Genomic DNA, 52,029 nt, shown 5'->3' with positions numbered 1-52,029 from the left:
CTGGCCCGCGCCGAGGTGCGCCAGCCGCTCACGCCGGCCACGCGCGCGCTGACGGCGCGGCTGGAAGCCACCATGGCGCTGCTGCCGCCCGCTGCCCTCCCGACCTTTCCGCCTTCACCCATGCACATTCCGACAGCAACCGGTAAAATGCCGGATTGCTTAAAAAATGTGCATCATGTCACGTGAATGGAACGCCAGCGTCACGGTTGCCGCTGTCATCGAACGCGGCGGCCGCTTCCTGCTGGTTGAAGAGGAAACGCGCGACGGCCTGCGGCTGAACCAGCCGGCCGGCCACCTGGAAGCGGGCGAAAGCCTGATCCGCGCCGTCGTGCGCGAGACCCTCGAGGAAACCGCCCACACCTTCGAGCCGCGCGCGCTGCTCGGCTGCTATATGAGCCGGGGCCTGTCGTCGCGCGACCAGGGCGACACCACCTATATCCGCTTCGCCTTCACCGGCGACCTTGGCACGCTCGATGAGGGCCGCCAGCTCGATACCGGCATCATCCGCACGCTGTGGATGACGGCCGAGGAGCTGCGCGCCTGCCCCGAGCGCCATCGCACCCCGCTGCTGATGGCCTGTGTGGACGACTACCTCGCCGGCAAGCGCTTCGCGCTGGATGTGCTTTATACGCATCCCACGAGCGTGGCGACCACCACGGGAGACGCATCGTGAGCGGCAAGCGGGTGGTCGTGGGCATGTCGGGCGGGGTCGATTCGTCGGTCACCGCGTGGCTGCTCAAGCAGCAGGGGTACGAGGTCATCGGCCTGTTCATGAAGAACTGGGAGGACGATGACGACAGCGAATACTGCTCCACGCGCGAGGACTGGCTCGACGTGGTGTCCGTGGCCGACCTGATCGGCGTGGACGTGGAGGCGGTGAACTTCGCCGCCGAATACAAGGACCGCGTGTTCGCCGATTTCCTGCGCGAGTACTCGGCCGGCCGCACGCCCAACCCGGACGTGCTCTGCAATGCCGAGATCAAGTTCAAGGCGTTTCTGGACCACGCGATGTCGCTGGGCGCCGACACCATCGCCACGGGCCACTATGCGCGCGTGCGGCAGGCGGACAACGGGCGCTTCGAGCTGCTCAAGGCGTTCGACCACACCAAGGACCAGAGCTACTTCCTGCATCGGCTGAACCAGGCGCAGCTGTCGCGCACGCTGTTCCCGCTGGGCGAGATGCCGAAGACGCGCGTGCGCGAGATCGCCGCCGAGATCGGCCTGCCGAACGCGAAGAAGAAGGATTCGACCGGGATCTGCTTTATCGGCGAGCGGCCGTTCCGCGACTTCCTCAATCGCTACCTGCCGACCAAGCCGGGGCCGATGAAGACGCCCGAGGGCAAAGTGGTGGGGGAGCACATCGGACTGGCGTTCTATACGCTGGGCCAGCGCAAGGGCATTGGCCTGGGCGGCAGCCGCGAAGGCAGCGGCGATGCCTGGTACGTGGCGCGCAAGGACATGGCCAGCAACACGCTGTACGTGGTGCAGGGGCACGACCATCCGTGGCTGCTGACGCCGGTGCTGGAAGCGGCTGACCTGTCCTGGGTGGCGGGTGAGCCACCTGCAGCCGGCGCCGAGATGGCGGCCAAGACGCGCTATCGCCAGAGCGATGCGGCATGCCGGGTAGAAGCGGCCAATGGCGACGTGCTGAAGCTGGCCTTCGCCGAGGCGCAATGGGCGGTGACGCCGGGCCAGTCCGCCGTGCTCTACGACGGCGACGTCTGCCTGGGCGGCGGCATCATCCAGTGAAACCGACGGCTGGCGCTCTGGCGCCAGCCCGCTGAGCCTGCGCTCAACCTGCCGAGGGCAGGGCGGTGTCGATGAACGACTGGCGCTTCTCGATCTTTTCCTGGAACGCGACGAGGTTCGGGTATTGCTCGCGCCAGCCGATGTTCGGGAAACGGAAGTCCAGGTAGGCCAGGGCGCAGCCCACGGCCACGTCGGCCAGGGTGAAATGGATGCCGGTGCACCACGGGCGCTCGCCCAGGCCCGAGGCCATCGCGGCCAGTGCGGCGTCGATCTTGGTCCGCTGGCGCTGGACCCATGACTCGCTGCGCTGGCCTGCCTCGCGCTGGGTGGTTTCCAGGCGTACCAGCAGCGCGGCGTCGAGCAGGCCATCGGCCAGGGCTTCCCAGCAGCGCACCTCGAGCCGCTCGCGGCTGCCCTGCGGAATCAGGCGGCCAACCGGCGACAGCGTATCGGCGTATTCGGCGATCACGCGCGAATCGAAGACCGCGCCACCGTCCTCCATGACCAGGCAGGGCACCTTGCCGAGCGGGTTGAACTGGCCGATGGTGGTTTCGGGCGACCAGACGTTCTCCTCGATCATCTGGTAGTCGACCTTCTTTTCCGCCAGCACCACGCGCACCTTGCGCGCGTACGGGCTGGTGTGGGACGCATACAGCTTCATGTTCTCCCCTTGAGCTTGTTATGAAGTGCATCGGCGCTCTGTGGCTGCCATGGCGCCCTGGCGGGCGGCATGTCGATGGACTTCATAACAGGCTACTGGATTGGCGAGCGCGAGTATACCCGCGCCGGCCCGCGCATGCCGTGTCAATGCGGCGCTTCGCACGCTCCGTGTCGCCTGACCCATGGCGCACCGCACAGGTGCGGTGGGCGATGGTAAAATCCCGCGTTGCGCGATGCCGGCCAGCCCTTTGTGGCGTGCCGGTGGCAGGTCCGATGGCGCGCCCGGCGGCTCGCCCCGTGCGGCGCATCGGTCGCTTGAAGCCGCCCGCCTCGCCAGTCTTCGCATGGTTACCGCGCCCCCGCGGAACCCCGTCTTCCCCTCTTTCTCCCGGTTGCCAGCATGTCCACCCCATCCCTTTCGCCGCTCACCGCACTGTCTCCCATCGATGGCCGTTATGCCGCCAAGGCCGACGCGCTGCGCGAGTGGCTCTCCGAGGCGGCCTTCATGCGCAACCGCGTGAAGGTCGAGGTCAACTGGCTGATCGCCCTGGCCCAGGCCGGCCTGCCCGACGTGCCGAAGTTCTCGGCCGATTCCGAGGCGAAGCTGCAGGCGCTGGTGGAGAACTTCACCGAAGCCGACGCCGCCCGCATCAAGGACATCGAGGCTGTGACCAACCACGACGTCAAGGCCGTGGAGTACTGGCTCAAGGAGCAGGTCAAGGGCAACGCCGAGCTGGAGGCCGCGAGCGAGTTCATCCATTTCGCCTGCACCTCGGAAGACATCAACAACACCTCGCACGGCATGATGCTCAAGGGCGCCCGTGACGGCGTGCTGGTGCCCACGCTCCAGCGCGTGCAGGCCCGCCTGGTGGAACTGGCACGCGCCAATGCCACCCAGCCGATGCTGTCGCGCACGCACGGCCAGCCGGCCAGCCCGACCACGCTGGGCAAGGAAATGGCCAACGTGGCCGCCCGCCTGGCGCGCGCCATCGAGCGCATCCAGCGCGTGGAACTGCTCGGCAAGATGAATGGCGCGGTGGGTAACTACAACGCCCACCTGTCGGCCTACCCGACGTTCGACTGGGAAGCGTTCTCGAAGCAGGTGATCGAGTCGCGCCTGGGCCTGAGTTTCAACCCGTATACCATCCAGATCGAGCCGCACGACTACATGGCCGAGCTGTTCGACGCTATCGCGCGCGCCAACACGATCCTGCTGGACCTGAACCGCGACGTGTGGGGCTATATCTCGCTGGGCTACTTCAAGCAGCGGACCAAGGCTGGCGAGATCGGCTCGTCGACGATGCCGCACAAGGTCAACCCGATCGACTTCGAGAACTCGGAAGGCAACCTCGGCCTGGCCAACGCGGTGCTGCGCCACCTCTCGGAAAAACTGCCGGTTTCGCGCTGGCAGCGTGACCTGACGGACTCCACCGTGCTGCGCAACATGGGCGTGGCCTTCGGCTACAGCCTGCTGGCCTACGAGGCCTGCCTGCGCGGCCTGGGCAAGCTGGAAACCAATCCGGAACGCCTGAACGAAGACCTCGACAACTGCTGGGAAGTGCTGGCCGAGCCGGTGCAGACCGTGATGCGCCGCTTTGGCGTGCCGAACCCGTACGAGCAGCTCAAGGAGCTGACGCGCGGCAAGGGCATCTCGCGCGAGGCGCTGCAGACCTTCGTGTCGGGCCTGGCGATTCCGGACGATGCCAAGCAATTGCTGCTGGACATGACGCCGGCCAGCTACATCGGCAAGGCCGTGGAACTGGCGAACAAGATCTGACGACGCCGGGGACCCGTAAGGGTCTGGAGCGATGTGGAAGAAGGGCTGGCATTGCGCCGGCCCTTTTTTTGCCCCTGCGACAATGCGTCACATCAAATCATTTGAACGACTTCATGAAGTTCCGCATCTCACAGCACCCGGACGAATGCCAATAATGCGAGAATTCCTGCCAGCAGGATAGGGCGACACAAGCCCCCGCTGGCGAATCGCCCGGCCCGGACGATCGCAAAAAGAAAAATCGAAGGGATTCACAAACATGACTTCATACGGGGTGCACAGCGTCGCGCACAGTCGCGGCGGCAAGGGTGCCAATGGCTACACGGCGACCGCCATCGGCCTGCACTGGCTGATCGCGTTCGGCATTTTCGCGGCGTTCGGGCTGGGCCTGTACATGACCGGCATTCCTGGCCTGACGCCAACCAAGCTCAAGCTTTTCTCGTGGCACAAATGGCTCGGCGTGACGATCTTTGCCGTGGCCGTGCTGCGCGTGCTGTGGCGCGCCACCCACGCCGCGCCGCCTGTGGCAGCCGGCACGCCGGCCTGGCAGGCCCGCGCCGCCGCCGCGGCGCACCATCTGCTCTACCTGCTGATCCTCGTGGTGCCGCTGACCGGCTATTTCTACAGCCTCTCTGCCGGCGTGCCCGTGGTCTACCTGGGCCTCTGGAAGATGCCGGTGCTGATCGAGGCCAATACCACGCTCAAGCCGATCCTGCAGGCCGTCCACGCCTGGCTCAACTACCTGATGGCGGGCATCGTGCTGCTGCACGCAGCCGCCGCCATCAAGCACCAGGTGATCGACCGCGACGGCACGCTTGCCCGGATGATTCCGTTCCTGCGCTGAATGACATCGTATTTTCCTGAGAGGAGTGCACCGATGAAACGCATGACCCGTCCCGGCGCCATCGTCGTAGCCGCCGCGCTGGCCACGGCCGGCCTGGCCGCCAACCTGGCCTGGGCGCAGATCGACACGGCCAAGAGCACCGTCACCGCCACGGCGCGGCAGATCGGCGTGCCGATGGAAGGCAAGTTCAAGAAGTTCGACGCCACGGTCGATTTCGACCCGGCCAAGCTGGCCACGTCGTCCGCCAAGGTGGAAATCGACGTGTCGAGCTTCGAGATCGGCGATGCCGAGACCACCAAGGAGGTCAAGGGCAAGGATTGGTTCGACGCCGCAAAATTTCCCAAGGCCGTGTTCCAGTCCACCGCCATCAAGGCCGGTGCAGCCGGGAAGTACGATGTGGCCGGCAAGCTGACCATCAAGGGCAAGACCCTGGACGTGGTGGTGCCTGCCACCTACAAGCAGGACGCGGCAGGGCAGGTGTTCGACGGTGTGCTGCCGATCAAGCGCACCGTGTTCAATATCGGCGACGGCGAATGGAAGGACACTTCCGTGGTGGCCGACGACGTGCAGATCAAGTTCCATATCGTGACCCCGGCGAAGAAGGGCTGAAGCAGGCCGCGTGCCCGCCCACCGATTTTTCGCTGAATTTCGACTTTCCTCTCCAACCTTTTGACGGGAGACCCAGACATGAAGATGCGCACCCTGTTCGCGGCCGTTGCCGCTGCCTCCGCCACGTTGGCCGCCGGCGCCGCCATGGCCAACGCCGTGACCTACAACGTGGACCCGACCCACACCTACCCGAGCTTCGAGGCCGACCACATGGGCGGCCTGTCCAACTGGCGCGGCAAGTTCGACAAGTCGACCGGCGTGGTCACGCTGGACCGCGCGGCCAAGGCCGGCACGGTCGAGATCAAGATCGACCCGTCGTCGATCGACTTCGGCAACGCCAAGCTGAATGAGCACGCCAAGGGCCCGGACATGTTCGACGTGCAGGCCTTCCCGGAAGCCACCTACAAGGGCAAGTTCTCGAAGTTCAAGGGCGACGTGCCGACCGAGGTGGATGGCGTGCTGACGCTGCGCGGCGTGTCGAAGCCGGTAAAGCTGGAAATTCGCCAGTTCAAGTGCATGGAGCACCCGATGCTCAAGCGCGAGGCATGCGGTGCCGATGCCGTGGGCCAGTTCAATCGCGCGGACTTCGGCATCGACTACGGCGCGAAGTACGGTTTCAAGCAGGACGTCAAGCTGGCGATCCAGGTGGAAGCCGTCAAGGCCGACTAAGTCAGGCGTTTGTTACAAAACGGGAAGGGCCGGCAACACGCCGGCCCTTTTTTCGTTCCTGCCGATACCCCTCTTCATGGCGCGGAAGCATTGTTGTATGGTTTCCGGCAGCCACAGTACAATGGCTCGCCGCAGTCCCACCCTCGGGGGCGCCGCGCCTGCCACTCCCGGCGTGCGTCTGCCCCATAACCGGTCACGCGCATCGTTATGAGTATTGGCTGCATTCCCTGATTCCGGTACCCCCGCCGCAAGCTTCTTGCCTGAGCTGTACCCGGCCGGCCCCTTTGGGCGCCCCGGCCCACAGCGTTCCCTGGATTTCCCTGGCGCGATACCGTGTACTCCAAAACGCAAATCGATCCGGTAGTTAGCTTCCGCAACTCGCAGGGCGAGCAGGTGCGGGGCACGATCATCAATCTCCAGCGCAAGTCGCTGGTGATGGAAATCTACAATCCCTATTCGATCGTTCAGGTCAGCGAGGTGCTCAGTGAGCTGAGCGTGCGGATGGGGGCGAAGAACGCCTACCTCGGCAAGGCCGTGGTCATGAGCCTGGTGAATACCGGCCTGACCGCCGTGGTCTCCCTGACATTGATCGACGAATGGCGCGAGCTGACCGACGTCAACGACGCACCGAAATCGGTCGCGCGGGAGGCCGAGCTGTTCGTGCAGGACTGGGACACCCGTTTCAATATCCGCCGCGACTACCAGATCGTGGTCAACGAGATGCGCGCGTACCTCTCGGAGGTGTCGCGCTGGGTCGAGCAGGTGGACCTGACCGAGTCGCTGCCCAAGACCGAGGGGCGGCTGCGCGAGGACGTGTTCTACGAACTGGCCTCGCCGCTGATGGGCAAGGTCAAGGTGTACCTGGACTGGCTCGAGGGCGAGGCCCAGCAGGTGGACCCCGAGATCGCCCCCGTGCACCGTACCTATGCCCAGGCGGCCCTGCACCCGCTGCTGCTGCGTGCGCCGTTCGTCTATCGGACGTTTACGAAGCCGCTTGGCTATGCCGGCGACTACGAGATGGTCAACCAGATCCTGAGCGACCCGCAGCAGGGGCCGACCACGTACTTCCAGATCGTCAACACGGCGTTCCTGAAGGCGGCGGTGGCCACCGCGCACCGCAACCGGATCGACCTGCTGGTCGATTACCTGACTCGCCAGGCCGAGCGCGCGCGTGCCGAAGGCCGGCCGTTCCGCGTGCTGAACGTGGGCTGCGGGCCGGCGTTCGAGATCCAGCGCTTCGTGCGCGAGTACCCGAATCCGGAATTGCTGTCGTTCCAGCTCGTGGATTTCAGCGAGGAAACACTCGCGTACACGCGCAATTCCATCGAGCGCTCGGCGGCTTCGGCCGGGCACAAGGTGTCCGTCGAAATGGTCCACCAGTCGGTGCATGACCTGCTCAAGCGCCGGATCTCGCCCGACGACCCCACCACGCGCACATTCGACGCCGTGTACTGCGCCGGGCTGTTCGACTACCTGTCGGACAAGGTCTGCTCGCGGCTGCTGACCTATTTCGCCTCGCGCACGCGCCCGGGCGGCCATCTGCTGGTTACCAACGTCCACTCCGACAACCCCGAGAAGTTCGGGATGGAGCACCTGCTGGAGTGGTACCTGATCTATCGCGACGAGGCCGGCATGGCCTCGCTGCTGCCGGAGAACTCGAATGCCCACCGACTCTATGTCGATGAAACCGGCGTCAATGTCTTCGCCGAAGCCGCTATCCAGTGACGCCGAGGTGGCGCCGTCTGCCCCGGCGGCGCGTGGCAACGAGCTGTACGCCGGCTACCAGTCCGAGTTGGCCGACTTTCGCCTGGCGTTCAGCCGGGGCGGCGCCTACACGGCCATCGTGCTGGTGCTGCTGGGCGTAGGGCTCGATTACGGCCAGTATCCGGACAAGCAACTGCCGTTCGCCGTGGCGCGGATCGTGGTGTCGCTGCTGATCGCCGGGGTGATCGTGGCGCTCTACAGCAACGCCGGCCGCCGCTTCGCGCCGTGGCTGACGATGTCGTGGCTGCTGCTGCCGCAGATCATGATTGCGTGGATGATCTCGCAGACCGAGGGCGTGGAGTCGCCGTACTACGTGGGCCTGAACCTGGCGATCTTCGCGTCCGGTATCGCGCTGCCGTTCGGGCTCTGGCAGAACCTTGTCTTCGGCGTGCTCTCGTACCTGCTCTATGCGGCAGCCTGCCTGCTGCACTCGGGCGGTGTCGAGCCGATGGGCACCTTCATCGTCAATTCGCTGTTCCTGCTGTTTGCCGCGGCGGCCAGTGGCGTGTACACGTTCTTTAATGAACGGGCGCGCTTCATGCTGTTCCGCCTGAAGGCCGAAGTGGCGGACAAGAACACCGAACTCGAGGTCATCAACCGCAAGCTGGTCGATATCAAGGGCCAGATGCTCCAGCAGGAGAAGATGGCCGCCATCGGTACGCTGGCGGCGGGTTTGCTGCACGAAGTCAACAATCCTGTGAACTTCTGCCTGATGGCAATCGAGGTGGCCATGGAGGAACCGGTCACCAAGAACGAGCCGGGGCTCCAGGAGTGCCTGGTCGATGCCAAGCAGGGCATGCAGCGCATCCAGCATATCGTCTCCGACCTGAAGACATTCGCTTACCGCAAGCCGGGGGCCGAGGTAGAGGGCACCCCGTTCCTGTTCGAGAAGGCACTGGACTCATCGGTCCGGCTGACCGCGCACGAGCTGCGCGGCGTGAAGGTAACGCGCGAATTGCCCGACGATACGCTCGTGATGGGCGACGAAGCGGCAATTATCGGCGTGCTGATCAACCTGTTCTCGAACGCCGCGCTGGCCATGCGCAAGGCCGGCACGCAGCAGCCGGCCATCCACACCACGGTGAAGTGGGCCGACGGCCGCCTGCACGTGAATGTGCGCGACAACGGGCCTGGCATTGCGCCGGAGCACCTTGCGCGGGTGTTCGAGCCATTCTTCACCACGCGCGAGGTGGGCCAGGGTTTGGGCCTCGGGCTGTCGATCAGCTACGCGGTCATCGAGCGCCACGGCGGCGTGCTGTTTGCCGAGAGCGAACTGGGCCAGTGGGCCGCGTTCAGCTTCGACCTGCCGCGTGCGGAGTGAGGGGGCGATGAGCGATACCAGCCAGCCGCGCCCGACCGTCCTCTACGTCGATGACGAGGAGATGGCGTGCAAGTACTTCGCGCGGGCGGTCGGCAACGAATACGAGGTGCTGTCGGCCACGAGCGCCGATGGCGCCATGGCGGTGCTGCACGCGCATCATGCACAGATTTCGATTCTGGTGACCGATTTCCGCATGCCGGGGCGCGATGGCGGCGATTTGCTGCGCCAAGTGTCGCAGGAATACCCGCATATCGTGCGCCTGCTCGTGACGGCCTACGCCGACAAGGACATGCTGCTGAAGACCGTGAACAGCGGCGAGGTCTTCCGCATCCTGGAAAAGCCGCTGGCTGTGGCCGAGATTCGCGACGTGCTGCGGCTGGCTGGCGAGCGGCACCGGGAGCGTGCGGTCCGTCAGCAGCGCCTGATGGCCATCGACGAGACGCTGGCGTTCCTGGCCCACGAACTAAACACCCCGCTGGCGGCCATCGCCAACTTCGCGCGTGGCATTGGCTCGCGCGTGGCAGGCGAGTACAGCCCGCAGCGCAACGCCGAGATCGGCCATGCGGCCGGCGCGATGCATGACAACGCCCAGTATTGCCTGGCGGTGCTGTCGTCGTTCCTGCAGTCCGTGCGCAGTAGCGCGGGCACGGTGGCGCCCAAGCCCGGTGTCGGGCAGGAGGTCAGCGCGGGCGCGCTGGTGGCGTCGCTACTGGATACCTATCCTTTTGCCGATAACCAACGTGACTGGGTGCAAGTTGAGCTGCATGGCGATTTCCCGGTGCCAACGCTGCCAAATTGCGTGGCGCTGGTGCTGTCGTCTGTCATGAGCAACGCGCTGCGGGCGCTGGGCGACGTGCCCACGCCGGCGCTGCGCTTCGTGGTGGTGGCCGGCGAGCGCCCCGAGATCCGTATTGCCGACAATGGCCCGGGCATTCCCCCGGAAGTGATGGACCGGCTGCTCGTGGACCCGGTCACGACGCACGCGGCGGCCGGCGGCAGCGGCATGGGCATGATCTTCTGCAACCGCGTGATGCAGTCATTCGGCGGCGGCATCCGCATTGCGTCGGCAACCGGGGCCGGCACCACCGTTACCCTCGACTTCCCAAATTTCAAGAATCGTATGCACAGGAGTGATCGATGAGCGAACTGAATACTACGCAGGCACCCCCGGCGATTCTGTTCGTCGATGACGAGGCCACGGCCGTCAAGTACTTCCAGCGCGCCATTGGCCAGCTGGCCCCGGTGGTGACCGGCGGCTCGGTGGAGGAGGGCAAGGCCCTGCTCGACGCCCATGCCGGCAGCCTCGCCGTGCTGGTCTCGGACCAGCGCATGCCGGGCGAGTATGGCAATGAACTGCTGCGCTACGCGCGCGAGCGCTACCCGCATATCGTGCGCATCCTGACCACGGCCTATTCGGAGCTGGACCAGACCGTGGAAGCGGTGAACCAGGGCCAGATCCACCGCTATATCAAGAAGCCGTGGGATATCACCGCGCTGCGCATGGAACTGAAGCAGGCGCTGGAGCTGGCCGGGCTGCGCAAGGAGCGTGACCAGTTGCTGCGCGAGAAGCTGTCAGTGCTGCAAAAGCAGACCGTGGCCACGCGCGTCGGCATGGTGCAGGCGCTGTGCGCGAGCCTGATTGGCCCCGGCCGCTTCCAGCCGGTGGAAACCTACCTGGCCGGCACCTCGCTGGCTGGCGCGCGCAACGCGGAGCCTGACTGGCAGCGGCTGGACTACGCCGACCTGGTTGGCGCGGAAAGCCAGCGCAGCGGCACGTTCGGCCACGCTGTGGGCACGCGGCTCGCCGAATTGCGAGGCCGACTGACCGGGAAGGGCGCCGCCGACGCAGTGGCCGTCCTCGCCGAAACGCTGGGCGACGGCGCCGTGCGACGCGACGGCGATACCGTGACCTGGCTCGCCCCGGCGGCGCTCGGCGAGTTCGTCGGCAACCCGGTGGGCGAGGCGGTTTCGGCCGGGCACGCCGACTGGCTGGCCGTTCTGCTATGGATCGAGGAGGCGGGTGGCGCGCTGCGGCTGCAACGCGAGGGCGATGCCATCTCGGCACGTGCCGGCGTGCGGACCGAGACCTTCGCCTCGGACCGCCTCGCGGTGTGGATCGAGCAGCTGTCGGACTGAGTCCCGCCATGGCAAAGAAAAAGGCGCCCGAGGGCGCCTATTTCGTTTCCAGCGTGCCAGCCGTCAGGCCTGCGCGCCGAAGTTCGGGTCGTTGCGGTCGTTGGTATCGCCGGGCTTCTTCTCGCCCTTGATCAGGTCCTCGCGCTTCACGCCCAGCCACATCGCCAGCGCCGCAGCCACGAATACCGACGAATAGATACCGAACAGGATACCCACCGTCAGGGCCAGCGCGAAGTAATGGAGCGTCGGGCCGCCGAAGAAGAACATCGACAGCACCATCATTTCGGTCGAGCCGTGCGTGATGATGGTCCGCGACATCGTGCTGGTAATCGCGTTGTCGATGACCTCGTGCGTGCTCATCTTGCGGTATTTGCGGAAATTCTCGCGAATCCGGTCGAAGATCACGACCGACTCGTTGACCGAGTAGCCGAGCACCGCCAGCACCGCCGCGAGCACCGACAGCGAGAATTCCCACTGGAAGAACGCGAAGAAGCCCAGGATGATCACGATGTCGTGCAGGTTGGCGATGATGCCCGCCACCGCGAACTTCCACTCGAAGCGGAACGACAGGTAGATCACGATGCCGGCCACCACGCACAGCAGCGCCAGCAGGCCGTCCGTTGCCAGTTCCTTGCCCACCTGCGGACCGACGAACTCCACGCGCTGGAGCTTCACGTCCGGCGTGGCAGCCTGCAGCGCGCCCATTACCTGCTCGCTCTGCTGGGCCGAGGTCACCGTCTTGCCATCCGGACCCTTCTGCAGCGGCAGGCGGATCATGATGTCGCGCGAGGTGCCGAAGTTCTGCACCTGCACGTCGGTGTAGCCAAGCTTGCCGACCTGGCCGCGAATCTTCTCAAGGTCGGCCGCCTGCGAGTAGGTCACCTCCATCACCGTGCCGCCGGTGAACTCGATCGACAGGTGCAGGCCCTTCTGCCAGAGGAAGAAGACAGCTGCGGCAAACGTCAGGAAGGAAATCACGTTGAAGACCAACGCGTGCTTCATGAACGGAATGTCGCGCTTGATGCGGAAAAATTCCATGATGTTGTCCTGATGTGTCCGTGCTTACTTGGCGACCGGCGTTTCGGTGTCCGGCTTCCAGATCTGGCCGATGGCCACGCTCTGGAGCTTCTTCTTGCGGCCGTACCAGAGGTTGACCAGGCCGCGGTTGAAGAACACCGCCGAGAACATCGAGGTCAGGATGCCCAGGCAGTGCACCACCGCAAAGCCGCGCACCGGGCCCGAACCGAAGGCCAGCAGCGCGAGGCCGGCGATCAGGGTGGTCACGTTGGAGTCCAGGATGGTGGCCCACGCGCGGTCGAAACCGACCGCGATGGCCATTTGCGGCGAGGCCCCCGAGCGCAGTTCCTCGCGGATACGCTCGTTGATCAGCACGTTGGCGTCGATGGCCATGCCCAGCACCAGTGCGATAGCCGCGATGCCCGGCAGCGTCAGCGTGGCCTGCAGCATCGACAGCACGGCAATCAGCAGCAGCAGGTTCACGCCCAGTGCGGCCACCGAGAACACGCCGAACAGCATGTAGTACAGCACCATGAACACGGCGATGGCGCCGAAGCCGTAGGCCACCGAGTCGAAGCCCTTCTGGATGTTGTCCGCGCCCAGCGACGGGCCGATCGTGCGTTCCTCGATGATTTCCATCGGAGCCGCCAGCGAGCCGGCGCGTAGCAGCAGCGCCAGGTCATTGGCTGCCTCGGTCGAGTACGAGCCGGTGATCTGGAAGCTCGAACCCAGTTCCGACTGGATCGTCGCCACGGTCAGTACTTCACCCTTGCCCTTCTCGAACAGCACGATGCCCATCGGCTTGCCGATGTTCTCGCGCGACACGTCGCGCAGCACGCGGCCGCCCTGGGCGTCGAGCTTGATGTTGACGGACGGGCGCTGGTTCTGGTCGAAGCCGGCCGAGGCGGACTCGATGCGGTCGCCGGTGAAGATCACCTGCTTCTTGAGAATCACCGGCGCGCCGTTGCCCTGGGTGAACAGCTCGCTGCCGAACGGCACCGGGTCGCCCGCACGCGGGTTGCGCGGCGCGTCGTTGTCGGCCAGGCGGGCCTCCAGCGTGGCCGTGCGGCCGATGATGTCCTTGGCCTTGGCGGTGTCCTGCACGCCGGGCAACTGCACCACGATGCGGTCCGCGCCCTGTTGCTGGATCACCGGCTCGGCCACGCCGAGTTCGTTCACGCGGTTGTGCAGCGTGGTGATGTTCTGCTTGACGGCGGCGTCCTGCACGGCCTTGCGGGCCGCGTCCGTGAACGTGCCGACCACGTTGTTACCGTCCATCGTGAACGACAGTTCGCGCAGGCTTTCGACCAGCACGCTGCGCGCGCGGTCGCCGTCGGCGGCACTGCCCAAGCGCACGATCAGGCGGTCGCCGTCGCGGTCGATGCCGCCATGGCGGATGTTCTTGTCACGGAGCAGGGTGCGGGCGTCGCCGGACAGGCTGTCCAGCTTCTTGTCCACCGCGCCCTTCATGTCCACCTGGAGCAGGAAGTGCACGCCACCGCGCAAATCCAGGCCCAGGTACATCGGCAGCGCATGCATCGCGGTCAGCCAGCGCGGCGAACCGGACAGCAGATTCAGCGCCACCACGTAGGTGGGGTCGGCTGCGTCCGGGTTCAGCGCCCGGCTCAGCGCATCCTTGGCCTTGAGCTGGTCGTCGGTGGTGCGGAAGCGCGCCTTGACCGAGCCGGACTGGCCGGACACGTCGAAGAACACGCCGTCAGGCTGGAGCTGGCTCTGCGCCAGCACCTCTTCCACGCGCTTCTGCATGGACAGGTCGACCTTGACGGTGGCCTTGGCGGACGAGACCTGCACGGCCGGGGCCTCGCCGAAGAAGTTCGGCAGGGTGTAGATGATGCCGATGGCCAGGGCCACCAGGATCACGATGTACTTCCAAAGCGGATAACGATTCATCTCTGGCCAGTCATTGCGGTTGGCGTGGCCGACGGGCGCGCTGGGGGCGCGCCGATCCGGCCGGACCGGTTGGCAAACAGCCGCCTGGCAGCCCTGGCCGGGTCCGGTGCGGACCCGCGGGCTGGTGCAGGCGGCTGCTGGGGCATGCGCACGGCAAGATGAACAGCCGTACTGACGAACATGCCGGGAAAATCAGGCGGGTTCAGGCGCCGCATGCGTGGCGCCCGGCGGGCCCGGTCAGAGCGACTTCAGCGAGCCCTTCGGCAGCACCGTGGTCACTGCATTCTTCTGCACGGTGACTTCGGTGCCTTCGGAGATTTCCAGCACCACGTATTGCTCGTTGACCTTGACTACGCGGCCCAGGATGCCGCCGGCGGTGACGACTTCGTCATTCTTGGCCAGCGCTTCCATCATCGCCTTCGCTTCCTTCTGGCGCTTCATTTGCGGGCGGATCATGATGAACCACAGTACCGCAAACATCAGGATGATGGGCAGGAAGCTCATCAGGCCACTCGCCGCGCCACCGGCGCTGGCAGTCTGGGCAAAAGCGTTCGAAATCAGCACGTTACTTCTCCGTCACAAAGGTCTATCAGGGAATCGGGCATTCTATCACCCGTGTTTGTCCCGCCAGAGCATTCTAGGTTCGAATTGCGGGTTTGTTCGGGGTGATTTGCAGGTCCTTTTTCAGACGTTGCAGACACCCGCCACCATTCGACCATTCCATCGCCCGAAGTTCATTCGGTTGTCTGGTTTTCAGAACATTCTCAAGCGGTGCCTACTTGGTTCCGCGCGCGCGGTGCTCGGCGAACTGGCGCCGGAACGGCTCGAAGCGATGCTCCTCGATGGCCGTGCGCATCTCGCGCATCAGTTCCAGGTAGTAATAGAGGTTGTGGATGGTGTTCAGGCGCGCACCGAGGATTTCGCCCACGCGGTGCAGGTGGTGCAGATAGGCGCGCGAGAAGTTGCGGCAGGTGTAGCAGCCGCAGGTCTCGTCCAGCGGGCGGGGATCGTTGCGGTGGGCCGCGTTGCGGATCTTCACATCGCCAAAGCGCGTGAACAGCCAGCCGTTGCGGGCGTTGCGGGTCGGCATCACGCAATCGAACATGTCCACGCCCGAGGCCACGCCGGCCACCAGGTCTTCCGGCGTGCCCACGCCCATCAGGTAGTGCGGCTTGTTGGCCGGCAGGCGCGGGCCCACGTGCTCCAGCACGCGCATCATGTCTTCCTTGGGCTCGCCCACGGACAGCCCGCCGATGGCGTAGCCGTGGAAGTCCAGTTCGGACAGCCCGGCCAGCGACTCGTCGCGCAGGTCTTCGAACATGCCGCCCTGGACGATGCCGAACAGCGCGTTCGGGTTGGTCAGGCGCTCGAATTCGTCGCGCGAGCGCTTGGCCCAGCGCAGGCTCATGCGCATCGAGCGGGCGGCCTCGTCGTGCGTGGCGGGGCGGCCATCGATCTCATAAGGCGTGCACTCGTCGAACTGCATGACGATGTCCGAGTTCAGCGTGCGCTGGATCTGCATCGAGATCTCGGGCGACAGGAACAGCTTGTCGCCATTCACCGGCGACGCGAACGTGACGCCATCTTCGGTGATCTTGCGCAGTTCTCCGAGCGAAAAGACCTGAAAGCCGCCCGAATCGGTCAGGATCGGCTTGTCCCAGCCGACAAAGCGGTGCAGGCCCTCGTGCGCCTCCACCACGTCCAGCCCGGGGCGCAGCCACAGGTGGAAGGTGTTGCCGAGGATGATCTGCGCGCCGATCTCGTTCAGTTCGAGCGGCGACATCGCCTTGACCGAGCCATAGGTGCCCACGGGCATGAAGATGGGCGTCTCCACGACGCCATGGTTCAGGGTGACGCGGCCGCGGCGGGCGTTGCCATCGGTGGTCAGCAGTTCGAAATCGAGCATTTGGCGGGTCTCAGGTCAGTCCAGGCGGGTTAGCAGCATGGCGTCGCCGTAGCTGAAGAAGCGATAGCGTTGCTCCACGGCGTGGCGGTAGGTGGCGCGGATGGCCTCCACGCCGGCCAGCGCCGAGACCAGCATCAGCAGCGTGGACTTGGGCAGGTGGAAGTTGGTGATCAGGGCATCGACCAGCCGGAAGCGATACCCCGGCGTGATGAAGATGTCGGTGTCGCCGCTGTGGGCGGCCAGCGTGCCGTCCGCCGCCGCGGCGGATTCGAGCGCGCGCAGCGAAGTGGTGCCCACCGCAATCACCCGGCCGCCGCGCGCGCGGGTCTCGCGCACGGCATCGGCCAGTTCGGGCGAGATGGCATACCACTCCGCGTGCATCTTGTGCTCGGCGAGGTTCTCCGTCCGCACCGGCTGGAACGTGCCGGCGCCCACGTGCAGCGTCAGGAACGCGCGGCGCACGCCCTTTGCATCGAGCCGCGCGAACAGCGCGTCGTCGAAATGGAGCCCGGCCGTTGGCGCGGCCACGGCGCCCGGGTTGCGGGCATACACGGTCTGGTAGCGGGTCTCGTCGTAGGCGTCGGGATCGTGCGTGATGTAGGGCGGCAACGGCAGCCGGCCATATTGCTCGATCAGGTCCAGCGCCGGCTCGGGAAAGCGCAGCGTGAAGAACTGGTCGACGCGCGGCCCCACCGTTACGGCGAAGGCATCGTCGGCCAAGTGCAGTTGACTGCCCTCGGCGGGCGTCTTCGAGGCGCGCACCTGCGCCAGCACCGTGTGGCTATCGACCACGCGCTCCACCAGCACCTCCACCCGGCCGCCGCTCGGCTTCTGGCCGAAGAAGCGCGCCTTGATCACGCGGGTGTCGTTGAAGACCAGCAGGTCATTGGGGCCTAGGTAGTCCAGGATGTCGCAGAACGCGCGGTCGACCAAGCGCACGGCGTCGGCACGGTCTTCCGGCGCGGTCCGCTCCACCACGAGCAGGCGGCTGGCGCTGCGGTCGGGCAGGGCGGACTGCGCGATCAGCTCGGGCGGCAGGGGAAAATCGAAGTCGGATAGCGTCAACATTGCTTCAGAATAGCGGGCACGGCAAGCGGGTGGCGGCACCGGGTTAGGGCGTCGTCACAGGCATGGGTACAATCGGCGAATCCGACATTGTAAGGCTTGGGACGTCCGCGCATCGGCCAGTCCCCCGTTTACCGCCCATATTCCCGCGCTGATGCCAGGCACCGCCACCGACTCCCTCGACCGTCGCGACGATAGCGAACCCAGCGAACCCAGCGGCTCCAACGACACGTCTCTCGGGCGCGCCCCCAAGGGCAAGCCGGCCGCGCCGGCCAAGCCGTCGTCCGCCGTGGCCCGCCTGGCCAAGCTGGGTCTGCGCCGTCCGGTGGACCTCGTGCTGCACCTGCCCATGCGCTACGAGGACGAGACCGCGCTGGAAACCATCGGCGAGGCCATTCGGCGCGCCGGCATGGGCCTGGCCGCGCAGGTGGAGGGCGAGGTCATCTCGAACGAGGTTACCTTCCGGCCGCGCCGCCAGCTGGTGGTCAAGATCGCCGACGACACCGGCGAGCTGACGCTCCGTTTTCTCAATTTCTATGGCAGCCAGACCAAGCAGATGGCCGAAGGCGTGCGTCTGCGCGTGCGCGGCGAGGTCCGAGGGGGCTTCTTCGGCGCCGAGATGGTCCACCCGCAGGTGCGCCCCGTGGTGCCCGGCGAGGCGCTCCCAGACCGCCTGACGCCGGTCTACCCGGCCACGGCCGGCATCTCGCAAGCCTATCTGCGCAAGGCGATTGGCGGGGCGATGTCCCGCACGCCGATGCCGGAGACCCTGCCGCAGGCCGTGCTCCAGGGCCCGCTCGCCCAACTGAAGCTGGCGCCGCTGGCCGATTGCCTGCGCCTGCTGCACAACCCGCCGCCACAGGAAAGCGAGGCCGCGCTGGCGGACCGTTCGCACCCGGCCTGGCAGCGGATCAAGTTCGACGAATTGCTGGCCCAGCAGATTTCGCTGCGGCGCTCGCAGGCCGCGCGGCGCGAGAAGAACGCGCCGTCGATGCCGCGTCGCGCGGACGGCCTGCTCACCAGATTCCTGGCCGCGCTGCCGTTCCGGTTGACCGGGGCGCAGCAGCGCGTGGTGGAGGAGATCGCCGCCGACATGACGCGCCCCCACCCGATGCACCGGCTGCTCCAGGGCGACGTCGGCAGCGGCAAGACCATCGTGGCCGCGCTGGCGGCCTGCCAGGCCATCGACGCCGGCTACCAGGCCGCGCTGATGGCACCCACCGAAATCCTCGCCGAGCAACACTTCCGCAAGCTTTCCGCGTGGCTGGAGCCGCTGGGCGTGCCCGTGGTCTGGTTGGCCGGCAGCCTCAAGGCGAAGGAGAAGCGCGAGGCCGCCGCCCGTGTGGAATCGGGCGAGGCGCAGCTGGTCATCGGCACCCATGCGCTGATCCAGGACACCGTGCGCTTTGCGCGGCTCGGGCTGTCCGTGGTCGATGAACAGCACCGCTTCGGCGTGGCGCAGCGGCTGGCGCTGCGCGGCAAGGCCGGGGAGGCGGAGACGAAAGCCGCGCCGGACAAGGTTCCGCATCAACTGATGATGTCGGCCACGCCGATCCCGCGCACGCTGGCCATGACCTACTATGCCGACCTCGACGTGTCCGTGATCGACGAACTGCCGCCGGGCCGCACGCCGATCGTGACCCGGCTCGTCAACGACGCGCGGCGCGACGAGGTGATCGAGCGCGTGCACCACGCCGCCGCCGAAGGCCGCCAGGCCTACTGGGTTTGCCCGCTGATCGAGGAATCGGAGGCGCTCCAGCTCCAGACCGCGGTCGAGACCTATGAAACGCTGGTCGCCGCGCTGCCGGACCTGCGCGTGGGGCTGGTCCACGGCCGCCTGCCGCCCGCCGAGAAGGCCGCGGTCATGGGCGATTTCAGCGCCAACCGGCTCCAGGTGCTGGTGGCCACCACGGTGATCGAGGTAGGGGTGGACGTGCCGAACGCCTCGCTGATGGTGATCGAGCATGCCGAGCGCTTCGGCCTGGCCCAGCTGCACCAGTTGCGCGGGCGCGTGGGGCGGGGCAGCGCGGAATCGGTGTGCCTGCTGATGTACCAGGCGCCGCTCTCGCCCACGGCGCGCGAGCGGCTGGCCACGATGCGCGAGACCACCGATGGCTTCGAAATCGCCCGGCGCGACCTCCAGATCCGCGGTCCCGGCGAATTCCTGGGCGCGCGCCAGTCCGGCGAAGCCATGCTGCGCTTTGCCGACCTCAACACCGATGCCTGGCTGGTGGACTATGCCCAGGAAGCCGCCGAACTGATGCTGGCGCGCTTTCCCGAAGCCGTGGAGGCGCATCTTTTGCGCTGGCTGGGTGGCCGGGAGCACTTTTTGAAGGCGTGACGCGCGTGAGACAGGTCTTATATGTGCCTAAGACGATACATTGCTTTGCCGATCTGACAGACGGCGCAATCGAAGTTAAAATCTATCGCCTAACCGAACCTGATAAGTCATGACGCTCACCGAACTCAAGTACATCGTCGCCGTGGCGCGCGAGCGCCATTTCGGCCGGGCGGCCGAGGCGTGCTTCGTTTCGCAGCCGACGCTGTCGGTGGCCATCAAGAAGCTGGAAGACGAGCTGACCGTGCAAATCTTCGAGCGCGGCACCTCCGAGGTGTCGGTGACGGCCATTGGCGAGCAGATCGTGGCCCAGGCCCAGCGCGTGCTGGAGCAGACCATGGCCATCCGCGAGATCGCCAAGCAGGGCAAGGACCCGCTGGCCGGGCCGCTGCGCGTGGGCGTGATCTATACGATCGGGCCGTACCTGTTGCCGATGCTGGTCAAGCAGATGATCGGCACGGTGCCGCAGATGCCGCTGATGCTGCAGGAAAACTATACGAACAAGCTGATCGAGCTGCTCAAGCAGGGCGAGATCGACTGCGCGATCATGGCCGAGCCGTTCCCGGATTCGGGCCTGACCGTGCGTCCGCTGTACGACGAGCCCTTCGTGGTGGCCGTGCCGCGCGGTCATCAGCTGGCCGAGCAGCGCAGCGTCGATCCGGACGAACTCAAGCAGCAGACCATGCTGCTGCTGGGCAGCGGGCACTGCTTCCGCGACCACGTGCTGGGTGTGTGCCCGGAGCTGTCGCGCTTCTCGCAGGCGGCCGACGGCATCCAGAAGACCTTCGAAGGGTCGTCGCTTGAGACGATTCGCCATATGGTGGCCAGCGGCGTGGGCATTACCGTGCTGCCGCGCACCTCGGTGCCGGACCTGAAGCCGCGCAACGACATGCTGGCCTACGTGCCGTTCGCCGATCCGGTGCCGGATCGCCGCGTGGTGCTGGCGTGGCGCAAGAGCTTCACGCGCCTGCCCGCCATGGAGGCGCTGGCCAATGCCGTGGCGGCGTGCGACTTGGCCGGCGTGAGCCGGATTGGCGACGCGGCGTCCGTGGAAGCAGTCGCCGCCTGAGCGGATTCTCACGACATCGACATCGATATCGACAAAAAACGGCAGGGGCGATCCCTGCCGTTTTTGTTCGCGCCGCATCCACATAGCCGTTCGCTATTTCATAGGTTGAAATTATCGAATGTGAAGTTCGATAGATTTTCCTATACTTCAGCCATCGACACCCCGCCTGCGGGGTATCCACCGACTGAAGCGGAGAACCACCATGACGATGCTCGACCTGTTCGTGACCGAATTCCGGCAACTGCGCGCGGCTGCCGACGAGGGTCCGCGCAACGAGGAAGGCAGCCGCCTGCGCCGCAAGCTGGTGCGCAAGGAGATCGGCATGGCCATCGTGGCGCTGGGCGCGATGGCGATGTTCTTCCACGCGGCACAGGGTTTTGCCTTCCTCGGCACATAAACCTGATGCGATAATGACCGCCGACTGCCCCCAACCGTGCAAATGGTGTGGGCTTGGATTCCTCGTGGCGACAAACGGAGCTGAACGACCATGGCAAAGAAAAATGAGATGAGCGTGAACATCGGCATGTCCGACAAGGACCGCAAGAAGATCGCGGAAGGCCTGTCCAAGTTGCTGGCGGACACCTACACCCTCTACCTCAAGACCCACAACTTCCACTGGAATGTGACGGGGCCGATGTTCAACACGCTGCATACGATGTTCGAGACGCAGTACACCGAGCTGGCACTGGCCGTGGACGCCATCGCCGAGCGGATCCGCGCGCTGGGCTACCCGGCACCGGGCACGTACAAGGAGTACGCGAAGCTGTCGTCGATCGCCGAGGAAGAAGGCGTGCCCGACGCGACCGAGATGATCCGCAAGCTGGTGGAAGGCCAGGAAGCCGTGGTGCGCACTGCGCGCTCGCTGTTCCCGGCCATCGATGCGGCGGGCGACGAGCCCTCGGCTGACCTGCTGACCCAGCGCATGCAGACGCACGAAAAGACCGCGTGGATGCTGCGCGCGATGCTGGCCTGAGTCTGTCTGACCCGCGCACAACGCGTCACGGCTTTCCACGCCGCGACGCGTTTTTTGTTTTGTCTCGCCAGAAGTGAACGCAGTCCCCATGTCCGAACATTCCGCCGCCCCGCCGCACCCCCGCCGTCCCGGCCGCCTCGCGCTCTACGCGCGGCTGGTGCGGATCGACAAGCCCATCGGCACCTTGCTGCTGCTGTGGCCCACGCTGTGGGCGCTGTGGATGGCCGCCGAGGGCCCGCCCGCCTGGGGCATTTTCTGGATTTTCTTCGTCGGCACGTTCCTGATGCGCTCCTCGGGCTGCGCCATGAACGACTGGGCCGACCGCGACTTCGACAAGCACGTGAAGCGCACCAGGGAGCGGCCGCTGACCGCCGGCTACATCGCCGGCTGGGAGGCATTGGTGGTGGCCGCCGTGCTGGCGCTGGCGGCGTTCGCGCTGATCCTGCCGCTGAACGGGCTGACCAAGGCGCTGGCCGTGGTGGCGGCCGTGGTGGCCGGTACCTATCCGTTCTTCAAGCGGTTCTTCGCGATTCCGCAGGCCTACCTCGGCATTGCCTTCGGGTTTGGGATTCCGATGGCGTTCGCGGCGGTGCAGGGGCAGGTTCCCCCCGTGGCGTGGCTGATGCTGCTGGCCAACGTCTTCTGGTCCGTGGCCTACGACACCGCCTATGCGATGGTCGACCGTGACGACGACCTGCTGATCGGCATCAAGACCTCGGCGATTACCTTCGGCCGCTTCGACGTGGCGGCGATCATGCTCTGCTACGCCGGCTTCCTGGGCCTGATGGCCTGGGCTGGCGCGCTGCTGGGACTGGGCTGGCCGTACTACGCCGGGCTGGTGGGGGCGGCCGGGCTGGCCGGCTACCACTACACGCTGATCCGCGACCGCGACCGCATGAAGTGCTTCGCGGCGTTCCGGCACAACAACTGGCTGGGCGGGGTAGTGTTCGCGGGCACGGCAATCGCCTACTGGCTGAAGTAGGCGGCCGTCCCAAGGCCCGCCCGGACGTTTCTCAGTCCTTGCCGCTCAGTCCTTTCCGCTTAGTCCTTGCCGAATTCGGCGCCCATCTCGCGGCCCCGGGCCGCCGCCGCGTGCATGGCGCGGACGAAGGCGTCCTGCATCTTGTCCGCGTCCATCGACGTCAGCGCCGCGTAGGTCGTGCCGCCCTTGGACGTCACGCGCTCGCGTAGCAGGGACACCGGCTCCGGCGACCCGGCGGCCAGCGCGGCCGCGCCCCGGAAGGTCTCCACGCCCAGCTGGCGGCCCTGTTCGGCGGTCAGGCCCATTTCCTTCGCCGCGCGCTCCATGGCTTCGATGAAATAGAACACGTAGGCCGGGCCGCTGCCCGAGAGGGCCGTCACGGCGTCGATCTGGTTGTCGTCATCGACCCAGACGCACTGGCCCACGGCTTGCGCCACGGCCGTGGCGATGGCGCGGTCCGCTCCGCTCAGGCCCGGCGCGGCGGCCAGGCCGGTCATGCCCATGCCAGCCAGCGCCGGCGTGTTCGGCATCGCCCGCACCAGGCGCGACGTGTTCAGCCAGCGGCCCATGTCCTGGAGCCGGATGCCGGCCGCCACGCTGATGATCAGGTTGCCCTGGCCCGCCGCCAGATGGGGCACGAGCGGTGCCACGGCGTCGCGGAACTGCTGCGGCTTGACGGCCAGCACGATGACGTGGCTGGCGCCGAACCGGGCGTCCGGCGCGGCCTGGGTCCGTACGCCGAGCGTCCGTTCCAGCCGCTGGCGCGCATCGTCCGACGGATCGATGACGCAAATGGCGCGCGCGGGCACGCCGCGGGCCACCAGGCCGCCGATCAGGGCGGACGCCATGTTGCCGCCGCCGAGGAAGCCGAAGGTGAGCGTATCGAGCATGTCTTTCCTTGTCTTTTCCGATGTTGCCGGGTCGATGCGTGTCGCCCGGCGTTCTTGTGGGTGGGGGTGGCGGGCGCCGTCAGGCGCGCGCGCCGAAAATCGCGGTGCCGATGCGCACCAGTGTGGCGCCCTCGGCGATGGCCGCGCCCATGTCCGCGGACATGCCCATCGAGAGCGTGTCTACGTGTAGCCCGGATTGCCGCAGTTGATCAAGCAACCCGCGCAGCGCCGCGAACGGCCGGCGCTGCGCGTCGGGGTCGTCCGCCGGCGCCGGAATTGCCATCAGCCCGCGCAGCCGCAGGTTCGGCAGGGCGGCGATGGCCTGCGCCAGCGGCAGCACCTCCGCCGGCGCCACGCCGCTCTTGCTGGCCTCGTCGCTGATATTGACCTGGATGCAGACCTGGAGCGGCGCCATGCCCGCCGGCCGCTGGGCCGACAGCCGCTCGGCGATCTTCAGCCGGTCGATGGCGTGGACCCAGTCGAAATGCTCGGCCACCGGCCGGGTCTTGTTACTTTGCAGCGGACCGATGAAATGCCAGGTAATCCGGTCGCGCAGGTCGGCCAGGGCGGCGATCTTGTCGAGGCCCTCCTGGACGTAGTTTTCCCCGAAAGCGGCCTGCCCGGCCTGGAAAGCCGCCCGCACAATGGCCGGCGCGACGGTCTTGGAGACGGCCAGCAGGGTGACCCCGGACGGGTCCCTGCCGGCTTGTTGTGCAGCCGCCGCGATGTCATTTAGCACGGCTTGCAAGTTGGCGGCGATTACAGACATAATCCAGCGGACATACCAAAGAAGTACACAACAACAAGTCGTATATTAGGGTGGGGTCATTATAGATGGACATCGCGCAGCTATTGGCTTTTGCGGTCAAGAACAAGGCATCCGATCTCCACCTCTCGGCAGACATGCCGCCGATGGTGCGTATTCACGGGGATATGCGTCGGATCAACGTGGCGGCCATGGGCCACAAGGACGTCCACGCCATGGTGTACGACATCATGAGCGACGTTCAGCGCAAGAGCTACGAAGAACGCCTCGAGGTCGACTTCTCGTTCGAGATTGCCGGCCTGTCACGGTTCCGGGTCAATGCCTACACCACGCAGCGCGGCGCCGCCGCGGTGTTCCGGACCATTCCGTCGAAAGTCCTGACGCTCGATGACCTCCATGCACCGGCCGTGTTCGCGGACCTCTGCATGAAGCCACGCGGCCTCGTGCTCGTGACCGGCCCGACCGGCTCGGGCAAGTCGACCACGCTGGCGGCCATGGTCGATCACCGCAACGACGAGGACATGGGTCACATCCTCACGGTGGAAGACCCGATCGAATTCGTCCACAACTCCAAGAAAAGCCTGATCAACCAGCGCGAACTGGGCCCGCACACGCATTCGTTCGCGAACGCGCTGCGCTCGGCGCTGCGTGAGGATCCGGACGTGATCCTGGTGGGCGAATTGCGTGACCTGGAAACCATCCGGCTGGCGTTGACCGCCGCCGAAACCGGCCACCTGGTCTTCGCCACGCTGCACACGAGTTCCGCCGCCAAGACCATCGACCGGGTGGTGGACGTGTTCCCCCCCGAGGAAAAGGACATGGTGCGGACCATGCTGTCGGAATCGCTCGAGGCCGTGATCTCCCAGACGCTGCTCAAGACGCGCGACGGCAACGGCCGGACCGCGGCGCACGAGATCATGATCGCCACGCCCGCCATCCGCCACCTGATCCGCGAGAACAAGATCGCGCAGATGTATTCGATGATGCAGACCTCGAGCGGCATGGGCATGCAGACGCTTGACCAGTGCCTGAGCGATCTGATCAAGCGCGGCATGATCAACTACAACGACGCGCGGGCGATTGCCAAGAATCCCGACGCCTTCATGGGCTAAGGGGAGGCCGACGCCATGCTCGACCGCGAATCCGCCGCGAAGTACATCAACGACCTGCTGGAGCTGATGGTCAACAACCGCGGCTCGGACCTGTTCATCACGTCCGAATTCCCGCCGGCCATCAAGGTGGACGGCAAGATCACGCCCGTCTCGCAGCAGCCGCTCAACCCGGCGCAGGCGCTGGGCCTGGTCCGCTCGATCATGAACGAGCGCCAGGTCAAGGAATTCGACGAAAGCCGCGAGTGCAACTTCGCCATCACCGCGCCGAACGCCGGGCGCTTCCGCGTCTCGGCCTTCATCCAGCAGGGCAAGGCCGGCATGGTGGTGCGGACGATCAACACGCGCATCCCGTCGGTGGAAGACCTGGACCTGCCCACGTCGCTGCATGAGATCGTCATGGCCAAGCGCGGGCTGGTGATCGTGACCGGCGCCACGGGCTCGGGCAAGTCCACCTCGCTGGCGGCCATGCTCGACCACCGCAACGCGCACTCGTACGGCCACATCATCACGATCGAGGACCCGATCGAGTACGTGCACGCGCACCAGAACTGCATCGTCACGCAGCGCGAGGTCGGCATCGACACCGAGTCGTGGCACGTGGCGCTGAAGAACACGCTGCGCCAGGCGCCGGACGTGATCCTGATCGGCGAAATCCGCGACCGCGACACCATGGAATACGCGATGCAGTACGCCGAGACGGGCCACCTGTGCCTGGCCACGCTGCACGCCAACAACGCCAACCAGGCCATCGACCGGATCATCAACTTCTTCCCCGAGGAGAAGCGCCAGCAACTGCTGATCGACCTGTCGCTGAACCTCAAGGCGATGATCTCGCAGCGGCTGCTGCCGCGCGCCGGCCGCAAGGGCCGTGTGCCGGCCGTGGAGATCATGGTGGGTACGCCGCTGGTGGCCGACCTGATCTTCAAGGGCGAGATCCACGAGCTCAAGGAAGTCATCAAGAAGTCCCGCGAGCAGGGCATGATCTCCTTCGACCAGGCGCTGTTCGAGCTGTACGAGGAAGAGAAGATCGCCTACGAGGACGCGCTCAAGAACGCCGACTCGCTGAACGACCTGCGCCTGATGATCAAGCTCCACAGCGCCCGCCACCGCGACGCCGACCTGGGCGCCGGCACCGAGCACCTGAACGTCATTTGATCGGACGACGGGCGGGCGCGGTATGCTCGCGGTTGTCTGCAATGCATTCTCCGGAGCCGCCATGAGCAACGTCTACCAGTTCGAAGCGAAGTCCCTGTCCGGCCAGCCGGTGCCGCTGGCCGATTTCCGCGGCAAGGTGCTGCTGATCGTCAACACGGCCAGCGAGTGCGGGTTCACGCCCCAGTACGCCGGGCTGGAGGCGCTGCACGAGGCCTACGAGCCGCGCGGCCTGGCGGTGCTCGGCTTCCCCTGCAACCAGTTCGGCAAGCAGGAGCCGGGTGACGCCGCGCAGATCGGCCAGTTTTGCGAGACGCGCTTCCAGGTCAAGTTTCCGATGTTCGAGAAGATCGAGGTCAACGGCGCCGGCGCGCATCCGCTCTACAAGTGGCTGACCTCGGAAAAGCCCGGCGTGCTCGGCACCCAGGGCATCAAGTGGAACTTCACCAAGTTCCTGCTGCGCCGCGACGGCACGGTCTTCAAGCGCTACGCGCCGACGACCAAGCCCGAGGACATCCGCGCGGACATCGAGACACTCCTGAGCGACCCGGCGGCCTGAGGGGTTTGAGGGGCCCGAGGGGCCTGAGCGACGTCAGCCCGGCATATCGGGCTGCACCGCGCGCAGGAAGCCGTTGAGCGAGCGGTCCGGCGTCTCGTGGAATTGCTCGTCGAGGATCTCGATGGTGCGGCAGCGGTCCAGCCGGAAGCTGCGATAGTCGGACCGCGCCGTGCACCATGCCGCCAGCAGCCAGACATTACCCCAGAAGAACAGCCCCAGCGGCTGCACCACGCGCTCGGTGACGCGCTGCTGGGCATCGATATAGTCGAGCCGCAGCAGCCGTTGCGCGCCGATGGCGCCATGCACGGTGTCGAAGGCCTCGCGCACGGCCGGGTGGTTGAGGTACTCGGGCGCGAAGATCCGGCTCTGCTGCGCTGCCACGCGGCGCGGGGGCGGCAGGGCGGCCATCAGCTTCTCGAGCGCCGGGTCCGCCGCCGCGGCCAGCGCGCCGCCGCCCCAGGCCTTGAGCAGGCGCAGGCCGGCGACCATCGCCTCCACTTCCATCGCGGTGAACATCAGCGGCGGCACGTCGTAGTCCGGCCGCAGCCGGTAGCCGATGCCGGCCTCGCCCTCCACCGGCACCCCCGACAGAGACAGCGCCTGGATGTCACGGTAGACCGTGCGCTCGGACACGCCCAGCCGCTGCGCCAGCAACGCCGCCGTGGTCAGCCGGCGGCCGCGCAGGACCTGCACGATCTGGAAGAGGCGGTCGGCACGGCGGCTCATGGGCGGCTCATTGGCAGGGGCGGGAGGGGAAGGATGGAGGGGCGGGGGTGCCGGATGGGCGCATCATGCCTGCCGGCTCCTGACAGCGTACTGTCAGGAGGGTGTCAGGGGTGTCAGGGGTGTCAGGGGTGGCAGGGCTGGCATGGGAACGTGCCCCGGTCAGTGGGGCATCCATGCCGCCAGCACGGGCACCACGATGGCGGTCAGCACGCCGTTCAGGCCCATGCCCAGTGCGGCGAAGGCGCCCGCCTCCTGGTTGACCTGGAACGCGCGCGCCGTGCCGATGCCGTGGGCCGCCACGCCGGTGGCGAAGCCACGAATCACGTAGTCCCGCACGCGCAGCATATTGAGCAGGCCGGTGGCGCTGACCGCGCCGATGATGCCGGTGGCCATCACCAGCACGGCGGTCAGCGAGGGCAGGCCGCCGATCTTCTCGGACACCCCCATGGCGATCGGGATCGTGACCGACTTGGGCGCCAGCGAGCGCACCACCTCGGGCGATGCCCCCAGCGCGTAGCCGATGCCCACCGCCGACACCACCGCCACCAGCGACCCCGCCACCAGCCCGCAAAGCAGCGGGAAGGCGTGCGCGCGGAGCTTCGGCAACTGGGTGTAGAGCGGCACCGCCAGCGCCACCGTGGCCGGCCCGAGCAGGAAGTGGACGAACTGCGCCCCGTCGAAGTAGGTCTTGTACGGCGTGCCGGTCACCGTCAGCACGGTGACGAGGATGGCCACCGAGATCATCACCGGGTTGGCCAGCGGCGAGTACCGCGCGCGCTCGTAGATCCGGAAGGCGAAGACGTAGGCGATCAGCGTGGCGGTGAGCCCGATCAGCGGGCTGGCCGCCAGGTAGACCCAGATCTCGTTCAGACGCGGCGACATCATGGCTGCGCTCCGCTATCTGCCGCTTCGGCAGCTTCGGCCTGGGGCGGTGCCGGCTTGCGCATCAGCGCCCGGGTGACCAGCGCGGTCACGACGATCGCCAGCCAGGTGGAGATGACCAGCGCGACGACAATCGGCATCCACTCACCGCCAATCCGGTTGGCGTGGACCATGATGCCAACGCCGGCCGGCACGAACAGCAGCGACAGGTGCTTGAGCAGCTCGCTGGTGGTGTTCTGGATGATAGGGAGCAGGCGGTTGTCGAAGACCAGCCAGCCGAACAGCAGGAGCATGCCGATCACAGGACCGGGCACGGGCAGGCGCAGCGCGTAGCTGATCACCTCGCCCACGGTCTGGAAGACCAGCAGGATGGCAAACGTCTGGAGCATGGGGGCGCATCAGGGTCGAAATGTGCCGACATGGTACTCCGAGCCGCCCTCCCGCGCAGTTCAGGCGCAGACCATGCGCTCCACCAGCTCCACCCAGTGCATCACCGGCGTCTCGGTGCCGCTTTGCAGGTGCGTGATACAGCCGATATTGGCCGAGACGATGGCATCGGGCTCCGTGGCCTGGAGCTTGGCGAGCTTGTCGTCGCGCAGCGGATAGGACAGCTCCGGCTGCAACACCGAGTACGTGCCCGCCGAGCCGCAGCACAGGTGGCTGTCGGCGCAGAGCCGCACCTCGATGCCCAGTCCGGTCAGCAGCGCCTCCACCTTGCCCCGGATCTGCTGCCCGTGCTGCAGCGTACAGGGCGGATGCCAGGCCACGCGCCGGCCGTCGCGCGGCACGGCGCCGGCCAGTCGGTGCAGGTCGTCGGCGAAGTCGGGCAGGATCTCGGAGAGGTCGCGCGTCATCGCCGACACCCGTGCCGCCCGCTCCGCGTAGGCGCGGTCGTGGCGCAGCAGGTGGCCGTAGTCCTTCACCATCACGCCGCAGCCGGAGGCCGTCATGACGATGGCCTCCGCGCCGGATTCGATATACGGCCACCAGGCGTCGATGTTGGCGCGCATATTGTCCAGCCCGCCGTCGTGGTCGCCGGTATGGAAGCGGATCGCGCCGCAGCAGCCGGCCTCGCTCGCCACCACCAGCTGCACGCCGAGCTTGTCCAGCACGCGCGCGGTGGCCACGTTGATATTGGGCGACATCGCCGGCTGCACGCAGCCGTCCAGCAGCAGCATCTTGCGGGTGTGGGTGGTGCGCGGCCACGGCCCGGTGGGCGGGGTGATGGCCGGTACCTTGTTGCGCAGCGCCACCGGCAGCATCGGGCGCACCATCTGGCCGAGCTTCAGCGCCGGGCCGAACAGCTTGGGCCGGGTCAGCCCCTCGCGCAGCAGCCAGCGCGCCATCCGCTCCTTCGCGGGGCGGTGGATACCCGCGGCCTCGAGCCGCTCATCCACCACCTTCCGTCCGATATCGACCAGCCGCCCGTACTTCACGCCGGACGGGCAGGTGGATTCGCAGTTGCGGCAGGTCAGGCAGCGGTCCAGGTGCAGCCGCGTGCTTTCCGTCACGGGCTGGCCTTCAAGCATCTGCTTCATCAGATAGATGCGGCCGCGCGGGCCGTCCAGCTCGTCGCCGAGCAACTGGTAAGTGGGGCAGGTGGCGGTGCAGAAACCGCAGTGCACGCACTTGCCGACGATGGACTTGGCTTCTTCGCCTTCGGGCGTGTTGCGCAGGAATTCGGCCAGTGTGGTTTGCATGGTTCGGGGGCGTAGACGGTAGACGGCTCAGAGGCCGGTGTACAGGCGCTGCGGATTGAAGATGCCGGCGGGGTCGAAGGTGGTCTTGAGCCGCTTGTGGATGGCGGCCAGCGGGGCCGACAGCGGCGTGAACACGCCGACCGCCTTGTCGCCATTGCGGAACAGCGTGGCGTGGCCGCCGGCGGCCTGGGCAATGGCGCGCACCGATTCGGCCGAGACCGAGGCCGGGTCGCCTTCTGGTGCCAGCCACCACCGCTGGCCGCCGCCCCATTCCACAAGCTGCGCGCCGGGCAGGTCCAGCGGCGGGGCGATGGTCGGCACGGCAATGCGCCACAGCGCGCGGCCATGGTCTTTGGCGTGGGCCGGGGCGAAGAAGGGGTGCGACTGTTCGCGCAGCGCGGCCCAGAGCGCGCGTGCCTCGCCGGGCTCGACGCGATCGCCGCCCAGCTTCTCGCACGCGGCGCGCACGGCCGCCGTGGCGCCCGAGAGCCGTACGTCGAGCACGCCGTCCTGCCACGCCGACGCCGCGATCGGCAGCGGCTGACCGCCCCAGCGGTTCAGGCGCTCGATGGCTTCGGCCTGCGGCAGCGCAAAACGCAGCGTGGCGTCGTCGAACGGCATCGGCAGCACCTTCAGCGAGACCTCCAGGATCAGGCCGAGCGTGCCGAGCGAGCCGGTCAGCAGCCGCGAGACGTCATAGCCGGCCACGTTCTTCATGACCTGCCCGCCGAAGTGCAGCACCTCGCCGCGCCCGTCCATCAGCTGCACACCGAGCACGAAATCACGCAGCGCGCCCACCGATTGCCGGCGCGGACCGGACAACCCGGCCGCCACGGCGCCGCCAAGCGTGGCCGTGCCGGACGGGGCGAAATGCGGCGGCTCGAAGGCCAGCATCTGGCGTCGTTCGGCCAGCGCCGCCTCGATTTCGGCCAGCGGCGTGCCGCAGCGCGCCGTGACCACCAGCTCCGCCGGGTCATAGTCGACGATGCCGGCGTGCGGGCGCGTGTCGAGCACGGTGCCGACCAGCGCCTGGCCGTAGAAGTCCTTGCTGCCGCCGCCGCGCAGGCGCAGCGGGGCGCGGCTGTCGCCGGCCTGGCGGATGGCATCGCGAAAGGCGTCGAGTGTGGCTTCCATTTGGGGACCCTTGGCGTTTTTTGTTGGAGGGCGGCTCAGGGCCGGTTTGGCGGCGCCCGGCCGGGGCCGCCGGGCTCGTCCAGCCCGGCACGGTCCTCGACCTGGTACGCCGGCAGGACAGTGCCGCAATGCTTGCAGAAGCCCGCGTCGGGCTCGTGCCCCTCGGTCAGGCAGTGCTCGCACGTGCGCGTGGTCAGCGGCCGCCGGATGAGGCTGGCCGCCAGTTCCGCGCCGACGATGCCGGTCGGGAAGGCGATGATCCCGTAGCCGAGCAGGATGGTCAGCGAGGTGATGAACTGCCCGATGGGCGTGCGCGGCACGATGTCCCCGAAGCCCGTCGTGGTCAGCGTGACGATGGCCCAGTACATGCTCACCGGGATGCTGGTGAAGCCGTGCTGCGGGCCTTCCACCACGTACATGATGGTGCCGAGGATGATCGTGATGATGAACACGGTACCCAGGAACACGAAGATCTTGCGGCGGCTGTTGGACAGCGCCATGGCCAGGATCTGGGCTTCCTCGAAATAGACCGTGAGCTTGAGGATCCGGAACACGCGCAGCAGCCGCAGCAGCCGCACGTCGATCAGGAAGGCCAGTTCCGGCACGAAGAACGCGGCCCAGGTCGGGATGATCGAGATGAAGTCGATGATGCCGAAGAAGCTGAACGCGTAGCGCAGCGGCCGCCGCACCACCAGCAGCCGCATCACGTACTCGGCCGTGAACAGCAGCGTGAACATCCACTCCAGCAGCGTGAACGTCCGGCCCGCGCGCGCGTTGATCGACGGCACGCTGTCCAGCATCACGATGGCCACGCTGGTCACGATGGCGATCAGCAGCACGATGTCGAACAGGCGCCCCTGGCGCGTGTCGGCCTCGAAGATGATCGTGTACCAGCGCTGGCGCCAGCCGGCTTCGGGCTGGCCCAGGCGCTGCCGGAGGCGCGCGTTGAGGAAGCGCTCCTGGCGGGCGTCCTGGGCGTGCTGTTGGCGGGTGTTCGGGTTGGGCATGGGGGTGGCGATGGTGAGCGGGTGTCGGTGGGGCGCGTGGCCCGCCCGGTACCCGCCCGCGCTCAGAAGCGCGGCAGGTCCGGATGCGGCAGCAGGCCGCGCCTGACGTGCATCTTGCCGTACTCGGCGCAGCGCGCCAGCGTCGGGATGGCCTTGTCCGGGTTCAGCAGCCGGGCCGGGTCGAAGGCGGCCTTCACGCCGAAGAACGCATCGCGCTCGGCCGGCGAGAACTGCACGCACATCGAATTCAGCTTCTCCACGCCCACGCCGTGCTCGCCGGTGACGGTGCCGCCCAGTTCCACGCAGGACTCCAGGATGTCGGCGCCGAACAGCTCGGCGCGATGCCATTCGTCGAGGTCCTCGCCGTTGAACAGGATCAGCGGGTGCATGTTGCCATCGCCGGCATGGAAGACGTTGATGCAGCGCAAGGCGTACTTCTGTTCCATCGCCTCGATCCGCTTGAGCAGCGTGCCGATGTGCTTGCGCGGAATCGTGCCGTCCATGCAGTAATAGTCGGGCGAGATCCGCCCGGCGGCCGGGAAGGCGTTCTTGCGCCCGCTCCAGAAGCGCAGCCGTTCGGCCTCGCTCTGGGACACCGTGATCCGCGTGGCGCCCGAGCGGCGCAGCACCTCGCTCATCCGCTCGATCTCCTCGGCCACTTCCTCGGGCGTGCCGTCCGATTCGCACAGCAGGATGGCGGCGGCGTCGAGGTCGTAGCCAGCCTTGACGAACTCCTCCACGGCGGCCGTGGCGGGCTTGTCCATCATTTCCAGGCCGGCCGGGATGATGCCGGCGGCAATCACGTCGGCCACGGCGTTGCCGCCTTTTTCCACATCGTCGAAGCTGGCCATGATGACCTGCGCGAGCTGCGGCTTGGGAATCAGCCGGACGGTGATCTCGGTGGCGACGGCCAGCATGCCCTCGGAGCCGATCAGCGTGGCCAGCAGGTCCAGGCCCGGGGCGTCGGGCGCCTCGGAGCCGAAGACCACCACATCGCCCTCCATCGTCACGGCGCGCACGCGCAGCACGTTGTGCACGGTGAGGCCGTACTTGAGGCAGTGCACGCCGCCCGAGTTCTCGGCCACGTTGCCGCCGATGGAGCAGGCGATCTGCGAGGACGGGTCGGGTGCGTAATAGAGATTGTGCGGCGCGGCGGCCTCGGAGATGGCCAGGTTGCGCACGCCGGGCTGGACCACGGCGGTGCGCGAATAGGCATCGACCGAGAGGATGCGCTTGAACTTGGCCAGCGACAGCACCAGCCCGCCGGCGATGGGCATCGCCCCGCCCGAGAGGCTCGTGCCGGAGCCGCGCGGCACCACCGGCACTCCGAGTTCGTGGCACAGGCGCAGGATGGCGCAGACTTGCTCCTCGGTGTCGGGCAGCACTACGGCCTCGGGCACCTGGCGGTAGGCGGCCAGGCCGTCGCACTCGTACGGCACGGTGTCCTCGGCCTTCCAGAGCACGGCGGCGGGCGGCAGGATACGGGCCAGGCCGGCCAGCAGTGCGGCGCGGGGGCCGTCGGCCTGCGTGGGGGCGCCGGCCAGGGTGTGGGCGTCTTGCGGGGCGTTCATGGCAACTCCTTGACGAGCCGGCCGCCGCGCATCGCTTCACGCACCCGGCCGGGACGGCAGACTATAGCGCAGGCCCCCTGCCACGGGAGCCTTCGCCCACGTGAATTCGGCATGGCAGGCCGATCAAAACTGCTCATGCCATGCGCCCCGGCCCGGCTGGCGCGCTTTATATATATCCAGCCTAGTGGCCCGGACGCTACCAGTCCAGCCCGAGCAGCCAGTCCACGAAGTAGCGCGCCTCCGGCTGGAGCGGCGCCTGCTCGCGCTCGACGATGTAGTAGCCGTGCGGCGAGACCGATTCCACATCGAGCAGCTTGACCATCTGCCCGGCGGCCAGCCACTGGCGTGCCATGCGCTGGCGCACCAGTCCCACGCCCTGGTTCGAGACGATGGCTTCCAGCATCAGGCCGATATCGTTGAATTGCGGGCCGGTCAGGGGCTCCGGCCAGTCCAGCCCGGCGGTCTCGAACCACGGCCGCCACGGCTCTAGCGGGCTGCGCAGCAGTACCAGATTGTGCAGGTCGTCCGGGCGAGCGATGGCGCGCCCGTTGACCCGCTCGTAGTACTCCCGCCCGCACGCCGGAAACACCGGTTCGACTAGCAGTTTCGTGGTTTTCAGGTCCGGATAGCGCCCCGTGCCATAGCGGATCTCGACGTCGGTGTCCTCGGCTTTCACATCGAGGAAGGGCACGGACAGGTGCAGTTCCAGGTCGATATGGGGGTAGAGCGCCCCGAACTCGGGCAGGCGCGGCACCAGGTGCTGCCGGCCGAACGTGGGCGGAATGGCTACCCGCAGCCGCGTACGCAGCTTGTTGTACTCGGGGCGGGCGAGCTCGTTGAGGGACTTCAGCGCGTCCTGCACATTGCGCTGGTAGCGCGTGCCGGCGGCGGTGAGCCGCAGCGCGGCGTTGGAGCGCACGAACAGGTCGTCGCCCCACAATTCCTCCAGATTCTTGATGCGGTGCGAGACCGCGCTGGGCGTGACCGACAGTTCTTCCGCCGCGCGCGCGAAGCTGCCAAGCCGCGCGGCGGCCTCGAACGCGATCAGCAGGTGCAGGGGCGGGACGCGGTGGAACACCGATGCCATGGCGACGGGCCCCCGGTCAGCGCGCCGCGCTGAAGATCTTGCCCGGATTCAGAATCTGATTGGGATCGAGCGCCGCCTTGATCGCCCGCATCAGGTCCAGTGCGTCCTCGCCGTGCTCCTGCACGAGGAACCCCATCTTGTGCAGCCCCACGCCGTGCTCGCCGGTGCAGGTGCCGCCCATGGCCAGCGCCCGTTCGACGATGCGGCGGTTGATGTCCTCCGCCTCGGCCATTTCCTCGGGCTTGTCCGGGTCGACCAGGATCGCCACGTGGAAGTTGCCGTCGCCGACATGGCCGACGATGGGGCAGGGCAGCTGCGAGGCGTTCAGGTCGCGCTCGGTCTCGGTCACGCAGTCGGCCAGGCGGGAAATCGGCACGCAGACGTCGGTCGTCACGGACTTGCAGCCGGGCTTCAGCTGCAGCATGGCGAAGTAGGCCGTATGGCGCGCATTCCAGAGCCGGCTGCGGTCCTCGGGGCGCGTGGCCCATTCGAAGCCCTGGCCGCCGTGCTCGTCGGCAATCTGCTGCACGGTTTCGGCCTGCTCGCGCACGCCGGCCTCGGTGCCGTGGAATTCGAAGAACAGGTGCGGGGTTTCCGGCAGCGTCAGGTTGTCGTGGCGGTTGATCGCGCGGATGGCCAGCGCATCGACGAACTCCACGCGGGCCACCGGCACGCCAAGCTGGATGGTCTGGATCGTGGCGCGCACGGCATCGCCCATGCTCGGGAACGCGCACACGGCGGCCGAGATCGCCTCCGGCTGCGGGTAGAGCCGCACGGTGACCTCGGTGATGATGCCGAGCGTGCCTTCGCTGCCGACAAACAGCCGGGTCAGGTCATAACCGGCCGACGACTTGCGCGCCTGGGTGCCGGTGCGGATCACCCGGCCGTCCGCCGTGACCACGGTCAGGGCGAGCACGTTCTCGCGCATCGTGCCGTAGCGGACCGCGTTGGTGCCGGAGGCGCGCGTCGCGCACATCCCGCCCAGCGAGGCATCGGCGCCCGGATCGATCGGGAAGAACAGCCCGGTATCCTTGATCTCCTGGTTCAGCTGCTTGCGGGTCACGCCCGGCTCCACCGTCACGGAAAGGTCCTCGGGATGCACCGCCAGCACGCGGTTCATCTGGGAGAGGTCCAGGCTGATGCCCCCGGCCACGGCCAGCAGGTGGCCTTCGAGCGACGAACCGGCGCCGTAGGGAATCAGCGGCACGCCATGCTGGTTGCAGAGGCTGGCCAGTTCGGCGATTTCCTCGGTGGTGTGGGCGAAGACCACGGCGTCCGGGGCGGCGGGCGGGAACGGGGATTCGTCGCGGCCATGGTGGGCGCAGACGCCTGCCGAGGTGGAAAACCGTTCGCCGAAGCGGGCGGCCAGTGTCTCGGCCAGGGCAACGGGAAGGGGACGGCGCGCCAGGGCGGCGGCGGGCGTGGGGTGGTTCATGCTTTTGTCTCCGGCGAATCCCGCCATTCTACGCCGTCCGCGTCACGCGGCGGACCGCATCGCAGTGCCCGGAACCTGCCCCGGAACCCGCCCCGAAGCCCGGGTTCGGGGCCATAATTGCGCCACTTCAAACCAAGACGAGGGAGACCGGCATGGGTAACCGCCTGTCCAAGATCGCCACCCGCACCGGTGACGCCGGCACCACCGGGCTGGGCGACGGCAGCCGCACCGGCAAGAACAGCGAGCGCATCGCCGCCATTGGCGACGTGGACGAACTGAATTCCCACATCGGCCTGCTGCTGACCGAGCCGGACCTGCCGGATGATGTGCGCGGCGCGCTGCTCCATATCCAGCACGACCTGTTCGACCTGGGCGGCGAACTGTCGATTCCGGGCTACACGCTGCTAAAGGAAGCGCAGGTGATCCAGCTGGACGACTGGCTGGCGCACTACAACGCCAGCCTGCCCCGGCTGGCGGAGTTCATTCTGCCAGGCGGCAGCCGCGCCGCGGCCCAGGCCCACGTCTGCCGCACGGTCTGCCGCCGGGCGGAGCGGGCGCTGGTGGCGCTGGGCGCCACCGAGGCCCTCAACGAGGCGCCGCGCCAGTACCTGAACCGGCTCTCGGACCTGCTGTTCGTGCTCGCCCGGGTGCTGAACCGGGCCGGGGGCGGCACCGACGTGCTCTGGCAGCGCGAGCGCCAGTCCTGAAATCCTCAAAAAGATAACAATAATCCACTTTAAGGCCGCTCCCGAGGCTGGCACGGCACGCACCGGCAAAACCGAGAAAATTACTCGGAATTGCCAGTTCTGCCCTTGAAATGCCCCCGGACGGCCACATTTCGCACTCAGGTTGAATTGCAGCCGCTGCGCCAAAGCAGGGCTCAATAGGAGAGAACACAAATGGGTAAGATCATTGGTATCGACTTGGGTACCACCAATAGCTGCGTAGCGATCCTGGAAGGCAACACGCCGAAGGTCATCGAGAACGCCGAAGGCACGCGTACCACCCCGTCGATCATCGCCTACATGGAAGATGGCGAGATCCTGGTCGGCGCGCCGGCCAAGCGCCAGGCTGTCACGAACCCGCGCAACACGCTGTACGCCGTGAAGCGCCTGATCGGCCGCAAGTTCGAAGAAAAGGAAGTGCAGAAGGACATCGGCCTGATGCCCTACGCTATCGTCAAGGCCGACAACGGCGACGCATGGGTGGGCGCGCGCGACCAGAAGCTGGCCCCGCCGCAGGTGTCCGCCGAAGTGCTGCGCAAGATGAAGAAGACCGCCGAGGACTACCTGGGCGAGCCGGTGACCGAAGCCGTGATCACCGTGCCGGCTTACTTCAACGACTCGCAGCGCCAGGCGACCAAGGACGCCGGCCGCATCGCGGGCCTGGACGTCAAGCGCATCATCAACGAGCCGACCGCCGCCGCGCTGGCGTTCGGCATGGACAAGAACGAGAAGGGCGACCGCAAGATCGCCGTGTATGACCTCGGCGGCGGCACGTTCGACATCTCGATCATCGAGATCGCGGACGTGGACGGCGAGAAGCAGTTCGAAGTGCTGTCGACCAACGGCGACACCTTCCTCGGTGGCGAGGACTTCGACCAGCGCATCATCGACTACATCATCGGCGAGTTCAAGAAGGACCAGGGCGTCGACCTGTCCAAGGACGTGCTGGCGCTGCAACGCCTGAAGGAAGCCGCTGAAAAGGCCAAGATCGAGCTGTCCAGCTCGCAGCAGACCGAGATCAACCTGCCGTACATCACGGCGGATGCCTCGGGCCCGAAGCACTTGAACCTGAAGATCACGCGCGCCAAGCTGGAAGCGCTGGTGGAAGACCTGATCAAGCGCACGATCGACCCGTGCCGCACCGCCATCAAGGATGCGGGCGTCAAGGTGGGCGACATCGACGACGTGATCCTGGTCGGCGGCATGACCCGCATGCCCAAGGTGCAGGAGCAGGTGCGCGAGTTCTTCGGCAAGGAAGCCCGCAAGGACGTGAACCCGGACGAAGCCGTGGCCGTGGGTGCCGCGATCCAGGGCTCGGTGCTGTCGGGCGACCGTACCGACGTGCTGCTGCTGGACGTGACGCCGCTGTCGCTGGGCATCGAGACGCTGGGCGGCGTGATGACCAAGATGATCAGCAAGAACACGACCATCCCGACCAAGCACGCACAGGTCTTCTCGACGGCTGACGACAACCAGCCGGCGGTGACGATCAAGGTGTTCCAGGGCGAGCGCGAGATGGCCAGCGGCAACAAGCTGCTGGGCGAGTTCAACCTGGAAGGCATTCCGCCGTCGCCGCGTGGCACGCCGCAGATCGAGGTCTCGTTCGACATCGACGCCAACGGCATCCTGCACGTGGGCGCCAAGGACAAGGCCACCGGCAAGGAAAACCGCATCACCATCAAGGCGAACTCGGGTCTGTCGGAAGACGAGATCCAGCGCATGGTGAAGGACGCCGAGGCCAACGCCGAGGAAGACAAGCGCGCCCGTGAGCTGGCCGATGCCCGCAACCAGGCTGATGCGCTGATCCACTCGACGCGCAAGGCCGTGGCCGAGCATGGCGACAAGCTGGAAGCCGGCGAGAAGGAAAAGATCGAAGTCGCGGTCAAGGAACTGGAAGACGCCGCACGCGGCGGCGACAAGGCCGAGATCGAGTCCAAGATCAACGCGCTGTCCGAAGCGAGCCAGAAGCTGGGCGAGAAGGTCTACGCCGACATGCAGGCCAAGGCCGGTGAAGCCGGCGCCGGCGGTGCGGCCGGTGCCGCAGGCGGCCAGCAGCAGTCCCAGGCGCAGCCGCAGGACGATAACGTCGTGGACGCCGAGTTCAAGGAAGTGAACGACAAGAAGTAAGCGGGACCAGCGGGAGTGGCGCAGGTGCAGTTGGCGCCACTCCCGCCCCGACGCCGAGCGTTGGTGTTCAGACACAGGGTGAGAAACCATGGTCGAACACCTCGCTCGGCTTTTTTGCTATTCGCCCAGCCGGTGATTTCATGCCGGACAGGCCAATCAGGTAAGAGCCACCATGGCAAAACGTGACTATTACGAAGTGCTCGGGGTAGGCAAGAACGCGAGCGACGACGAGATCAAGAAGGCTTATCGCAAGCTCGCGATGAAGTACCACCCGGACCGCAATCCGGACAGCAAGGAAGCGGAAGATAAGTTCAAGGAGGGCAAGGAAGCGTACGAGATGCTTTCCGACCCCGAGAAGAAGGCCGCCTACGACCAGTATGGCCACGCCGGCGTGGACCCCAATATGGCCGGCGGCTTCGGCGGCGGCCAGGGCTACGGCGGGTTTGCCGAGGCCTTCGGCGACATCTTCGGCGACATCTTCGGCCAGCAGGGCGGACAGCGGCGCGGCAACGGCCCGCAAGCCTACCGGGGCGCCGACCTGCGCTACAGCATGGAAATCTCGCTGGAGCAGGCGGCCCATGGCCACGAGGCGCAGATCCGCGTGCCCCACTGGGAAGACTGCGAGCACTGCCACGGCAACGGCGCCGAGCCGGGATCGTCGGTGGAAACCTGCCCGACCTGTAACGGCGTGGGCCAGGTGCGTGTGTCGCAAGGCTTCTTCACCATGCAGCAGACCTGCCCGAAGTGCCACGGCAGCGGCAAGTTCATCCCCAAGCCGTGCGTGAAGTGCCATGGCCAAGGCAAGCTGAAGTCGCAGAAGACGCTGGAAGTGAAGATTCCGGCCGGTATCGACGAAGGCATGCGCATCCGCTCGTCGGGCAATGGCGAGCCGGGCATCAACGGCGGCCCCCCGGGCGACCTATATGTGGAAGTGCACATCAAGGCACACGAGGTATTCGAGCGTGACGGCGATGACCTGCACTGCCAGATGCCGATCTCCTTCGCCACGGCGGCGCTGGGCGGCGAACTGGAAGTGCCGACGCTGGGCGGCCGCGCCAGCTTCCCGGTGCCCGAGGGCACGCAGGGCGGCAAGACGTTCCGGCTGCGCGGCAAGGGCATCAAGGGCGTGCGCTCGGGCTATCCCGGCGACCTCTACGTCCATGTGAACGTGGAAACGCCGGTCAAGCTGACCGAGGCCCAGAAGGACATGTTGCGCGAGTTCGACCGCTCGGTGCACGAGGGCGGCTCGCGCCACAGCCCGCAGGAGCAGTCCTGGCTGGACAAGGTGAAGAGCTTCTTCAGCTAAATCGCCGGATTGCCCGGCAGGCAGGACGATGAAACCGGCCACGTGACCAGCGTGGCCGGTTTTTTCATGCCCGGCGCGGCGATAATGCGGCATTGATGCACCCTGCCGAGTTGCCGTGGTTCCGCCGTCCCCCGCCCCCTCCAGCGCCAGTTTCGACCCCTTCGTCCTGCTTGACGATGCCGCCGCCGCACCCGGCGTGGCGGCGTCGCGCCTCTATACGGGGTTTGTCCGGGCCGATGTGCTGCCCGCCGGCACCGATCCCGCCACGCTGGACGCGCTGCTGGCCGCCGGCTGGCGCCACGGGCTGCAGGCCACGCTGTTCGCACCGTACGAGTTCGGCGGGGCGCTTGTCGGGGCGCCGGTCCATTGCGGCAATGCGCTGCCGTTCCATGACGGCGCGCTGCACCTGCTCTGGTTCCGGGACATGGCCCGGCTCGACGGCGACGCCGTAGGAGCATGGCTGGCCGCCCGAGCAGAATCCGCCCCGGCCGGCGCGATGGACGTGCGCGCCGAGCCGCCGCACGCCGCCTACGCAGACGCCATCGCACGCATCCACGCCTATATCGAGGCCGGCGATACCTATCAGGTGAATTTCACGCAGCGGCTCCGTTTCTCCGCCTTCGGCGACCCGGTAACGTTCTACGCCGCGCTGCGGGCCGCGCAGCCGGTGCCGTTCGGCGTGCTGGCCTGGCTGCCCGGCGACGGCTGGGTGCTGTCGCTGTCGCCCGAGCTGTTTGTCGAGCATGACGGCGCCGGGCATCTGGTGACCCGGCCGATGAAGGGCACCGCGCCGCGCAGCGGGGACGCCGGGCAGGACGCCCGCGCCGCGCGCCGGCTGGCCGCCGACGCCAAGAACCGGGCCGAGAACGTGATGATCGTCGACCTGCTGCGCAACGACCTGGGCCGCATCGCCCAGCCCGGCAGCGTGGCCGTGCCCGACCGCTTCGTGGTGCAGCCGTTCGGGCGGGTGCTCCAGATGACTTCCACCGTGACCGCCACGGCGCGGCCCGGCACCGCCTTCGGCGCGTTGATGGCGGCGCTGTTCCCGTGCGGCTCGATCACGGGCGCGCCCAAGCGGCGGACCATGCAGATCATCGCCGAACTGGAAACCACGCCGCGCGGCCTCTACACGGGCGCCATCGGCTGGCTCGATGCGCCGGCAGACGACCAACCCTGCGGCGCTTTCGGCATGTCCGTGGCGATCCGCACGCTGGTGCTGGGGCCGCAGGGCGACGACGGCCTGCGCCGGGGGGAGATGGGGGTGGGCGGCGGCATCGTCCATGACAGCGTGGCCGCCGACGAGTTCGCGGAATGCGGCTGGAAGGCGCGCTTCCTGACCGCGCACGATCCCGGCTTCACGCTGTTCGAGACCATGCACGCATGCGATGGCGTGGTGCTGCACCGCGAGCGCCATCTGGCGCGGCTGGCGCAATCCACGGCAGTGTTTGGCTTCGCATTCGACCAACCGGCGGCGCGGGCGGCCATGCAGGCCGAGGCGGGACGGCTGGGCGACGGCGACTGGCGGCTGCGCATGGCCGTCGACAAGGCCGGCGCGCTGGTCTTCGCGAGCGGTCCGCTGGCGCCGCGCGCCGAGCCGGTGGCGCTGCTCGACCTGTCGCCCACGCGCCTGCCGGTAGCCGACCCGATGCGCCGCTACAAGTCCAGTGCCCGCGCCGCGTTCGATGCCGGCTGGCAGGCGGCCGAGCGCGAGGGCGGCTTCGACGCGCTGTTCTTCAACACGCGTGACGAGTTGCTCGAAGGCGGGCGCAGTTCGGTGTTCGTGAAGGTGGGCGGGCGCTGGCTGACGCCGCCGCTGTCGGCGGACATCCTGCCGGGCGTGATGCGGGCGGTGGTACTCGAAGGGGGCGATGCGCTGATCGACGGCCCGATCGAACAGGCCGTGGTCACGCATGACATGGTGCGGCGCGCCGAGGCCATCGTCATCGCCAACGCGCTGCGCGGGACGATGCGGGCGCGGCTGCGCTGAGCGGCTGGGGTTTCTAGAGGGCAGGCATTTCACCCGCTATCGATGCCTGGTATCCAACTGCCCGTCTCCCAGCTTCCACCTGACCACCCCGGGCAGGTTGATCAGTTCCCGGTCGTGGCAGACCATCACCACGGAGCGGCCCTCCGCCGCCAGTTCCCCGATCAGCGCAATCACCTGCTCGCGCGCGTGGCCGTCGAGATTGGAGGTGGGTTCGTCGAGCAGCAGCAGTTCCGGCTCCAGCACCTTGGCCCGCGCCAGCGCCACGCGCTGGACTTCGCCGCCGGACAGCTTCTCCGGCGCGGTGTCCTGCACATGGACGATGCCGGCCCAGCCCAGCGCCGCGCCCACGCGCCGCTCGATCTCGTCGTGCGCCACGCCCCGGGCGCGCAGGCCATAGGCGATGTTGTCGCGCACCGAGGTGCGGAACAGGTAGGGATGCTGGTGCATGTAGGCCACGCGCTGGCGCAGCGCGGGCGGCAGCGGCGTCAGCGGCGCCTCGCGGCGCGTGCCGCCTTCGTCCTCCCACGCCACGGTGGCGCCCGGCGCCGGCTCCAGCCCGGCCACCATCCGCAGCAGGGTGGACTTGCCCGCGCCGTTGACGCCGGTCAGCGCTACGGCGGTGGCGCGCGGGAACACCAGTTCGGGGATGGCGAACAGCTGGCGAGACCCGACGCGGCGCACCAGGCCCCGCACCGTCAGCAGTGGCGACAAGGCAGGGGTGGTCATCGCCGGAACCCTCCCGCGCCTTGCAGCCAGGCGAGCATGACGTTGACAGCCAGCGCCAGCGCCACCAGCACGATGCCGAGCGCGATGCCCTGCGCGAACTCGCCCTTGCTGGTCTCCAGTGCGATGGCCGTGGTGATGGTGCGCGTGGAGCCTTCGATATTGCCGCCGATCATCAGCGCCGAGCCCACTTCGGCAATCACGCGCCCGAAGCCGGCCACCACGGCCGCCATCAGGCCGAAGCGGAGTTCGCGCAGCACGGTGAAGAAGGTGCGCCAACGGCCGGCGCCGAGCACCCAGGCGGTCTCGCGCAGGCGTGGGTCCGCCGCCTGCATGGCCGCGAGCGAGAACGCCAGCACCACGGGAAAGCCGATCACGGCCTGCCCGAAAACCATGCCGGACGGGGTGAACAGCAGGGAGAAGCTACCCAGCGGCCCCTGCCGCGTGAACAGCAGATAGAGCACCAGGCCGACCAGCACCGTCGGGAAGGACAGGAAGGCCTGCGCCAGCACCACCACCACGCGCCGGCCGGGAAAGGCATGGGTGGCGATCAGGTAGGCGGCGCCGATGGCCGGCACGGTGGCCAGCGCCAGGCCGAGCACCGCCACCATCAGCGAGGTCCAGACGATGAACCATAGCGCGCCGTCCCCGCTGCCCAGCAGGCGGAAAGCGTCCAGCGTGGCCGTGCCGATCTCCACGTGGGCGCGCTCAGGCGGAGAACGTGTGCTCGACGGCCGGGAAGCTGCCATCCTTCACGGCGGCGACGAAAGCGCGCACGGCGGCCTCGATCGAGGTCTGGCCGTCCATGAAGTTGCGCACGAACTTGGCCTTGCGGCCCGGATAGATATTGAGCATGTCCTGCAGCACCAGCACCTGGCCGGAACAGTCCACGCCGGCGCCGATGCCGATGGTCGGAATCGTCAGCTGTGCCGTGACCTCGCCAGCCAGCGCGGCCGGCACGGCTTCCATGACGATCAGCTGCGCACCGGCGGCCTGCAGCGCCAGCGCGTCACGCTTGAGCTGCGCGGCGCCGGCATCGGTCTTGCCCTGCACCTTGAAGCCGCCCAGCGCGTGCACCGACTGCGGGGTCAGGCCGATGTGGGCGCACACCGGAATGCTGCGCTCGACCAGGAATTTCACGGTGGGGGCGAGCCAGTCGCCGCCTTCCAGCTTCACCATCTGCGCGCCCGCGCGCATCAGCGCGGTGGCGCTCTCGAAGGCCTGCGTGGGCGTGCCGTAGGTGCCGAACGGCAGGTCCGATACCAGCAGCGCGGTCTGGTTGCCGCGCGCCGCGCATTCGGTGTGATAGACCATGTGCTGCAGCGTGACGGGCAGCGTGGTCTGCTGGCCCTGCATCACGTTGCCGAGCGAATCGCCGACGAGGATCACTTCCACGCCGCAGAAATCGAGCAGCGCGGCGAAGCTCGAGTCGTAGGCGGTCAGCATGACGATCTTGTCATCTGCGGCGCGCATGGCCTGGAGCTTGGGAATGGTGACGGTCTTGCGGGAGGGGTCGAGGAGGTAACTCATGGCAGTGCCCGTGGGGGTGTGTGGCTGCCTGGGCCTGAGGCGGGCAGGGCGGTCAGGGGGCCGCGAGATTCAGGAAGGCCTTGCGGCCCCGCATGTTCTCGATGCGCGACAGTAGTGTACGGAAATCGCCGTCGTTGTCCACCGGATTGAAGCGCGCGGTGTCCACGATCAGGACCGGCGCCTCGTCGTAGCGGTGGAACAGCTCGCCATAGGCGTCGGTCAGCCGCTGGAGGTAGGTTTCGTCGATGCCGGACTCGCCCGGCAGCCCGCGCCGCGCAATCCGCTCGCGCAGCAGCGACGGCGTGGCCTGGAGCACGATGACCAGGTCCACGCGCTGGGCCGGCACCTGGAGCCGGGCGGCCAGCGCGTCGTAGAGCGCGAGTTCGTCGGCTTCGAGCGTCAGGGCCGCATAGAGGCGGTCACGTGCATAGAGGAAATTGCCGATCATGCGCTGGCCGGCGAGCAGCGCGGCCTGCCATTGCTGGCTCTGGGTGGCGCGCTGGTCCAGGCAGTGCAGCTGCATCGGCAGGGCATAGCGCTGCGGCTCGCGGTAGAAGCGTTCGAGGAAGGGGTTCTGGCGGGCGCCGTCAGGCAGTTCGCCGGCCTGGAGCGTGCGGGCCAGGCGCTGCGCCAGCGAGGTCTTGCCGGAGCCGACGGGCCCTTCGACGACGATGCGGCGCAGATGGTCGAGCATGGCTCGTGGGGTGCCGATGGATCAGGCGTGGATCACGCCTGCGTGCCGCCTTCCTGCAGGCGGGGGCATTTGCATGAGGAAAACTTCTCGATGCGCTGGTCGCGTACGCCGGGCAGGAAGTCCGCCGCGCGGCCCCGGCCCGGGATGACGACCTCGCCATCCAGCTCCACCAGCGGCACCAGCACGAAGGCGCGCTCGGTGATACGCGGATGCGGCACGGTCAGCGCCTCGGAGTCGATCCGGTCGGCGCCGAACAGCAGCAGGTCGAGGTCCAGCGTGCGCGGCGCGTTGTGAAACGGGCGCTCGCGGCCGAACTGGTCCTCGATGTGGTGGCAGATGCGCAACAGCTGCGGCGCGGTGAAGGACGTCTCCACCTTCACCACGGCGTTGAAGTAGTCGTCGCCGCTGGCGTCGACGGGTGCGGTGCGGTAGAACGAGGACTTGGCCAATACCGTGATGCCGACCTGCTGGGCCAGGCACACGATCGCGTCCTTCAATGCCTGGCGGGCATCGCCGAGATTGGCGCCGATGCCGATAAAGGCAAGTGTCATGTTATTCCTCCGGCTGGGCGCGGCCGGACTCTGATGCGGCCTGACCCCCCTCCGCCGCGTCCGTGTCGCCCCGCGAAGAAACTTTATCCGATTTCCGCGGACCGCGCCGACGACGCTTCTTGCGCACCGGGCCCTCGCCATCGACCCCCGCGAAGCCCTCGCTGTCGTCGGGACCCTGGCTGCCGCCACCGGCGGCGCCCGCGCTACCCTTGCCACGCTTCGGGCGGGCGGCCTCGATCATGTCCTCGCGGGCATCGGGCGGCGCGTTCTGGAAGTCGGTCCACCACTGGCCGATTTCGGCCGGCTGTTCGCCCGATTCGCAGCGCAGTTGCAGGAAGTCATAGCCGGCGCGGAAGCGCGGCGATTCCAGCAGGCGGAACGGCATGCGGCCCACGCGCTTCTCGAAGCGCGGCTGCATGCCCCAGATGTCGCGCATGTCGGTGACAAAGCGGCGCTGGATGGCCAGTTGGCCGGTCTGCTTCTCCAGCACCATGTCCATGGCCGTGTTGAGCGCAGCAATCGCGTGCTCGCCCTCGTCGCGCAGCTTGTTCCAGCGTTGCAGCACGTGGTGCCACAGCAGCGCGGCGAACAGAAAGCCGGGCGACACCGGCTTGCCGGCCTGCACGCGGCGGTCGGTGTTGTCGAGCGCCAGCTGCACGAAGCGCTGGCCCATCGGCTGCTCCAGCGCCACGTCCAGCAGCGGCAGCAGGCCCTTGTGCAGGCCGGCCTTGCGCAGCTCCTGCAGCGAGGCCCAGGCGTGCCCGGACATCAGCAGCTTCAGCATTTCGTCGAACAGGCGCGCGCTCGGCACGTTGTGGATCAGCGGGGCCAGTTCGGCGATCGGCTCGCGCGTGGCCTCGTCGATCGAAAAACCGGTCTTGGCCGCGAAGCGCACCACGCGCAGCATGCGCACCGGGTCTTCGCGGTAGCGCGTGACCGGGTCGCCGATCATCCGCAGCGTGCGCGCGCGGATGTCTTCCATGCCGTGATGGTAGTCATGCACGGTCTGGGCGGCCGGGTCGTAGTACATCGCGTTGATCGTGAAGTCGCGGCGCTCGGCGTCCTCGGCCTGGGAGCCCCAGACGTTGTCGCGCAGTACGCGGCCGCTGGCGTCGATCGCGTGCGTCTTGCTGTCCAGCTCGGCGCGCTTCAGGCGGCGGCCTTCGGGCAGCGTCTCGCTGGCAATCGCGTCCACCAGCGCGCGGAAGGTCGAGACCTCGATGATCTCCTGCTCGCGGCCGCCGTAGAACGTCACGTGCACGATCTGGAAGCGCCGGCCGATGATGCGCGAGCGGCGGAACAGCGCCTGCACCTCGTCGGGCGTGGCGTTGGTGGCCACATCGAAGTCCTTCGGCTTGATGCCGAGCAGCACGTCACGCACGGCGCCGCCCACGATGAAGGCCTGGAAACCGGCCTGCTGGAGGGTGGTGGTGACCTTGACGGCGTTGCGCGAAATCAGCGTGGGATCGATCTGGTGTTCGTCCACATTGACGATGCGCTGCGTATGGGCGCGCCCGGTGCGGCGCAGCTTGGGGCCAGGCTTGCCGAGCAGCCGGTTGATGAGCTTCTTGATCACGTCAGAACAGGTCCATGATGCGCCAGCCGGCCGCGGCCGCATGGTGGCGCAGGCGGTCGTCGGGATTGGCGGCGATCGGCTCGCTGACCTTTTCCAGCAGGGGCAGGTCGTTGGCGGAATCGCTGTAGAACGTCGTGGTGCCGAAGTCTTCCCACTGGGTGCCGAGGCCCTTGAGCCACTGCTCCACGCGGGCGATCTTGCCCTCGCGGAAACTCGGCACGCCGAAGACCTCGCCGGTGAACGCGCTGTCCGGCTTGCCGTCGGACGTGGCCGGCTCGGTCGCGATCAGATGCTTGATGCCGAAGGCCTGGGCGATCGGCGCGGTCACGAAGCTGTTGGTAGCCGTCACCACCGCGCACAGGTCGCCCGCCTCCAGGTGCTTGTAGACCAGCGCCTTGGCCTGCGGGGTGATGACGGGGTCGATCACCTCGCGCATGAAGCGCTGGCGCCAGGCGTCCAGCCGGTCGCGCGGATTGGCGGCCAGCGGGGCCAGCGCGAAGCGCAGGAACGCCTGGATATCCAGGGTGCCCGCCTTGTATTGCCCATAGAACTCGTCGTTCTTGCGACGATAGGATTCCTCGTCGACAACGCCCATGCGGACCAGGAAGCGGCCCCATTCGTGGTCGCTGTCGGTGGGGATCAGGGTGTGGTCGAGGTCAAACAGTGCCAGATTCATGGGCGGCGATTTTACATTAAGGTACGCATGGCGGTCGGCGCGCCGTGGCGCGCCAGGACCAATTTGGAGCGGATTTCGTGCCAGCTTCGGCGCGGATTCGCGGTTTATTCGCGGAATTCCGCAAACATCTCGCGCAGCAGCGGCAGGGTGACCGCGCGCTTGCGCTCGAGCGAATAGGTGTCCAGCGCGTCCAGCAGGGCCATCAGGCTGGGCATGTCGCGGTAATGCCGCGTCACCAGCCAGTGGGGGATTTCCGGCGACAACTGCAACCCACGCTCGCGCGCGGCCTGCAGCAGGGCGGCCATCTTGTCGTCATCGGACAGCGACGCCACCTGGTAGACCAGCCCCCAGCCAAGCCGGGTGCGCAGGTCTTCACGTACCGGCATGGCACGCGGCGCCAGGCCGCCCGCCACCACCAGCGCGGTGCGCACGTGGGCGCGCACCTCGTTATACAGCGAAAACACGGCGATCTGTCGCGCTTCGTCGAGCAATTCCACGTCATCGACGGTGTAGAGCCGGCAGGACGGGTCGAAATTGAAGTCGGCCAGCGCGTGGTGCGGGCTCAGGTAGCGGCAGTTCAGGCCGGTATGGAGCGCCGCGTCGCACACCGCGTGCAGCAGGTGGGTGCGCCCCGAGCCGACCTCGCCCCACAGGTAGATCAGCCGGTCGTTGGCGTGTTCCTGGGCGATAGCGGCCGGCAGCTCACGCAGGCGCTGCACCGGCTCGCGGTTCGAAGCCACGAAAAAGTTCTCGAACGTGGACGGCGGGGGGCTGCCGAGCTCGAGCGAAAGCTGCTTATGACGCGAAGACATGACGTTTTCGTAACTTCCTACCTCGGTTCCATCAGTTTCTGTGGGCTTCGATCAGTTGCGGTACAGCTCGCTAGCCATATAAACGCGCCGGATCTGCCGCGCGCCGACCAGCAGCACCGCACAGGTCGGCAGGGCCAGCAGCACGCCGAAGAAGCCAAACAACTGGCCAAATGCCAGCAGCGCGAAGATCACCACCAGCGGGTGCAGCCCGATGCGCTCGCCCACCAGCCGCGGCGTCAGGTAAAAGCTTTCCACGAACTGCCCGATGCCGTATACCACGGCCACGGCGCCCAGCCCGTACCAGTTGCCGAATTGCAGCAGCGCCGCCACGATCGCCAGCGCCAGCCCCAGCCCGAAACCAATGTACGGGATGAACACCGCCAGCCCGGTGAACACGCCCACCGGCACGCCCACCTCGAATCCGGCGATGGTCAGCCCGATCGAATAAAGTGCAGCAAGGATCACCATAACGATAATCTGCCCGCGCAGGTACTGGGAAAGTAGCGCATCAGTCTCATTCGACAGCTCGCGCACCTTCGGCACCCAGCGGCGCGGCACCAGCCGCTCGATCCGCCGCATGACCATATGCCAGTCCATCATCAGGTAATACATGACGATGGGGATGATGAACAGCATGCCAGCCACGCTGATCAGGGCCGAGCCGGACACCTTCGCATAATTCAGCAGCACCTGGAACAGGTCTTCCGGGCTGGCCGCGAAGCGGTCCTGCAGCATATTGCGCAGGCCGGGGAAGTCAAAGCGCACGCGCACCCCCAGTTCTGCCAGGCGGGGTGCCACCACATTGTTGAGCTTTTGCAACAGCATCGGCACCTGCTCGCGGATCTGCGGGATCTCGCGCTGGAGCACGGCAATCAGCAACAGCACCAGCAGCACCACGATGATCGTCAGCAGGCCGATCATCAGCGTCACGCCGATAAAGCGCGGCACGCGGCGGCGCTGGAGCCAGTCCACGCCCGGCGTGAGAATGTACGCAAAAATGAACGCGAACAGGAAGGGCGTGAGCACCGGCGCCAGCGCCACGATGGCGGCGAACAGGCCGGCGGCCACGACCACCCAGATCAGGATACGTTTGGAGTCTGGCGAGAGCAGGGGAGCGTTCATCGAAAGGGTCCGGAAACCGCCGGGCGGGCAACTTTGGCCGGTCTGGTGACCGGGTGTCGCCGCGAAACTGGTAGCCGGGAGCCTGTATCCGTTAAAATCGCGATTCTAACGGACTCGCGCCCGCCCTCCGTGGCGCCGGGCGCCGTAATCCACACTTTACCTCGTCAAAGACAAGCAGGATCTCATGAGCGCATCCCAGAACGCCGGCCAGGCAGGCCTTTCCTACCGCGATGCCGGTGTTGACATCGACGCCGGCGACGCGCTGGTAGACCGCATCAAGCCGTTCGCCAAGCGCACCATGCGTGAAGGCGTGATGGCCGGTATCGGCGGATTCGGCGCGCTGTTCGAACTCTCGAAGAAGTTCCAGGAGCCGGTGCTGGTATCCGGCACGGACGGCGTGGGCACCAAGCTCAAGCTGGCATTCCAGCTGAACCGCCACGACACCGTGGGCCAGGATCTGGTGGCGATGAGCGTCAACGACATCCTGGTGCAGGGCGCCGAGCCGCTGTTCTTCCTCGACTACTTCGCCTGCGGCAAGCTGGACGTGGACACGGCTGCCACTGTGATCCAGGGTATCGCCCACGGCTGCGAACTGGCCGGCTGCGCGCTGATCGGCGGCGAGACCGCCGAGATGCCGAGCATGTACCCGGACGGCGAGTACGACCTGGCCGGCTTCGCGGTGGGCGCCGTGGAAAAGCGCAAGATCATCGACGGCAGCACGATCATCCCGGGCGACGTGGTGCTGGGCCTGGCCTCGTCGGGCGCGCATTCGAACGGTTACTCGCTGGTGCGCAAGATCATCGACGTGGCGAAGCCGGACCTGAACGCCGACTTCCACGGCCAGCGCCTGCAGGACGCCATCATGGCGCCGACGCGCATCTACGTGAAGCCGCTGCTCTCGCTGATCGAGACGCTGCCGGTCAAGGGCATGGCCCACATCACCGGTGGCGGCCTGACCGAGAACGTGCCGCGCGTGCTGGCCGACAACGTCACCGCCGTGATCCAGAAGGATGCCTGGACCCTGCCGCCGCTGTTCCAGTGGCTCCAGGAGCAGGGCCGCGTGGCCGATGCGGAAATGCACCGCGTGTTCAACTGCGGCATCGGCATGGTCGTGATCGTGGCGAAGGAAGACGCCGAACGCGCCATCCGTCACCTCCAGGCGGCTGGCGAAGCCGTGTGGCAGATCGGCGAAATCCGCGAACGCGAGGAAGGCCAGGCCCAGACCGTGGTGGTCTGAGCGCGGTCCGATCCTTCGCAGGATGGCAAAACGCCCGATGGCAATGAACTGACCCCCAGAAGTTGGACGGTTGATGGCTAGGCCGGAAAGGGCTGAGTCCTGTATTGCACGGGACTCAGCCCTTTTAGTTTGAGCTTGATGCGGTCATGATTGTA

At 67.1% G+C, this 52,029-nt stretch carries 50 protein-coding genes and 1 pseudogene; 24 read left to right on the top strand and 27 right to left on the bottom strand.

All coding sequences use genetic code 11. The features are described from left to right. The 3 genes and pseudogenes from KHO18_RS20710 to mnmA all read left to right on the top strand — a co-directional run. Nucleotides 1-186: pseudogene (locus tag KHO18_RS20710) on the top strand (hypothetical protein); the annotation flags it as partial. Beyond that, on the top strand, nt 167-673 hold the full coding sequence (locus tag KHO18_RS20705; protein WP_149137425.1) for an NUDIX hydrolase: 507 nt from the start codon (nt 167-169) through the stop codon (nt 671-673). The pseudogene KHO18_RS20710 and the gene KHO18_RS20705, both read left to right, overlap by 20 nt. Next, complete coding sequence (gene mnmA / locus KHO18_RS20700; protein WP_144201447.1) at nt 670-1,749, top strand: tRNA 2-thiouridine(34) synthase MnmA; 1,080 nt, start codon at nt 670-672, stop codon at nt 1,747-1,749. The genes KHO18_RS20705 and mnmA overlap by 4 nt, the downstream gene beginning before the upstream one ends. Nucleotides 1,750-1,792: 43 nt before the next feature. On the opposite strand, the gene KHO18_RS20695 is transcribed toward mnmA, so the two are convergent. Continuing rightward, entirely contained in the window at nt 1,793-2,410 is a 618-nt protein-coding gene (locus KHO18_RS20695) for a glutathione S-transferase C-terminal domain-containing protein (RefSeq protein WP_144201449.1), read from the bottom strand. A gap of 399 nt (nt 2,411-2,809) precedes the next feature. Between KHO18_RS20695 and purB the strand changes: the two genes are divergently transcribed. The 8 genes from purB (at nt 2,810) to KHO18_RS20655 (ending at nt 11,526) form a co-directional block, all read left to right on the top strand. Beyond that, entirely contained in the window at nt 2,810-4,186 is a 1,377-nt protein-coding gene (gene purB / locus KHO18_RS20690; RefSeq protein WP_144201451.1) for an adenylosuccinate lyase, read from the top strand. Nucleotides 4,187-4,442: 256 nt separating this feature from the next. Continuing rightward, entirely contained in the window at nt 4,443-5,027 is a 585-nt protein-coding gene (locus KHO18_RS20685; RefSeq protein WP_144201453.1) for a cytochrome b, read from the top strand. A 33-nt stretch (nt 5,028-5,060) separates the two neighbouring features. Further along, the gene (locus KHO18_RS20680; RefSeq protein ID WP_144201455.1) at nt 5,061-5,636 is read left to right on the top strand and encodes a YceI family protein; all 576 of its coding nucleotides are present in this window, start codon (nt 5,061-5,063) and stop codon (nt 5,634-5,636) included. 78 nt (nt 5,637-5,714) lie between these two features. Beyond that, nucleotides 5,715-6,305: a YceI family protein gene (locus KHO18_RS20675; protein ID WP_144201457.1), complete on the top strand. Its 591-nt coding sequence runs from the start codon at nt 5,715-5,717 to the stop codon at nt 6,303-6,305. A 333-nt stretch (nt 6,306-6,638) separates the two neighbouring features. Continuing rightward, nucleotides 6,639-8,030 (top strand): class I SAM-dependent methyltransferase, encoded by a 1,392-nt coding sequence (locus tag KHO18_RS20670; protein WP_144202510.1) that lies wholly within the window; start codon nt 6,639-6,641, stop codon nt 8,028-8,030. Further along, nucleotides 8,002-9,390, top strand: a complete 1,389-nt coding sequence (locus KHO18_RS20665) for a sensor histidine kinase (protein WP_244844951.1) — start codon at nt 8,002-8,004, stop codon at nt 9,388-9,390. Before KHO18_RS20670 ends, KHO18_RS20665 begins: the two co-directional genes overlap by 29 nt. Before the next feature lie 7 nt (nt 9,391-9,397). Continuing rightward, nucleotides 9,398-10,531 (top strand): hybrid sensor histidine kinase/response regulator, encoded by a 1,134-nt coding sequence (locus tag KHO18_RS20660; protein ID WP_144202508.1) that lies wholly within the window; start codon nt 9,398-9,400, stop codon nt 10,529-10,531. Beyond that, nucleotides 10,528-11,526: a response regulator gene (locus KHO18_RS20655; protein WP_144202506.1), complete on the top strand. Its 999-nt coding sequence runs from the start codon at nt 10,528-10,530 to the stop codon at nt 11,524-11,526. Before KHO18_RS20660 ends, KHO18_RS20655 begins: the two co-directional genes overlap by 4 nt. A gap of 63 nt (nt 11,527-11,589) precedes the next feature. Here the strand turns inward: KHO18_RS20655 and secF are convergent, their stop codons facing one another. From secF to queA, 5 genes are all read right to left on the bottom strand, one after another. Next, nucleotides 11,590-12,564, bottom strand: coding sequence for a protein translocase subunit SecF (gene secF, locus KHO18_RS20650; RefSeq protein WP_144202504.1), 975 nt, complete (start codon nt 12,562-12,564; stop codon nt 11,590-11,592). A 24-nt stretch (nt 12,565-12,588) separates the two neighbouring features. Beyond that, a complete protein-coding gene (gene secD / locus KHO18_RS20645) occupies nt 12,589-14,454 on the bottom strand; it encodes a protein translocase subunit SecD (RefSeq protein WP_144202502.1) in 1,866 nt (621 codons plus the stop codon). Between the two features lie 237 nt (nt 14,455-14,691). Next, nucleotides 14,692-15,018: a preprotein translocase subunit YajC gene (gene yajC, locus KHO18_RS20640; RefSeq protein ID WP_144202500.1), complete on the bottom strand. Its 327-nt coding sequence runs from the start codon at nt 15,016-15,018 to the stop codon at nt 14,692-14,694. 211 nt (nt 15,019-15,229) lie between these two features. Beyond that, the gene (gene tgt / locus KHO18_RS20635; protein WP_144202498.1) at nt 15,230-16,360 is read right to left on the bottom strand and encodes a tRNA guanosine(34) transglycosylase Tgt; all 1,131 of its coding nucleotides are present in this window, start codon (nt 16,358-16,360) and stop codon (nt 15,230-15,232) included. A gap of 15 nt (nt 16,361-16,375) precedes the next feature. Then, nucleotides 16,376-17,428, bottom strand: a complete 1,053-nt coding sequence (gene queA / locus KHO18_RS20630; protein WP_211943782.1) for a tRNA preQ1(34) S-adenosylmethionine ribosyltransferase-isomerase QueA — start codon at nt 17,426-17,428, stop codon at nt 16,376-16,378. A 151-nt stretch (nt 17,429-17,579) separates the two neighbouring features. Here queA and recG point away from each other — a divergent pair, with 151 nt between their 5' ends. The 5 genes from recG (at nt 17,580) to ubiA (ending at nt 22,787) form a co-directional block, all read left to right on the top strand. Next, nucleotides 17,580-19,766 (top strand): ATP-dependent DNA helicase RecG, encoded by a 2,187-nt coding sequence (recG, locus tag KHO18_RS20625; protein ID WP_144202494.1) that lies wholly within the window; start codon nt 17,580-17,582, stop codon nt 19,764-19,766. Between the two features lie 109 nt (nt 19,767-19,875). Beyond that, nucleotides 19,876-20,832: a LysR substrate-binding domain-containing protein gene (locus KHO18_RS20620; RefSeq protein ID WP_092298869.1), complete on the top strand. Its 957-nt coding sequence runs from the start codon at nt 19,876-19,878 to the stop codon at nt 20,830-20,832. Between the two features lie 202 nt (nt 20,833-21,034). Then, nucleotides 21,035-21,229 (top strand): hypothetical protein, encoded by a 195-nt coding sequence (locus KHO18_RS20615; RefSeq protein ID WP_144202492.1) that lies wholly within the window; start codon nt 21,035-21,037, stop codon nt 21,227-21,229. 90 nt (nt 21,230-21,319) lie between these two features. After that, entirely contained in the window at nt 21,320-21,805 is a 486-nt protein-coding gene (locus KHO18_RS20610) for a Dps family protein (protein WP_092298875.1), read from the top strand. An 88-nt stretch (nt 21,806-21,893) separates the two neighbouring features. Then, nucleotides 21,894-22,787 (top strand): 4-hydroxybenzoate octaprenyltransferase, encoded by an 894-nt coding sequence (gene ubiA, locus KHO18_RS20605; RefSeq protein WP_144202490.1) that lies wholly within the window; start codon nt 21,894-21,896, stop codon nt 22,785-22,787. A gap of 59 nt (nt 22,788-22,846) precedes the next feature. Here the strand turns inward: ubiA and proC are convergent, their stop codons facing one another. Beyond that, on the bottom strand, nt 22,847-23,677 hold the full coding sequence (proC, locus tag KHO18_RS20600) for a pyrroline-5-carboxylate reductase (protein ID WP_144202488.1): 831 nt from the start codon (nt 23,675-23,677) through the stop codon (nt 22,847-22,849). Nucleotides 23,678-23,756: 79 nt separating this feature from the next. Further along, complete coding sequence (locus tag KHO18_RS20595) at nt 23,757-24,446, bottom strand: YggS family pyridoxal phosphate-dependent enzyme (protein ID WP_144202486.1); 690 nt, start codon at nt 24,444-24,446, stop codon at nt 23,757-23,759. 65 nt (nt 24,447-24,511) lie between these two features. Here KHO18_RS20595 and KHO18_RS20590 point away from each other — a divergent pair, with 65 nt between their 5' ends. The 3 genes from KHO18_RS20590 to KHO18_RS20580 all read left to right on the top strand — a co-directional run bounded on the left by KHO18_RS20590 (nt 24,512) and on the right by KHO18_RS20580 (nt 27,266). Next, nucleotides 24,512-25,555 carry a type IV pilus twitching motility protein PilT gene (locus KHO18_RS20590; protein ID WP_211943781.1) on the top strand — a complete coding sequence of 348 codons (1,044 nt, stop codon included), beginning with the start codon at nt 24,512-24,514 and terminating at the stop codon, nt 25,553-25,555. 15 nt (nt 25,556-25,570) lie between these two features. Continuing rightward, complete coding sequence (locus tag KHO18_RS20585) at nt 25,571-26,710, top strand: PilT/PilU family type 4a pilus ATPase (protein WP_144202482.1); 1,140 nt, start codon at nt 25,571-25,573, stop codon at nt 26,708-26,710. 61 nt (nt 26,711-26,771) lie between these two features. Next, nucleotides 26,772-27,266 carry a glutathione peroxidase gene (locus KHO18_RS20580; RefSeq protein WP_144202480.1) on the top strand — a complete coding sequence of 165 codons (495 nt, stop codon included), beginning with the start codon at nt 26,772-26,774 and terminating at the stop codon, nt 27,264-27,266. 33 nt (nt 27,267-27,299) lie between these two features. Here the strand turns inward: KHO18_RS20580 and KHO18_RS20575 are convergent, their stop codons facing one another. From KHO18_RS20575 to KHO18_RS20535, 9 genes are all read right to left on the bottom strand, one after another. Continuing rightward, nucleotides 27,300-27,992: a helix-turn-helix transcriptional regulator gene (locus tag KHO18_RS20575; RefSeq protein ID WP_144202478.1), complete on the bottom strand. Its 693-nt coding sequence runs from the start codon at nt 27,990-27,992 to the stop codon at nt 27,300-27,302. A gap of 159 nt (nt 27,993-28,151) precedes the next feature. Beyond that, entirely contained in the window at nt 28,152-28,877 is a 726-nt protein-coding gene (locus KHO18_RS20570) for an LrgB family protein (protein WP_144202476.1), read from the bottom strand. Next, a complete protein-coding gene (locus KHO18_RS20565) occupies nt 28,874-29,263 on the bottom strand; it encodes a CidA/LrgA family protein (RefSeq protein ID WP_092298902.1) in 390 nt (129 codons plus the stop codon). The genes KHO18_RS20570 and KHO18_RS20565 overlap by 4 nt, the downstream gene beginning before the upstream one ends. A gap of 60 nt (nt 29,264-29,323) precedes the next feature. Then, the gene (gene glcF, locus KHO18_RS20560) at nt 29,324-30,574 is read right to left on the bottom strand and encodes a glycolate oxidase subunit GlcF (RefSeq protein WP_144202474.1); all 1,251 of its coding nucleotides are present in this window, start codon (nt 30,572-30,574) and stop codon (nt 29,324-29,326) included. A gap of 27 nt (nt 30,575-30,601) precedes the next feature. Continuing rightward, nucleotides 30,602-31,708, bottom strand: a complete 1,107-nt coding sequence (glcE, locus tag KHO18_RS20555) for a glycolate oxidase subunit GlcE (protein WP_144202472.1) — start codon at nt 31,706-31,708, stop codon at nt 30,602-30,604. A gap of 35 nt (nt 31,709-31,743) precedes the next feature. Further along, nucleotides 31,744-32,715: an ion transporter gene (locus tag KHO18_RS20550; RefSeq protein WP_144202470.1), complete on the bottom strand. Its 972-nt coding sequence runs from the start codon at nt 32,713-32,715 to the stop codon at nt 31,744-31,746. Between the two features lie 62 nt (nt 32,716-32,777). Continuing rightward, entirely contained in the window at nt 32,778-34,286 is a 1,509-nt protein-coding gene (locus KHO18_RS20545; RefSeq protein WP_144202468.1) for an FAD-linked oxidase C-terminal domain-containing protein, read from the bottom strand. Nucleotides 34,287-34,482: 196 nt separating this feature from the next. Continuing rightward, on the bottom strand, nt 34,483-35,373 hold the full coding sequence (locus tag KHO18_RS20540; RefSeq protein ID WP_144202466.1) for a LysR substrate-binding domain-containing protein: 891 nt from the start codon (nt 35,371-35,373) through the stop codon (nt 34,483-34,485). A gap of 16 nt (nt 35,374-35,389) precedes the next feature. Next, on the bottom strand, nt 35,390-36,808 hold the full coding sequence (locus tag KHO18_RS20535; RefSeq protein ID WP_144202464.1) for an FAD-binding oxidoreductase: 1,419 nt from the start codon (nt 36,806-36,808) through the stop codon (nt 35,390-35,392). 152 nt (nt 36,809-36,960) lie between these two features. Between KHO18_RS20535 and KHO18_RS20530 the strand changes: the two genes are divergently transcribed. The 4 genes from KHO18_RS20530 to KHO18_RS20515 all read left to right on the top strand — a co-directional run bounded on the left by KHO18_RS20530 (nt 36,961) and on the right by KHO18_RS20515 (nt 42,953). Then, nucleotides 36,961-37,515: a cob(I)yrinic acid a,c-diamide adenosyltransferase gene (locus tag KHO18_RS20530; protein WP_144202462.1), complete on the top strand. Its 555-nt coding sequence runs from the start codon at nt 36,961-36,963 to the stop codon at nt 37,513-37,515. Between the two features lie 192 nt (nt 37,516-37,707). After that, the gene (gene dnaK / locus KHO18_RS20525) at nt 37,708-39,660 is read left to right on the top strand and encodes a molecular chaperone DnaK (protein ID WP_144202460.1); all 1,953 of its coding nucleotides are present in this window, start codon (nt 37,708-37,710) and stop codon (nt 39,658-39,660) included. Between the two features lie 172 nt (nt 39,661-39,832). Continuing rightward, complete coding sequence (gene dnaJ, locus KHO18_RS20520) at nt 39,833-40,966, top strand: molecular chaperone DnaJ (protein WP_211943780.1); 1,134 nt, start codon at nt 39,833-39,835, stop codon at nt 40,964-40,966. A gap of 115 nt (nt 40,967-41,081) precedes the next feature. Beyond that, nucleotides 41,082-42,953 (top strand): chorismate-binding protein, encoded by a 1,872-nt coding sequence (locus tag KHO18_RS20515; protein WP_211943779.1) that lies wholly within the window; start codon nt 41,082-41,084, stop codon nt 42,951-42,953. A gap of 36 nt (nt 42,954-42,989) precedes the next feature. On the opposite strand, the gene KHO18_RS20510 is transcribed toward KHO18_RS20515, so the two are convergent. The 9 genes from KHO18_RS20510 to KHO18_RS20470 all read right to left on the bottom strand — a co-directional run bounded on the left by KHO18_RS20510 (nt 42,990) and on the right by KHO18_RS20470 (nt 50,637). After that, the gene (locus KHO18_RS20510) at nt 42,990-43,679 is read right to left on the bottom strand and encodes an energy-coupling factor ABC transporter ATP-binding protein (RefSeq protein WP_144202453.1); all 690 of its coding nucleotides are present in this window, start codon (nt 43,677-43,679) and stop codon (nt 42,990-42,992) included. After that, complete coding sequence (locus KHO18_RS20505; RefSeq protein ID WP_144202451.1) at nt 43,676-44,374, bottom strand: ABC transporter permease; 699 nt, start codon at nt 44,372-44,374, stop codon at nt 43,676-43,678. The genes KHO18_RS20510 and KHO18_RS20505 overlap by 4 nt, the downstream gene beginning before the upstream one ends. A 10-nt stretch (nt 44,375-44,384) precedes the next feature. Continuing rightward, nucleotides 44,385-45,206 carry a 3-methyl-2-oxobutanoate hydroxymethyltransferase gene (panB, locus tag KHO18_RS20500; protein ID WP_144202449.1) on the bottom strand — a complete coding sequence of 274 codons (822 nt, stop codon included), beginning with the start codon at nt 45,204-45,206 and terminating at the stop codon, nt 44,385-44,387. 52 nt (nt 45,207-45,258) lie between these two features. Further along, nucleotides 45,259-45,900 (bottom strand): deoxynucleoside kinase, encoded by a 642-nt coding sequence (locus KHO18_RS20495; protein ID WP_144202447.1) that lies wholly within the window; start codon nt 45,898-45,900, stop codon nt 45,259-45,261. A gap of 32 nt (nt 45,901-45,932) precedes the next feature. Further along, nucleotides 45,933-46,451 (bottom strand): 2-amino-4-hydroxy-6-hydroxymethyldihydropteridine diphosphokinase, encoded by a 519-nt coding sequence (gene folK, locus KHO18_RS20490; protein WP_144202445.1) that lies wholly within the window; start codon nt 46,449-46,451, stop codon nt 45,933-45,935. 1 nt (nt 46,452) lies between these two features. After that, nucleotides 46,453-48,027, bottom strand: a complete 1,575-nt coding sequence (gene pcnB, locus KHO18_RS20485) for a polynucleotide adenylyltransferase PcnB (RefSeq protein ID WP_144202443.1) — start codon at nt 48,025-48,027, stop codon at nt 46,453-46,455. Nucleotide 48,028: 1 nt separating this feature from the next. Further along, nucleotides 48,029-48,703 (bottom strand): histidinol-phosphatase, encoded by a 675-nt coding sequence (locus KHO18_RS20480; protein WP_144202441.1) that lies wholly within the window; start codon nt 48,701-48,703, stop codon nt 48,029-48,031. Between the two features lie 104 nt (nt 48,704-48,807). Next, a complete protein-coding gene (hda, locus tag KHO18_RS20475) occupies nt 48,808-49,515 on the bottom strand; it encodes a DnaA regulatory inactivator Hda (protein WP_092298957.1) in 708 nt (235 codons plus the stop codon). A gap of 51 nt (nt 49,516-49,566) precedes the next feature. After that, the gene (locus tag KHO18_RS20470; protein WP_144202439.1) at nt 49,567-50,637 is read right to left on the bottom strand and encodes an AI-2E family transporter; all 1,071 of its coding nucleotides are present in this window, start codon (nt 50,635-50,637) and stop codon (nt 49,567-49,569) included. Between the two features lie 184 nt (nt 50,638-50,821). On the opposite strand from KHO18_RS20470, the gene purM reads away from it, so the two are divergent. Continuing rightward, nucleotides 50,822-51,874, top strand: a complete 1,053-nt coding sequence (gene purM, locus KHO18_RS20465; protein ID WP_092298963.1) for a phosphoribosylformylglycinamidine cyclo-ligase — start codon at nt 50,822-50,824, stop codon at nt 51,872-51,874. A 77-nt stretch (nt 51,875-51,951) separates the two neighbouring features. Here the strand turns inward: purM and KHO18_RS20460 are convergent. After that, nucleotides 51,952-52,029, bottom strand: a 78-nt coding sequence (locus KHO18_RS20460; protein ID WP_211943783.1) for an IS3 family transposase, incomplete at its 5' end; no start/stop codon positions are given.

Source organism: Cupriavidus campinensis (assembly GCF_905397395.1).
Lineage (GTDB): Bacteria > Pseudomonadota > Gammaproteobacteria > Burkholderiales > Burkholderiaceae > Cupriavidus > Cupriavidus campinensis.
This window is presented reverse-complemented; position numbering and strand designations above follow the sequence as displayed.

Bases quoted from the DNA above. Each gene is read 5' to 3' on its own strand.
- KHO18_RS20705 (WP_149137425.1), top strand. From the start codon at position 167: ATGTGCATCATGTCACGTGAATGGAACGCCAGCGTCACGGTTGCCGCT.
- KHO18_RS20695 (WP_144201449.1), bottom strand. From the start codon at position 2,410: ATGAAGCTGTATGCGTCCCACACCAGCCCGTACGCGCGCAAGGTGCGC.
- purB (WP_144201451.1), top strand. From the start codon at position 2,810: ATGTCCACCCCATCCCTTTCGCCGCTCACCGCACTGTCTCCCATCGAT.
- KHO18_RS20685 (WP_144201453.1), top strand. From the start codon at position 4,443: ATGACTTCATACGGGGTGCACAGCGTCGCGCACAGTCGCGGCGGCAAG.
- KHO18_RS20680 (WP_144201455.1), top strand. From the start codon at position 5,061: ATGAAACGCATGACCCGTCCCGGCGCCATCGTCGTAGCCGCCGCGCTG.
- KHO18_RS20675 (WP_144201457.1), top strand. From the start codon at position 5,715: ATGAAGATGCGCACCCTGTTCGCGGCCGTTGCCGCTGCCTCCGCCACG.
- KHO18_RS20665 (WP_244844951.1), top strand. From the start codon at position 8,002: ATGTCTTCGCCGAAGCCGCTATCCAGTGACGCCGAGGTGGCGCCGTCT.
- KHO18_RS20660 (WP_144202508.1), top strand. From the start codon at position 9,398: ATGAGCGATACCAGCCAGCCGCGCCCGACCGTCCTCTACGTCGATGAC.
- KHO18_RS20655 (WP_144202506.1), top strand. From the start codon at position 10,528: ATGAGCGAACTGAATACTACGCAGGCACCCCCGGCGATTCTGTTCGTC.
- secF (WP_144202504.1), bottom strand. From the start codon at position 12,564: ATGGAATTTTTCCGCATCAAGCGCGACATTCCGTTCATGAAGCACGCG.
- secD (WP_144202502.1), bottom strand. From the start codon at position 14,454: ATGAATCGTTATCCGCTTTGGAAGTACATCGTGATCCTGGTGGCCCTG.
- tgt (WP_144202498.1), bottom strand. From the start codon at position 16,360: ATGCTCGATTTCGAACTGCTGACCACCGATGGCAACGCCCGCCGCGGC.
- queA (WP_211943782.1), bottom strand. From the start codon at position 17,428: ATGTTGACGCTATCCGACTTCGATTTTCCCCTGCCGCCCGAGCTGATC.
- recG (WP_144202494.1), top strand. From the start codon at position 17,580: ATGCCAGGCACCGCCACCGACTCCCTCGACCGTCGCGACGATAGCGAA.
- KHO18_RS20620 (WP_092298869.1), top strand. From the start codon at position 19,876: ATGACGCTCACCGAACTCAAGTACATCGTCGCCGTGGCGCGCGAGCGC.
- KHO18_RS20615 (WP_144202492.1), top strand. From the start codon at position 21,035: ATGACGATGCTCGACCTGTTCGTGACCGAATTCCGGCAACTGCGCGCG.
- KHO18_RS20610 (WP_092298875.1), top strand. From the start codon at position 21,320: ATGGCAAAGAAAAATGAGATGAGCGTGAACATCGGCATGTCCGACAAG.
- ubiA (WP_144202490.1), top strand. From the start codon at position 21,894: ATGTCCGAACATTCCGCCGCCCCGCCGCACCCCCGCCGTCCCGGCCGC.
- proC (WP_144202488.1), bottom strand. From the start codon at position 23,677: ATGCTCGATACGCTCACCTTCGGCTTCCTCGGCGGCGGCAACATGGCG.
- KHO18_RS20595 (WP_144202486.1), bottom strand. From the start codon at position 24,446: ATGTCTGTAATCGCCGCCAACTTGCAAGCCGTGCTAAATGACATCGCG.
- KHO18_RS20590 (WP_211943781.1), top strand. From the start codon at position 24,512: ATGGACATCGCGCAGCTATTGGCTTTTGCGGTCAAGAACAAGGCATCC.
- KHO18_RS20585 (WP_144202482.1), top strand. From the start codon at position 25,571: ATGCTCGACCGCGAATCCGCCGCGAAGTACATCAACGACCTGCTGGAG.
- KHO18_RS20580 (WP_144202480.1), top strand. From the start codon at position 26,772: ATGAGCAACGTCTACCAGTTCGAAGCGAAGTCCCTGTCCGGCCAGCCG.
- KHO18_RS20575 (WP_144202478.1), bottom strand. From the start codon at position 27,992: ATGAGCCGCCGTGCCGACCGCCTCTTCCAGATCGTGCAGGTCCTGCGC.
- KHO18_RS20570 (WP_144202476.1), bottom strand. From the start codon at position 28,877: ATGATGTCGCCGCGTCTGAACGAGATCTGGGTCTACCTGGCGGCCAGC.
- KHO18_RS20565 (WP_092298902.1), bottom strand. From the start codon at position 29,263: ATGCTCCAGACGTTTGCCATCCTGCTGGTCTTCCAGACCGTGGGCGAG.
- glcF (WP_144202474.1), bottom strand. From the start codon at position 30,574: ATGCAAACCACACTGGCCGAATTCCTGCGCAACACGCCCGAAGGCGAA.
- glcE (WP_144202472.1), bottom strand. From the start codon at position 31,708: ATGGAAGCCACACTCGACGCCTTTCGCGATGCCATCCGCCAGGCCGGC.
- KHO18_RS20550 (WP_144202470.1), bottom strand. From the start codon at position 32,715: ATGCCCAACCCGAACACCCGCCAACAGCACGCCCAGGACGCCCGCCAG.
- KHO18_RS20545 (WP_144202468.1), bottom strand. From the start codon at position 34,286: ATGAACGCCCCGCAAGACGCCCACACCCTGGCCGGCGCCCCCACGCAG.
- KHO18_RS20540 (WP_144202466.1), bottom strand. From the start codon at position 35,373: ATGGCATCGGTGTTCCACCGCGTCCCGCCCCTGCACCTGCTGATCGCG.
- KHO18_RS20535 (WP_144202464.1), bottom strand. From the start codon at position 36,808: ATGAACCACCCCACGCCCGCCGCCGCCCTGGCGCGCCGTCCCCTTCCC.
- KHO18_RS20530 (WP_144202462.1), top strand. From the start codon at position 36,961: ATGGGTAACCGCCTGTCCAAGATCGCCACCCGCACCGGTGACGCCGGC.
- dnaK (WP_144202460.1), top strand. From the start codon at position 37,708: ATGGGTAAGATCATTGGTATCGACTTGGGTACCACCAATAGCTGCGTA.
- dnaJ (WP_211943780.1), top strand. From the start codon at position 39,833: ATGGCAAAACGTGACTATTACGAAGTGCTCGGGGTAGGCAAGAACGCG.
- KHO18_RS20510 (WP_144202453.1), bottom strand. From the start codon at position 43,679: ATGACCACCCCTGCCTTGTCGCCACTGCTGACGGTGCGGGGCCTGGTG.
- panB (WP_144202449.1), bottom strand. From the start codon at position 45,206: ATGAGTTACCTCCTCGACCCCTCCCGCAAGACCGTCACCATTCCCAAG.
- KHO18_RS20495 (WP_144202447.1), bottom strand. From the start codon at position 45,900: ATGCTCGACCATCTGCGCCGCATCGTCGTCGAAGGGCCCGTCGGCTCC.
- folK (WP_144202445.1), bottom strand. From the start codon at position 46,451: ATGACACTTGCCTTTATCGGCATCGGCGCCAATCTCGGCGATGCCCGC.
- KHO18_RS20480 (WP_144202441.1), bottom strand. From the start codon at position 48,703: ATGAATCTGGCACTGTTTGACCTCGACCACACCCTGATCCCCACCGAC.
- hda (WP_092298957.1), bottom strand. From the start codon at position 49,515: ATGTCTTCGCGTCATAAGCAGCTTTCGCTCGAGCTCGGCAGCCCCCCG.
- KHO18_RS20470 (WP_144202439.1), bottom strand. From the start codon at position 50,637: ATGAACGCTCCCCTGCTCTCGCCAGACTCCAAACGTATCCTGATCTGG.
- purM (WP_092298963.1), top strand. From the start codon at position 50,822: ATGAGCGCATCCCAGAACGCCGGCCAGGCAGGCCTTTCCTACCGCGAT.